This window comes from Saccharopolyspora sp. NPDC050389, from assembly GCF_040655595.1.
Classification (GTDB): Bacteria; Actinomycetota; Actinomycetes; order Mycobacteriales; family Pseudonocardiaceae; genus Saccharopolyspora.
The window spans coordinates 1-57,671 of the sequence record NZ_JBFAKG010000053.1; the positions used below are offsets into that span (position 1 = coordinate 1).

49 protein-coding genes and 1 pseudogene (1 of these 50 running past the window's edge) are annotated in these 57,671 nt (G+C 69.6%); 30 read left to right on the plus strand and 20 right to left on the minus strand.

Annotated features, from left to right (window positions below; translation table 11 throughout):
- Positions 1-90: 90 nt before the first annotated feature.
- Positions 91-3,198: a BTAD domain-containing putative transcriptional regulator gene (locus AB0I53_RS29915; RefSeq protein ID WP_358610144.1), complete on the minus strand. Its 3,108-nt coding sequence runs from the start codon at positions 3,196-3,198 to the stop codon at positions 91-93.
- 42 nt (positions 3,199-3,240) lie between these two features.
- Between AB0I53_RS29915 and AB0I53_RS29920 the strand changes: the two genes are divergently transcribed.
- On the plus strand, positions 3,241-3,636 hold the full coding sequence (locus tag AB0I53_RS29920; RefSeq protein ID WP_358610147.1) for a hypothetical protein: 396 nt from the start codon (positions 3,241-3,243) through the stop codon (positions 3,634-3,636).
- Positions 3,637-4,069: 433 nt separating this feature from the next.
- On the opposite strand, the gene AB0I53_RS29925 is transcribed toward AB0I53_RS29920, so the two are convergent.
- The gene (locus AB0I53_RS29925) at positions 4,070-5,212 is read right to left on the minus strand and encodes an erythromycin esterase family protein (RefSeq protein WP_358610150.1); all 1,143 of its coding nucleotides are present in this window, start codon (positions 5,210-5,212) and stop codon (positions 4,070-4,072) included.
- Between the two features lie 81 nt (positions 5,213-5,293).
- On the opposite strand from AB0I53_RS29925, the gene AB0I53_RS29930 reads away from it, so the two are divergent.
- Complete coding sequence (locus tag AB0I53_RS29930) at positions 5,294-6,043, plus strand: TioE family transcriptional regulator (protein WP_358610153.1); 750 nt, start codon at positions 5,294-5,296, stop codon at positions 6,041-6,043.
- Here AB0I53_RS29930 and AB0I53_RS29935 read toward each other — a convergent pair.
- Positions 6,040-6,978 carry a phosphotransferase gene (locus AB0I53_RS29935; RefSeq protein WP_358610156.1) on the minus strand — a complete coding sequence of 313 codons (939 nt, stop codon included), beginning with the start codon at positions 6,976-6,978 and terminating at the stop codon, positions 6,040-6,042. The two genes, AB0I53_RS29930 and AB0I53_RS29935, sit on opposite strands and share 4 nt — an antisense overlap.
- A 251-nt stretch (positions 6,979-7,229) precedes the next feature.
- Between AB0I53_RS29935 and AB0I53_RS29940 the strand changes: the two genes are divergently transcribed.
- Positions 7,230-9,524 (plus strand): FdhF/YdeP family oxidoreductase, encoded by a 2,295-nt coding sequence (locus tag AB0I53_RS29940; RefSeq protein WP_358610159.1) that lies wholly within the window; start codon positions 7,230-7,232, stop codon positions 9,522-9,524.
- Here AB0I53_RS29940 and AB0I53_RS29945 read toward each other — a convergent pair whose 3' ends face one another.
- Complete coding sequence (locus tag AB0I53_RS29945; RefSeq protein ID WP_358610162.1) at positions 9,525-10,739, minus strand: molybdopterin molybdotransferase MoeA; 1,215 nt, start codon at positions 10,737-10,739, stop codon at positions 9,525-9,527.
- A gap of 284 nt (positions 10,740-11,023) precedes the next feature.
- Here AB0I53_RS29945 and AB0I53_RS29950 point away from each other — a divergent pair, with 284 nt between their 5' ends.
- From AB0I53_RS29950 to fdhD, 3 genes are all read left to right on the plus strand, one after another.
- Positions 11,024-13,309: an FdhF/YdeP family oxidoreductase gene (locus tag AB0I53_RS29950; RefSeq protein ID WP_358610165.1), complete on the plus strand. Its 2,286-nt coding sequence runs from the start codon at positions 11,024-11,026 to the stop codon at positions 13,307-13,309.
- A 104-nt stretch (positions 13,310-13,413) separates the two neighbouring features.
- The gene (locus AB0I53_RS29955; protein WP_358610168.1) at positions 13,414-14,652 is read left to right on the plus strand and encodes an MFS transporter; all 1,239 of its coding nucleotides are present in this window, start codon (positions 13,414-13,416) and stop codon (positions 14,650-14,652) included.
- On the plus strand, positions 14,640-15,476 hold the full coding sequence (gene fdhD, locus AB0I53_RS29960) for a formate dehydrogenase accessory sulfurtransferase FdhD (RefSeq protein WP_358610171.1): 837 nt from the start codon (positions 14,640-14,642) through the stop codon (positions 15,474-15,476). Before AB0I53_RS29955 ends, fdhD begins: the two co-directional genes overlap by 13 nt.
- Here the strand turns inward: fdhD and AB0I53_RS29965 are convergent, their stop codons facing one another.
- On the minus strand, positions 15,477-16,379 hold the full coding sequence (locus AB0I53_RS29965; RefSeq protein ID WP_358610174.1) for a LysR family transcriptional regulator: 903 nt from the start codon (positions 16,377-16,379) through the stop codon (positions 15,477-15,479).
- Between the two features lie 342 nt (positions 16,380-16,721).
- On the opposite strand from AB0I53_RS29965, the gene AB0I53_RS29970 reads away from it, so the two are divergent.
- From AB0I53_RS29970 to AB0I53_RS29985, 4 genes are all read left to right on the plus strand, one after another.
- Positions 16,722-17,996, plus strand: a complete 1,275-nt coding sequence (locus tag AB0I53_RS29970) for a GNAT family N-acetyltransferase (RefSeq protein ID WP_358610177.1) — start codon at positions 16,722-16,724, stop codon at positions 17,994-17,996.
- A gap of 46 nt (positions 17,997-18,042) precedes the next feature.
- On the plus strand, positions 18,043-19,053 hold the full coding sequence (locus AB0I53_RS29975) for a Dyp-type peroxidase (protein WP_358610180.1): 1,011 nt from the start codon (positions 18,043-18,045) through the stop codon (positions 19,051-19,053).
- Entirely contained in the window at positions 19,050-19,862 is an 813-nt protein-coding gene (locus tag AB0I53_RS29980) for a family 1 encapsulin nanocompartment shell protein (protein ID WP_358610183.1), read from the plus strand. Before AB0I53_RS29975 ends, AB0I53_RS29980 begins: the two co-directional genes overlap by 4 nt.
- A 281-nt stretch (positions 19,863-20,143) precedes the next feature.
- Positions 20,144-20,446, plus strand: coding sequence for a hypothetical protein (locus AB0I53_RS29985; protein WP_358610186.1), 303 nt, complete (start codon positions 20,144-20,146; stop codon positions 20,444-20,446).
- Between the two features lie 10 nt (positions 20,447-20,456).
- Here the strand turns inward: AB0I53_RS29985 and AB0I53_RS29990 are convergent, their stop codons facing one another.
- Both AB0I53_RS29990 and AB0I53_RS29995 read right to left on the minus strand, forming a co-directional pair.
- Positions 20,457-21,728 (minus strand): MFS transporter, encoded by a 1,272-nt coding sequence (locus AB0I53_RS29990; protein WP_358610189.1) that lies wholly within the window; start codon positions 21,726-21,728, stop codon positions 20,457-20,459.
- 353 nt (positions 21,729-22,081) lie between these two features.
- Positions 22,082-22,561 (minus strand): MarR family winged helix-turn-helix transcriptional regulator, encoded by a 480-nt coding sequence (locus tag AB0I53_RS29995; RefSeq protein WP_358610192.1) that lies wholly within the window; start codon positions 22,559-22,561, stop codon positions 22,082-22,084.
- A 26-nt stretch (positions 22,562-22,587) separates the two neighbouring features.
- Here AB0I53_RS29995 and AB0I53_RS30000 point away from each other — a divergent pair, with 26 nt between their 5' ends.
- The 4 genes from AB0I53_RS30000 to AB0I53_RS30015 all read left to right on the plus strand — a co-directional run bounded on the left by AB0I53_RS30000 (position 22,588) and on the right by AB0I53_RS30015 (position 27,337).
- The gene (locus AB0I53_RS30000; RefSeq protein WP_358610194.1) at positions 22,588-23,391 is read left to right on the plus strand and encodes an alpha/beta hydrolase; all 804 of its coding nucleotides are present in this window, start codon (positions 22,588-22,590) and stop codon (positions 23,389-23,391) included.
- A gap of 108 nt (positions 23,392-23,499) precedes the next feature.
- A complete protein-coding gene (locus AB0I53_RS30005; RefSeq protein ID WP_358610197.1) occupies positions 23,500-23,922 on the plus strand; it encodes a YciI family protein in 423 nt (140 codons plus the stop codon).
- A gap of 203 nt (positions 23,923-24,125) precedes the next feature.
- Complete coding sequence (locus AB0I53_RS30010) at positions 24,126-25,766, plus strand: DUF4158 domain-containing protein (protein ID WP_358610200.1); 1,641 nt, start codon at positions 24,126-24,128, stop codon at positions 25,764-25,766.
- A complete protein-coding gene (locus AB0I53_RS30015) occupies positions 25,715-27,337 on the plus strand; it encodes a transposase (RefSeq protein WP_358610203.1) in 1,623 nt (540 codons plus the stop codon). The genes AB0I53_RS30010 and AB0I53_RS30015 overlap by 52 nt, the downstream gene beginning before the upstream one ends.
- 58 nt (positions 27,338-27,395) lie before the next feature.
- Here the strand turns inward: AB0I53_RS30015 and AB0I53_RS30020 are convergent, their stop codons facing one another.
- Positions 27,396-27,683, minus strand: a complete 288-nt coding sequence (locus tag AB0I53_RS30020) for a helix-turn-helix domain-containing protein (protein WP_358610206.1) — start codon at positions 27,681-27,683, stop codon at positions 27,396-27,398.
- Positions 27,684-27,831: 148 nt separating this feature from the next.
- Between AB0I53_RS30020 and AB0I53_RS30025 the strand changes: the two genes are divergently transcribed.
- The 6 genes from AB0I53_RS30025 to rraA all read left to right on the plus strand — a co-directional run bounded on the left by AB0I53_RS30025 (position 27,832) and on the right by rraA (position 32,589).
- Positions 27,832-28,035, plus strand: a complete 204-nt coding sequence (locus AB0I53_RS30025; protein WP_358610209.1) for a hypothetical protein — start codon at positions 27,832-27,834, stop codon at positions 28,033-28,035.
- The gene (locus tag AB0I53_RS30030; RefSeq protein ID WP_358610212.1) at positions 28,028-28,339 is read left to right on the plus strand and encodes an EthD family reductase; all 312 of its coding nucleotides are present in this window, start codon (positions 28,028-28,030) and stop codon (positions 28,337-28,339) included. Before AB0I53_RS30025 ends, AB0I53_RS30030 begins: the two co-directional genes overlap by 8 nt.
- A gap of 110 nt (positions 28,340-28,449) precedes the next feature.
- Entirely contained in the window at positions 28,450-29,319 is an 870-nt protein-coding gene (locus AB0I53_RS30035; RefSeq protein WP_358610215.1) for a PhzF family phenazine biosynthesis isomerase, read from the plus strand.
- A 433-nt stretch (positions 29,320-29,752) separates the two neighbouring features.
- A complete protein-coding gene (locus AB0I53_RS30040; protein ID WP_358610218.1) occupies positions 29,753-30,622 on the plus strand; it encodes a recombinase family protein in 870 nt (289 codons plus the stop codon).
- A 14-nt stretch (positions 30,623-30,636) separates the two neighbouring features.
- Entirely contained in the window at positions 30,637-31,914 is a 1,278-nt protein-coding gene (locus AB0I53_RS30045) for an RNA polymerase sigma factor (RefSeq protein ID WP_358610221.1), read from the plus strand.
- 201 nt (positions 31,915-32,115) lie between these two features.
- Positions 32,116-32,589, plus strand: coding sequence for a ribonuclease E activity regulator RraA (gene rraA, locus AB0I53_RS30050; protein ID WP_358610315.1), 474 nt, complete (start codon positions 32,116-32,118; stop codon positions 32,587-32,589).
- A 9-nt stretch (positions 32,590-32,598) separates the two neighbouring features.
- Here the strand turns inward: rraA and AB0I53_RS30055 are convergent, their stop codons facing one another.
- On the minus strand, positions 32,599-33,819 hold the full coding sequence (locus tag AB0I53_RS30055) for a family 10 glycosylhydrolase (RefSeq protein ID WP_358610224.1): 1,221 nt from the start codon (positions 33,817-33,819) through the stop codon (positions 32,599-32,601).
- 153 nt (positions 33,820-33,972) lie between these two features.
- On the opposite strand from AB0I53_RS30055, the gene AB0I53_RS30060 reads away from it, so the two are divergent.
- On the plus strand, positions 33,973-34,203 hold the full coding sequence (locus tag AB0I53_RS30060; protein ID WP_358610227.1) for a hypothetical protein: 231 nt from the start codon (positions 33,973-33,975) through the stop codon (positions 34,201-34,203).
- Between the two features lie 19 nt (positions 34,204-34,222).
- Here AB0I53_RS30060 and AB0I53_RS30065 read toward each other — a convergent pair whose 3' ends face one another.
- From AB0I53_RS30065 to tkt, 8 genes are all read right to left on the minus strand, one after another.
- The gene (locus AB0I53_RS30065; protein ID WP_358610230.1) at positions 34,223-36,433 is read right to left on the minus strand and encodes an NACHT domain-containing protein; all 2,211 of its coding nucleotides are present in this window, start codon (positions 36,431-36,433) and stop codon (positions 34,223-34,225) included.
- Between the two features lie 125 nt (positions 36,434-36,558).
- A complete protein-coding gene (locus tag AB0I53_RS30070; protein ID WP_358610233.1) occupies positions 36,559-37,179 on the minus strand; it encodes a hypothetical protein in 621 nt (206 codons plus the stop codon).
- A 114-nt stretch (positions 37,180-37,293) separates the two neighbouring features.
- A complete protein-coding gene (pgl, locus tag AB0I53_RS30075) occupies positions 37,294-38,058 on the minus strand; it encodes a 6-phosphogluconolactonase (protein ID WP_358610236.1) in 765 nt (254 codons plus the stop codon).
- Complete coding sequence (opcA, locus tag AB0I53_RS30080; RefSeq protein ID WP_358610239.1) at positions 38,055-39,008, minus strand: glucose-6-phosphate dehydrogenase assembly protein OpcA; 954 nt, start codon at positions 39,006-39,008, stop codon at positions 38,055-38,057. The genes pgl and opcA overlap by 4 nt, the downstream gene beginning before the upstream one ends.
- Positions 39,005-40,537, minus strand: a complete 1,533-nt coding sequence (gene zwf / locus AB0I53_RS30085; protein ID WP_358610318.1) for a glucose-6-phosphate dehydrogenase — start codon at positions 40,535-40,537, stop codon at positions 39,005-39,007. The genes opcA and zwf overlap by 4 nt, the downstream gene beginning before the upstream one ends.
- Complete coding sequence (locus tag AB0I53_RS30090; RefSeq protein ID WP_358610242.1) at positions 40,537-42,171, minus strand: glucose-6-phosphate isomerase; 1,635 nt, start codon at positions 42,169-42,171, stop codon at positions 40,537-40,539. The genes zwf and AB0I53_RS30090 overlap by 1 nt, the downstream gene beginning before the upstream one ends.
- A 385-nt stretch (positions 42,172-42,556) precedes the next feature.
- Positions 42,557-43,663 (minus strand): transaldolase, encoded by a 1,107-nt coding sequence (gene tal, locus AB0I53_RS30095; RefSeq protein ID WP_358610245.1) that lies wholly within the window; start codon positions 43,661-43,663, stop codon positions 42,557-42,559.
- A gap of 14 nt (positions 43,664-43,677) precedes the next feature.
- Positions 43,678-45,774, minus strand: coding sequence for a transketolase (gene tkt, locus AB0I53_RS30100; protein WP_358610248.1), 2,097 nt, complete (start codon positions 45,772-45,774; stop codon positions 43,678-43,680).
- Between the two features lie 493 nt (positions 45,775-46,267).
- On the opposite strand from tkt, the gene AB0I53_RS30105 reads away from it, so the two are divergent.
- Positions 46,268-47,203 carry a heme o synthase gene (locus AB0I53_RS30105; RefSeq protein WP_358610251.1) on the plus strand — a complete coding sequence of 312 codons (936 nt, stop codon included), beginning with the start codon at positions 46,268-46,270 and terminating at the stop codon, positions 47,201-47,203.
- A gap of 283 nt (positions 47,204-47,486) precedes the next feature.
- Here the strand turns inward: AB0I53_RS30105 and AB0I53_RS30110 are convergent, their stop codons facing one another.
- Positions 47,487-48,455, minus strand: coding sequence for a quinone oxidoreductase (locus AB0I53_RS30110; RefSeq protein ID WP_358610254.1), 969 nt, complete (start codon positions 48,453-48,455; stop codon positions 47,487-47,489).
- A gap of 307 nt (positions 48,456-48,762) precedes the next feature.
- Here AB0I53_RS30110 and AB0I53_RS30115 point away from each other — a divergent pair, with 307 nt between their 5' ends.
- Both AB0I53_RS30115 and AB0I53_RS30120 read left to right on the plus strand, forming a co-directional pair.
- Positions 48,763-49,083, plus strand: a complete 321-nt coding sequence (locus tag AB0I53_RS30115) for a hypothetical protein (protein WP_358610257.1) — start codon at positions 48,763-48,765, stop codon at positions 49,081-49,083.
- Positions 49,084-49,115: 32 nt separating this feature from the next.
- Positions 49,116-49,448: pseudogene (locus tag AB0I53_RS30120) on the plus strand (GyrI-like domain-containing protein); the annotation flags it as partial.
- Here AB0I53_RS30120 and AB0I53_RS30125 read toward each other — a convergent pair.
- Both AB0I53_RS30125 and AB0I53_RS30130 read right to left on the minus strand, forming a co-directional pair.
- A complete protein-coding gene (locus tag AB0I53_RS30125) occupies positions 49,429-49,860 on the minus strand; it encodes a DUF4158 domain-containing protein (protein ID WP_358610260.1) in 432 nt (143 codons plus the stop codon). The pseudogene AB0I53_RS30120 and the gene AB0I53_RS30125 overlap by 20 nt on opposite strands.
- Positions 49,861-49,955: 95 nt before the next feature.
- Positions 49,956-50,498, minus strand: coding sequence for a winged helix-turn-helix domain-containing protein (locus tag AB0I53_RS30130; RefSeq protein WP_358610263.1), 543 nt, complete (start codon positions 50,496-50,498; stop codon positions 49,956-49,958).
- Positions 50,499-50,513: 15 nt separating this feature from the next.
- Between AB0I53_RS30130 and AB0I53_RS30135 the strand changes: the two genes are divergently transcribed.
- The 6 genes from AB0I53_RS30135 to AB0I53_RS30160 all read left to right on the plus strand — a co-directional run.
- Positions 50,514-51,908 (plus strand): M20/M25/M40 family metallo-hydrolase, encoded by a 1,395-nt coding sequence (locus tag AB0I53_RS30135; protein WP_358610266.1) that lies wholly within the window; start codon positions 50,514-50,516, stop codon positions 51,906-51,908.
- On the plus strand, positions 51,905-53,191 hold the full coding sequence (locus tag AB0I53_RS30140) for an MFS transporter (RefSeq protein ID WP_358610268.1): 1,287 nt from the start codon (positions 51,905-51,907) through the stop codon (positions 53,189-53,191). The genes AB0I53_RS30135 and AB0I53_RS30140 overlap by 4 nt, the downstream gene beginning before the upstream one ends.
- Before the next feature lie 1,006 nt (positions 53,192-54,197).
- Positions 54,198-54,692, plus strand: coding sequence for a transcriptional regulator (locus AB0I53_RS30145; protein ID WP_358610270.1), 495 nt, complete (start codon positions 54,198-54,200; stop codon positions 54,690-54,692).
- A 109-nt stretch (positions 54,693-54,801) separates the two neighbouring features.
- The gene (locus tag AB0I53_RS30150; RefSeq protein ID WP_358610273.1) at positions 54,802-55,704 is read left to right on the plus strand and encodes an ABC transporter ATP-binding protein; all 903 of its coding nucleotides are present in this window, start codon (positions 54,802-54,804) and stop codon (positions 55,702-55,704) included.
- 1 nt (position 55,705) lies between these two features.
- Positions 55,706-56,464, plus strand: coding sequence for an ABC transporter permease (locus AB0I53_RS30155; protein ID WP_358610276.1), 759 nt, complete (start codon positions 55,706-55,708; stop codon positions 56,462-56,464).
- A gap of 8 nt (positions 56,465-56,472) precedes the next feature.
- Positions 56,473-57,671, plus strand: partial view of a sensor histidine kinase gene (locus AB0I53_RS30160; RefSeq protein WP_358610279.1) — the 5' portion only. Its footprint extends 40 nt past the window's final position; only the first 1,199 of its 1,239 coding nucleotides appear in the window; its start codon is at positions 56,473-56,475; its stop codon lies beyond the right edge, outside the window.

Here is a 57,671-nt window from a genome sequence, read left to right on the forward strand (position 1 = left end):
GCTGCCGAACGCCACGTTTCCCTGCGCAAGGCCGCCACCGCGCTCGCGGTTGAACGCGTGGCTCTGGCCCACCAGCTGCGCGGGCGCGTGCTATCCGGCAGCGAGCCCGTCATCGGGGAGCAGCGGCCCTTCCAGCACGCGCAACCGCCTCCCGATGCGTTCGGCGAGCTCCGCTGCCTCGTGCGAGGTGGCGTCTCCGACCAGGCCCAGCGCCTTGCGCCACAGGGCCTCCGCCGTCGCTCGTTGGTCGGTGCGCATCCGCACCTGCGCCAAGGCGTCCAGGGTGCGGGCCTGCCAGAACTTGGCCCGCAGCTCCTCAAAGGAATCCGAAGCCCGCTGCAGGTATTCGTCGGCGCTGTTGAGCTCCCGCCGCGCCAGGTGCAGCCATCCCAGCGCCAGCAGCACCCGTCCTTCGCCGAGGTGGGCGCTGACCACCTCGCACAGTTCCAGCGCGCGGGTGAGCACCTTCTCCGCTTCCAGGAACCTGTTCTGCGCCGTCCAGGTCATCCCGAGCCCGCTCAGCGCGAACACCTCGCCCACCCGGTCGGACATGGGCCGCACCAGCTCGAGGACCTGCCGGAACGATCGCTCGGCCTTGTCGAACAGCTCCTGCTGCAGGTAGAGCTCGCCGAAGCGCTGCCAGGCCTGCGCCTCGACGCGCCGGTTCCCGGTGCGGCGGCACAACCGCATCGACTCCTCGAGCGTGTCGGTGGCTTCGCCGAAGCGCCGCAGATCCGCGTGCACCTGGGCGAGGCTGACCAGCGTGTGCGCTTCGGCCACGAGATCGCCCACCTCGCGGAAGCCGTCGATGGCCGCGGAATAGCGCTCCGCGGCGCTGTCGAACCGAGCCGTCATCCGATCGACGAACGCCAGGTTGCGCAGCGCCAGTGCCCGGCCGTGGCAGTCCCCGAGCTCGGTGAACAGCCGCAACGCCTCTTCGAGCACTTCGATGCCGGACTCGCCCCGCACCGTCTGCCGCAGCGATCCCAATGAGCACAGGATCGCCGCTTCGCCGCGCCGGTTTCCGTTGCGGCGCACGACTTCCAGCGCCCGTTCGTGCGTTTCCTGCCAGCGGTGGACCTGGCCGCGGGCCTCGAACAACGTCACCGAGGTCAACGCCAGGTCCCAGCACTGCTCGTCGGCTCCGATCTCGGCCGACTGGTGCACGGCGGCCACCAGGCCGGATTCCTCGGCCTCCAGCCAGCACATCGGATCGGCCAGCACCCGGTCCACCTCGCGATCGGCGAGTTCCCACCGGTACCCGTCGCCGTGCAGCACCGTGAAGTCGCCGCCGTACAGCCGCCGGTGAGCCTCGCCCGCCAAGGCCAGGTGCGCGCCCAGCAACCGCTGCAACGCCGCGTCGCGCTCGGCCGGATCCTCCTCCACCGCCAGCTTCTCCCGCGCGAAGATCCGGATCAGGTCGTGCCAGCCGAACCGGACGCCGTGGCCGTCGATGACGTCGATCAGCTTCGCCTCGATCAACTCCTCCAGCACGTCGCCGGCCGCCAGGCAGTCCTCGTCCAGCAGTGCCGCCGGGACCCACACCGCGAAATCCGGCGTCAGGCCCAGGCCCAGCAACCGGAACAGGCGCTTCGCGGCAGCCGACAAGCCGTCGTAGGAGATCGTCAGCGTGGATCGCACGTGGAGGTTGCCGTACGCGATCTCGTCGAGCCGGCGCTGCTCGTCCTGCATCCGGTCCACCATCATCGACAGCGACCAGTGCGGCCGGGCGGCCAGCCGCGCGCCGATGATGCGGATGGCCAGCGGCCACCGCCCGCACAACTGCGTCAGCGTCTCCAGCGACTCCGCTTCGGCGTCGGCCCGCTCATGCCCCACCAACCGCGCGAGGAGGCTGCGCGCGTGCTTGTTCTCCAGGATGTCGAGGTTCATCGTCACCGCGCCCGGCAGGTTGCCCAGCGGCCGGCGGCTGGTGACGATCACCGAACAGCTCGGACTGCCCGGCAGCAGCGGGACGACCTGATCTTCTCCGACGGCATCGTCGAGCACGACGAGCACCTGCCGCCCGCTCAGGCGGCTGCGGTACACGTCCTGCAACTCGTCAGGATCGGTGGGGATCTCGCCGTCGCGCAGCCCGAGCGCGCGCAGGAAGCGCGTGAGGATGTCGGCGCTCTCGACCGGAGACCCGGCTGTTCCGTGCAGGTTCGCGAACAGCTGTCCCTCTGGATAGTGCTCGGCCAAGCGGTGCGCCACGTGCACCGCGAAGGCCGTCTTGCCGATACCGCCGCGCCCGGAGATGCGGACCAGGCGCATCGTGTTCCCGGGTGCGGATCCGCTCAACTCCTTCTCCACGGTCGACACCGCGAGCCCGCGGCCGGTGAAGTCGCCGACGGCGGCCGGCAACTGGCGGGGCACGACCACCACCGGCTCGGCCGCTGCGACCGTCGGCGGCGCGTCGCCGTATCCCAGCTCATCCGCGCCCGACAGGATCGAGGACTCCAGCTGCCGCAGCGAATCGCTGGGCTCGATGCCGAGCTCGTCGATGAGGTCCTTGCGCGCCTGCCGGTAGACCTCCAGCGCCTCGGCCTGCCGCCCGGAGCGGTACAGGGCGACCATGAGATAGGCGCGCAGCTGCTCCCGCAGGGGATGCTCGGCCACCAACCCGACGAGCTCGCTGACCAGCTCGCGATGCCTGCCCGCCGCCAGTTCGAGCTCGATGCAGTGTTCGGTGACGCTGATCCGCTTCTCGACCAGCGCATCGGCGAGCAGCCGCGCCTTGCCCGAGGCATCCGAGAGCACCGGCCCGCGCCACAACCCGAGTGCGAGGCGGAAGATCTCCGCACCCTTCGCGCCTCGGCCCGCCGCCGCATGATCTTCAGCGACGCGCACGTGGTGCTCGAACAGGGCCGCGTCGACCGATGCCCGATCGACCTCGCAAACGTAACCGCCGGAGCGCGTCGCGATGACCCGATCGTCGGTGATGTCCTGCAGCATTCGGCGCAATCGTGAAACACAAATCTGCACCTGCTCACGAGCGGTCGGCGGCGGCGATTCGCCCCAGATCGCGTCGATCAATTCGTCCACCGACACGAATTCGTTGACCCGCAATAGCAGCAGCCCCAGAACCACTCTTTGCCGATAGGCGGTTAACCGCCTGGCCGAAGCGCCGTCCCCGACCTCCACCGGCCCCAGGACGCGAAACGTCGGACTGGCGTCGAAGTCCAGGTCGTTTCCGTCCATGACTCCAGCAATCCCCGCATTTTGATGGTCAGAATCCCCAGCGTGCCGGCTCCCAATGCCGCGACTCCAAACTGGGACAGTAGCGACCGGCAAGCGGGAAACCATCCGCTGTTCGGGTCAACCACGAACATTCACGATGCCTACCGCGACACGCAACAACCCCGTTCGAAAAAATTCGCAAAAGGACGCCGCAACGATCCACGGTTTCCAACGCCGAACTCCGGCAGCATCGCACGCCATCATTCGGCCAAATCCAGCAAGCCACCAAAAACCATTTACCGGTTACGCCTCGTTCCGCCCGCCACCCTGGGCGACGCCGCGCAACGCAGGCGGCCCGGCCAGTGCTCCGCCCGGGCCACACCTCCATCGCAGGACCGCAAGCCGCTCCGGATGCGACCACCAGTCGTCACTCGCATCAACCTTGATCACGCCTTCTGAATTGCCTATCACGCAGCATCTTCGCCACGAACAGCGAAGAATACGATGCCAAGAGAAGGCGGGAGAACACGACAGGCTGCCGCCATGCGGGAATGAAGACCAGGCATGCAACGAGCAACACCGCACTGACAATCAGCAGGGTGATCTGAATCGACGTCCGCCTCGGGCATCTCGACGAACTGCCCAAGTTTTCCCATCTACCAGTATTTGGTGAAAACAAGACAGGAAGCCATACGCCGAAGACCGGGTTAATCACGTCCACATCCGGGAAGGGCTTCGGCCTGCACGCTTTTCAGCCGGATGAATCGGTTCGCCGACCAGGCACGCCCTAAATCGCGGATCCAGGCTCTCGAATTTCTCCTGGAACGGGATTCTCGCCGAGGTGTGCGGCCGTGGGTGGAAGTCTGCGTCCTCCACCCACGGCCCGGTCACGTCATTTCTGAGTTGCGCCGTCGCTGATGTGCAGGATCGCGTCGGCCGCGCCGAGGGTCGCGTCGTCGAGAGGGATGTAGCCCTGCTCCGGGGTGACGTCGGTGCGTGTCTGGGCGGAAGTGACCGTGGTGGCCGGTGTCAGGCCCCAGGTGGTGATTCGGCTCTGCAGGATGCCCTCGTAGGTGTTCGGATCGGGCTCTCGGAGCCCAAGGGCAACGCTACGGCCCAGGCTGCCGGCGACGAAGGCGTACTGCTCGCCCAGCAGGGAACTTACGATGGCGCCCGCGCCGAACCAGTTGGTATCCATATCCGCCATGCGCAGGTCGCTCAGGCTTCGCCGCAGGTGGAGGTTGTGCGAGCAGACCAGCGTCGCGCCGCGTCGGGCCTCGATTCCTCGGACATCGAGGAGGTTCTGGGCCATGAGCGCATCCCTGGTGGCGGCCAGGCCGGATATCCGCGCGGCCTGCTCGATGCGCCGTGCGGACTGCTTGTGGTACCGCAGCAAGCCAAGACCGGCGGTGAGGTTCGTCTTGGCCCTGAACCACTCGGCGCGTGATGTTGCCGCGATCAGTTGCGGTGCGCGCGCGTAGAGCGAGGCGAGCATGTCGTCGGCGATCGTTCGCAGCCTCTCGGCCTCGGCCGTGGCGCCGACCGACATGGCCGGGTCCGTGACCGCCTCCGTGCGGCTCCACCGTTCGTCATCGCCGGCGAGGCTCGCGAGGTCGAGGTCGAGCCCCAGGTGGTCGCGGGCGAATTCGAGGTAGCTGCGCGGGCTGGGCGCGCTCATTATTTCCATGGGGGCGTCGAAGCCGTGGAAGGCCAATCGTTGTTCTGCGGGGCGGCTCTCGTTGTATTCGCGCATCCAGGCGACCAGCCGCCTGTTGGCGTCAAACTCTCCGAAGCCGTGCGAGAAGCCTTCGCCCATCGCCGCGTCGAGGCTTCCCACTCCTTCCTGGACGAAATCGTTCACGGTGAGCGCGGCAACGCGATCGGTCTCGAGGGCGATCGACCGGAAGCCGCGGTCGACGAGCTGGGCGAACAGTTCATTGCGAACCCATCCGAAGGCCGGTTCCCAGTGCGTCGGCTCACCCAACGCCAACAGGTCGCACGACTCGGTCACGAAGTCTCTGATGTCCTGACTCATGAGCCTCAATCGTATCCTTGAAAGAACGATTGATACTTCGAAAGCCCTGGCCACGTGGTCGTGCGGTAAAGTCTCAAACCGGTGATAACCTTGCGACCAGCCGACCTCGCGCGCGAGCACGGCATCTCGACCCAGGCGGTCCGCAACTACGAGCGGGACGGGTTCATCCCGCCCGCCGAGCGCACGCCTAGCGGCTACCGGATCTACACCGAGGTGCATGCGGCCGCGCTGCGCGCCTTCCTCTCCCTCATCCCGGCGTACGGCCACTCAGCAGGCGGCCAGATCATGAACGCGCTCCACGACGACGCGCTCAACGACGCCCTGATGATCATCGACCGCGGCCACGGCCAGTTGCTCCGCGACCGCGAAACCCTCGATGCGGTGCGGAAAGCGGTAGAGCACCTGACGGCGGAGCCCAACGCCGCATCAGACGCACCGGCAGACCGCGGAACCTTGAACATCGGCGAACTCGCACACCGACTCCGCGTGACGCGGGCGACCCTGCGCAACTGGGAAGGCGCCGGCATTCTCATCCCCGCACGAGAGCCGGCCACCGGATACCGCCGCTACCGCGCGAGCGACATCCGCGACGCCGAGCTCGCCCACCTCCTCAGACGCGGTGGCTACCCGCTGGAACACATCTCCACGGTGGTCCAGCAGATCCGAACGGCCGGCGGCACCGAGGCACTGTCCCGCGCCCTGGATGACTGGCAGCGAAAGCTCACCGCGCAGGGCCTCGCCATGCTCAACGCGGCCACGCACCTCAGCCACTACCTGAGCCTGCACGCCCTGCCAGAGCCGATCGCGGCCCCATCGGTCGCACCCACCTAGCCCGCGTCGGCGCCCGCAGCATCCAGGTGGCCGGCGTATTCCCCGGTTTCCGCGTAGGCCCGCATCAGTTCGAAGATCCCTTCGGCCCGGCCCGGTCCCCAGCTCAGCACCGCTTCGTTCGCCGAGCTCAGCACGAAGTTCAGGATGATCATGTCGCGCATGACGAGGAACTCGTCGAATCGGGCCATCGCCGGTGGCAGCTCGCGCACGGCGCGATATCCGCGCAGGTATCCCGCCGCGAACCTGCCGTAGGAGCGCGAGTCGCAGGCGCGCAACACGGAGGACAGCACCGTGGCGATGTCGAGGACGTAGTAGCCCCAGCCGCAGTCGTCGAAGTCGATGACCGCCATGTCGCCGCCCGGCGTGCGGACCAGGTTGCCGCGGTGGAGGTCGGCGTGGCTCAACCCCCAGTCCGCCGGGTCGCGATCGGGCATCCGCTCGCGGACCATCGCCGACACACGGCCCAGCAGATCCCGCTCGCTCCGGTCCAGGCGGCCGTGCGGGTCCGCCAGCGCGGCGCCGTTGGTGAACACGTCGTCGAAGGCCCAGGACGGCCGCACGAATTCCGCGGACGGGCGGTACCGCTGCGCGTGATCATGGAGGCTCGCGGTGAGCCGGCCGAGTCGCTCGGCGACACCTGGAGACGAATACGCCGGTGCCGTCGTGCCCGGAATCCATTCGAACACGACCGATGTCACCGGCTCCGGCCACCCGGCGAGCGACCGCGTGATCACCCGCCCGTCCCCCGCGGCCGCGGACTTCGGGACGAGCACGGCCTTTTCCGACGCGAGCGCATCCATCCATGCCAGTTCCGAACGTTGCTCCTGCGGGCTCCGGCCGTGCCGCACGGACATGCGCAGAACGTACTTCCCGGGCCCTGCGTCGACGAGGAAGACGGCGTTGTCCTCGTATTGCAGGAGTCGCAACCCGCGCATTTCCACACCGTGGCTTTCGAGGGTGTGAAAAGCGAGCTTGCGCAGCCGCCCGAGCTGAGATGAACGAGCAAGCGACTCGAACGGGCGGGCCATTTCGCCAAATTAGCATCACGAGCCAACGCCCGGAGGCGGATTCCGGCCTGCGGCAATGATTTTTCCGCGCCAGGCGTGATCGATCCGCTCGGTTTGCCGCTGCACCGATGCGGTGGTGGGATGCGGTGGTCGGCGCGAGACCTGCAGGAGCGTGGCCCATGGACGAGCGGGACGGCAAGCACCAGGACGCTGCGCAGCCGGAATTCCGGCCTTACCACCACCCGGCCGCCGGGTGGGGCGCCGCCAAGAGCGTCACCGAGTTCCTGGTCCGCGAGCGCGAGTTCATGAACGGCCCGCGGGCGGTCATGAAGATGAACCACGAGAACGGCGGCTTCGACTGCCCGGGTTGCGCATGGCCCGACGACACCAAGGGCCTGCACCTGGACATCTGCGAGAACGGCATCAAGCACGTGACCTGGGAGATGACCCGCAAGCGGGTCGACCGGGAATTCTTCGCCGCCCACACGGTCGGCGAACTGTCGGAGTGGAGCGACTTCGACCTCGAGGACCAGGGCCGCCTGACCGAACCCATGCGGTACGACCCGGAAAACGACCACTACGTCCCGATCAGCTGGGCGGACGCCTTCGCTCTCGTCGGCCGCACCCTGCAGGAGCTCGACAGCCCCGACCAGGCGGCCTTCTACACGTCCGGCCGCCTCGGCAACGAGGCGACGTTCCTGTACCAGCTCATGGCGCGCGAGTTCGGCACGAACAACCTCCCGGACTGCTCCAACATGTGCCACGAGGCCAGCGGCCGCGCCCTGCAGGCGTCCCTGGGCACCGGGAAGGGCACCGTCGACCTCAAGGACTGGGAGATGACGGACGCCCTGTTCATCCTCGGGGTCAACGCCGCCTCCAACGCGCCCAGGATGCTCACCGCGCTCGCCGAGGCCTACCGCCGGGACGCGCAGATCGTGCACATCAACCCGCTGGTGGAGGCGGCCTCGACGCGCACGATCATCCCGCACGAGTTCGCGCGGATGGCCGCGTTCCGGCCGACCCGCACCGGCACGTTGAACCTGCAGCCGCGCATCGGCGGCGACATGGCGCTGATCCGCGGCATGGCGAAAGCCGTTCTGGACGAGCAGAAAGTCGACCCGAAGGCCCTCGACGTCGAGTTCATCGAGCGTCACACGGCCGGCTTCGCGGAATACCGCGCCCTGTGCGAGGCCACCTCCTGGGACGAGATCGAGCGCCAGTCCGGCGTCGGCCGCTCCGAGATCCTCGCGGCGGCGCGCGTCTACTGCGAGGCCGATCGGAGCATCGTCAGCTGGTGCTTGGGCGTCACCCAGCACGAGCACGGCGTCGACACGGTCCGCGAGATCGTCAACCTGCTGCTGTTGCGCGGGAACCTGGGACGAGAAGGTGCGGGGCCGTCGCCGGTTCGCGGGCACAGCAACGTCCAGGGCAACCGGACCTGCGGCATCGACCACCGCCCGGACGGGGCTTTCCTGCAACGGCTGGCGGAGGTCTGCGACATCGATCCGCCCCGGGCGCACGGGCTGGACACGGTGGGCACCGTCGAGGCGATGCACCGCGGCGACGTGAAGGTGTTCGTCGGGATGGGCGGCAACTTCGCCCTCGCGGCCCCCGACACCCCCTACACGTTCGCCGCGCTGCGGGAATGCCGGCTGACCGTGCACGTCAGCACAAAGCTCAACCGCAGCCATCTCGTCCACGGTCGCCAGGCGCTGATCCTGCCCTGCCTCGGCCGCACCGAGAAGGACCAACAGCGCGGTGGCCTGCAGGCCACGTCGGTGGAGGACTCGATGAGCATGGTGCACCTGTCCGTGGGCATGAAGCGCCCGGCCTCGCCGGACCTGCTGTCGGAGCCGGCGATCATCGCCGGCATGGCGCGCGCCGCGCTACCCGGCAGCAACACCCCGTGGGAGAAGTACGTCGAGGACTACGACCGGATCCGCGACACCATGTCCCAGGTGCTCGACGGATTCGAGGACTTCAACAGGCGCGTGCGGCTGCCGCTCGGCTTCCGCCTCCGCCAACCCGCCCGGGAGCTGGTGTTCCACACGCCTTCGGGGCGTGCCGAGTTCTCCGCGGCCGCCCTTCCCGACGTCGTCCCCGCCGCGGGAACGCTGGCGTTGGGGACGATGCGTTCGCACGACCAGTGGAACACCACCATTTACTCGGACAACGACCGCTACCGCGGCATCAAGAACCTGCGCACGCTGATCTTCATGAACGCCGACGACATGCGCGACCGCGGCATCGGCAGGCTCGACGATGTCGACATCACCAGCACGGCCAGGGACGGCAGCACCCGCACGCTGCGCCGGTACAAGGCCATCCCCTACGACATCCCGCGCGGCTGCGCGGCCGGCTACATGCCCGAGATGAACGTCCTCTGCGCCATCGGCGACTACAGCACCCAGAGCGACCAGCCGCTGATGAAGCACGTCAAGATCACCGTGCAACCATCAGCGATCACAGGCTGATCACGGTCGCGGCATCTCGAGAACGTCCACAGTAGAGCCGCTGGGAACGCCGCCGGGCGGGACCACCGCGAGGCCGTCGGCGAGCGCTAGGCCGCGCAGCATCGCCGGGCCGTCGAAGGGAAGCGGTGCTGCCGTGTTCTCGCGGAGCAGCACGGGCAGCAGTCTGGTGTTTCGCGGGTGTCCGGGCAGCTCGACCTGGACGGCGACGCGTTGCGGCTCTGCCTCCGGTTGACCGTTGAGGCGGCGCAGCAGCGGCGAAGCCAACGTCACCGTTCCCGCGACGGCTGCCAGCGGATTGCCCGGAAGCTCGACGAGCCGGCGATTCCGCCCGTCTGCGGATTGTGGAAGCTCGGCGAGCAGCATCGGATGACCTGGTCGCACGGCCACGGAGTCGATCAGCAGCCGGGCGCCGGCCGCGCCGAGTGCTTCGTGGAGGAAGTCGACCGGCCCGGCGGCGGTGCTGCCGGTGGTGACCACGACGTCTGCGGGCGAGTGCCGGATCGCGTCGTGCAGCAGCTCGAAGTCGTCGGAGATCCGGCGCCGGCCGATCACGTCGCCGCTGCATCGCAGCCAGGGCTGCAACAGCGGGCTCAGCGCGTCGCGGACCGCACCGTTTCGGGGCAAGCCGGAATCCAGCAGTTCGTCACCGAGAACCAGCAGCTCCACCGTCGGGCGGCGATGGACGACTAGCCGGTCGTACCCCGCCGCCGCGGCCAGGCCCAGCACGGCGGGCGTGACCGTCGTGCCCGCCGGAAGCAGCGGCTCGCCCGAACGGCATTCCTGGCCTCGGGGCCGGACATCGCGGCCGGGAGCCGGTGGGCTCGGGGCGCGGTCGAACAGGATCCGGGCCGACGTCTCGACCTGGCCGTGCTCGCGGCGCAGCACCGCGATCGGGCCCGGTGGCAGCTGAGCACCGGTCGCGATGTTCACGGCGGTGCCCTCCGCCAGCGGTTCCGGTCGCCCGCCCGCCAGCACGCCGGTGCCGCCGAGTCGCCACGGCCCCGGCCCCGCCACGGCCCATCCGTCCATTGCGGACGTGTCGAACGGCGGCAGGTCGGTCAGCGCGACCAGCGGTTCGGCGAGGGCATGGCCGAGCGCCTCGGCGAGGTCACGCGCAACGGCAGGCAGCGGCTCTCCGGCGGCATCCCGGGCGGTGTCCCGCGCCTGCGCCCAGGTCTTCACCGGCAGGGCGGTGTCGGTGCTGATGAGCTTCATCTGGATCCTCGCGTCGCCCGGTGCATCGTCGACGGAACACCTGGTGCCGTTCGCATTTTCCGGCGATGCGGAAATCTCGGTCGACTACCAGTTTCGGGCACCCGACCGGGATGGTCAAAGCGGAATTTCCGACCAGCCTATAAGCAATGCTTATCATCGATCTCCAGAGTTGGATATAACCGCCGCCTATCAGATCATCGCCGCCCCCTCTTTGACTTTCCACCACCGGTGCCGAACGCTGAAAGTGCGCCGGAATTCGGAACGGACAAGGGGTTGGCCACATCATGAGCAAGATCGAGGATCCGGGCGAGGACGCTCTTTCGGTCACCCCGCCCAAGACCTGGGCGGCCGGACTGCCCGCGGTGGCGCACGCCCTGGAGTACTCGCTGGAGCAGACCTCGGTCCGGCGGACCACGCTGACGCTGCTGAACCTCAACCAGGCCAAGGGAATCGACTGCCCCGGCTGCGCGTGGCCGGAAGCGGGCCCGAAGCAGCGCCACCTCAACGAGTACTGCGAGAACGGCGCCAAGCACGTCAACGACGAGGCGACGTCGCGCCGGGTCACCGCCGACTTCTTCCGGCAGCACCCGATCTCCGAGCTGGACCAGAAGTCCGACTACTGGCTCAACCAGCAGGGCAGGCTCACCGAACCGATGGTCAAGCGGCCCGGCTCGGACCACTACGAGCCGATCGCCTGGGACGAGGCCCTCGGCCTGCTCGCCGATGAGCTCAAAGCGCTCGACTCCCCGGACGAGGCGCTGTTCTACACCTCGGGCCGCCTCAACAACGAGGCCGCGTTCCTGCTCCAGCTGTTCGCGCGGGCATTCGGCACGAACAACCTGCCCGACTGCAGCAACATGTGCCACGAATCCAGCGGCGCCGCGATGCAGCAGACGCTGGGCATCGGCAAGGGAAGCGTGAGCCTGGACGACATCCACGAGTCCGACCTGATCTTCGTCGTCGGCCAGAACCCCGGCACCAACCATCCGCGGATGCTGTCCGCGCTGGAGGAGACCAAGCGCGGCGGCGGGCAGATCGTCGCAGTGAACCCGTTGCCCGAGGCCGGGCTGTTCCGGTTCAAGAACCCGCAGAAGGCCCGCGGGATCATCGGCCGCGGCACCGCCATCGCCGACCAGTTCCTGCAGATCCGCCCCGGCGGTGACCTCGCGCTGTTCAAGGCGCTGAACCTGCTGCTGCTGGAGGCCGAGGAGGCCGCGCCGGGAACCGTGCTCGACCACGAGTTCATCCGCGCCCACACCAGCGGTTTCGAGGAGTTCGCCGAGCAGGCCCGCAAGATCTCGTGGGACGAGATCCGCACCGCCACCGGGCTGTCCCGCGAAGAGATCGAGCAGGTGCACGAGCGGGTGCTGGCCAGCAAGGGCGTCATCGTCTGCTGGGCGATGGGCCTGACGCAGCAGAAGCACGGCGTCCCCACCATCCGCGAGGTCGTCAACTTCCTGCTGCTGCGCGGGAACATCGGCAAACCCGGGGCCGGCGTCTGCCCGGTGCGCGGCCACAGCAACGTGCAGGGCGACCGCACCATGGGCATCTGGGAGAAGATGCCGCAGTCCTTCCTGGACGCGCTGGAACGCGAGTTCGGTTTCGTCCCGCCGACCGAGCACGGCTGGGACTCGGTGGATTCCATCCGGGCCATGCGCGACGGCCGGGCCAAGTTCTTCCTCGGCGTCGCCGGGAACTTCGTGCGGGCCACGCCGGACAGCGAGATCACCGAGCAGGCGATGCGCCGGTGCCGGCTGACCGCGCACATCTCGACCAAGCTGAACCGCTCCCACACGGTGTGCGGCGAGACCGCGCTGATCCTGCCGACGCTCGGGCGCAGCGACCGGGACTTCCAGGCGAGCGGCGAGCAGTTCGTCACCGTCGAGGATTCGATGAGCGTCGTGCACGCCTCGCGCGGTCGCCTAGAGCCCGCCTCGGAGATGCTGCTCAGCGAGGTGGCGATCCTCGGCAGGCTGGCGCGCCTGACGCTGGGCGAGAATCCCGCCATTCCGTGGGAGGAGTTCGAGGCGGACTACAGCACGATCCGGGACCGGATCTCGCGGGTGGTGCCGAACTTCGAGGACTTCAACGCGCGGGTGGCCGAGCCGGGCGGATTCGCGCTGCCGAACCCGGTGAACAGCGGGGTGTTCCCCACGCCCAGCGGCAAGGCCATCTTCACCCGCAACGAGTTCGAGATGCTGAGCGCGCCCGAAGGGCATCTGGTGCTGCAGTCGCTGCGCTCGCACGACCAGTGGAACACCATCCCGTACGCGCCGAACGACCGCTACCGGGGCATCCACAACGCCCGCCGGGTCGTGCTCGTCAATCCCGTCGACCTGGACGCGCTCGGATTCGCCGACCGCGCCGCGGTGGACCTGGTGAGCGTGTGGCACGACGGCGTGGAGCGGCGGGCACGCGACTTCCGCGTAGTCGCCTACCCGACGACGCCCGGTTCCGCTGCCGCGTACTACCCGGAGACCAACGTCCTGGTGCCGCTGGACAGCGTGGCCGACTTCAGCAACACGCCTACCTCGAAGGGAATCGTGGTCCGGTTGGAGCCCCGAGGCTGACACCTCCACCGGAAGGTCCACATCGGATCGATCCGATGTGGACGGCTACTCGTGCCGGGAGCCAGGACCGCATCCGCACGCGAACCAGAAAGGCGAACGCCGGCATGACGACGTACCGCACCGCATCCAGCTGGATGCCGGCCGCGGCCGCGGTGTTCACCGCCGGGTGGGGCGCGAACCAGTTCGCGCCGCTGGCCGTCGTCTACCGCACGGAGCGCCACTGGCGCGACATCCCGGTCGCCGCGATGTTCACCACCTACCTGTTCGGGCTGCTCCCCGGCCTGTTGCTGGGCGGCCCCGCCTCGGACCAGCGCGGCAGGCGCATCGTTCGTCCAGCCCTCGCGCTGTCCGCCGTCGCCAGTGCGCTGCTGTCGCTGGCGCCGGTGTCGCAGTTCCCGGTGTACGCGAGCCGCCTGGCCGCGGGCGTCGCGGCCGGCGTCGTCCTCTCCGCTGGAACCACGTGGATCGTGGAGCTGTCGGCCGATCTCGGGCGCCCGAGCGCGGGCCCGCGCCGCGCGATGAACGCGACCGGCGGCGGCCTCGCGGCGGGAGCTCTCGTGGCGGGCATCCTCGCCCAATGGTCGCCCTGGCCTGCGGTGTTCCCCGCGCTCGTGCACACCGTGCTGGCCCTGCTCTGCCTCGCCGCCACGTGGAAGGTGCCGGAAACCGCACCTTCACCGGTGACGGTCGCCAAGGTCCGGCACGTCCGGGGAGTGGGCAGGTCGGCGACCAGGCATCCGCGATTCCTGCGCGTGGTCCTCCCGGCGAGCCCGGCCGTCTTCGCCGCCGCGACGGTCGCCTACGTCGTGCTGCCGCCGCTGCTGGCCGACCGGGTTCCCGGCTACGCACCGCTTTTCAGCGGATTGGTAACGGCCCTGACCCTCGCCACGGGCATCGCCGTCCAGCCCCTGGCGCGCCTGCTGGACCACGCCGGCAACGCGCGGGCGACGCTCGCAGGCATGGCCACCGTGATCGCCGGGCTGCTGCTGGGTTCCTACGCCGTGTACCAGGGCTCCGTCGTCCTGACGTCGGTCGCGGCGCTCCTGCTCGGCGCCGGATACGGCCTCACCTCGGCCTCCGGCCTGCGAGAACTCGAGCGGCTGACCCCGCCTTCGGCGTTGCCGTCCACGGTGTCGCTCTACCACGGCACCACCTACCTCGGCTTCCTCACGCCGCTCTTCCTGGCCGTCACGGCGGGCGCCGCGCCGTATCCGGCGCTGCTGGCGGGCATGGCCGCCGCCGGCCTGCTGTTCCTCTCGATCACGGCGTGGCATTCCCGAAGCCATCTACCCCACCGGATCTCCGGTGAACTCAAGGAAAGGAAAGAACAATGGGCCGAGTGACCGTGCGGCGGCCGGTGCTGCGCATCCGCGACGGAGTGCCGTCGCAGCGCCCGGACACCCTGGCGGCCGAGGAGCCGATGGAAATCCGGGTCGGCGGCCGCCCGCTCACCGTGACCATGCGCACCCCCGGGCACGACTTCGACCTCGCGGCCGGATTCCTGGTGAGCGAAGGCGTCGTCCACTCGACCGAAGACGTGACCGCGATCCGCTACTGCGCGGGCGCCACCGCCGACGGCGGCAACACCTACAACGTGGTCGACGTCGCCCTGGCTCCCGGCGTGGCGCCGCCGGACGCGTCGCTGGAACGGAACTTCTACACCACGTCGTCATGCGGGCTGTGCGGCAAGGCGAGCCTGGAAGCGGTGCGCACCACGACGACCTGGCCTCTCGGCGAGGACTCGCTGCGCATCGAGCCGGCGACGCTGGCCGCACTCCCCGACCGGCTGCGGGCGGCTCAGCGGGTGTTCGACAGCACCGGTGGCCTGCACGCCGCCGGGCTGTTCACCGCCGATGGCCGGCTCACCTGCCTGCGCGAAGACGTCGGGCGGCACAACGCGGTGGACAAGGTCATCGGCGACGCCCTGCGCGCGGGCGGGTTGCCGCTTCGCGAATCGGTCCTGATGGTGAGCGGCCGGGCGTCCTTCGAACTGGTGCAGAAGGCGGTGATGGCCGGCATCCCCGCGCTGGCCGCCGTGTCCGCCCCGTCCTCGCTGGCAGCGGACCTCGCCGCGGACTCCGGGCTGACGCTGATCGGCTTCCTGCGCGGCAACTCGATGAACGTCTACACCGGCGCCGAGCGGCTGCAACCGATTCCGGTGCCGTGATCACTCCAGGGCGTCGGCCACATCCACCGACCTCGCGACCTCGATGAACGCGCGGCCCATCACCGATCCGGGCTCCCGCGCGGTCGTCACCAGCGCGACCTCCGCTTCGTGGTCCGGGGCCACCAGCGGGACGGCCTTCACCGCGGCCGTGTCGCTGATGGCCCGGGCGAACGGGGCCGGCACGATGCTCGACCACCGGCCCATCGCGACGTGCGCGCACAGCCCCGCGATCGAGTCGGTTTCCAGTTGCGGGACAGGCGAAATGCCGACTTCGGCGAAGACGGCGTCCAGCGTGCGCCGGCCGCGCATCGACGGCGTCAGCAGGCACAGCGGCACGCACCCGGCTTCCGCCCAGGTCACCGACTCGCGGGCGGCGAACTCCCCCTCGGCGGGCGTCAGCAGCACGTACCGCTCCCGGTACATTGGAACCGCGGTCATGCTGCCCGCCTCGACGTCGGCGAGGTACGTGATCGCGACGTCGACCTCGAAGTTCCGCAGCCGCCGGAAGATCTCGTCGGTCGGCAGATCGGCCTGCACCAGCACCCGGGCCAGCGGGTGTTCCGCGCAGAACCGCGCCGTGAGCAGCGGCACCGCCGGCGCGGCCGTCGGGATGACGCCGATCGAGAGCTGGCCAGTCAGCCCTGTGCGGAGGGCGCTCACCTCCAGCCGCATCGAATCCCGGTCGGCCAGGATCCTCTCCGCCCACCGGACGATGCGCTCGCCTTCCGGGGTCAGGCCCTGGAAACGGCGTTCGCGACGGATCAGCGGGACGTCGAGCTCCTCCTCCAGCTTCCGAATCGCCTCGGACAGCGCCGGCTGGGAAACGGAGCACGCTTGGGCGGCCCGCACGAAATGCCGTTCACGCGACAATGCCACCAAGTACTCGAGCTGCCGGAAGAGCATTCTGTTCACCTAACGCCAGAGGGCCACGGAACATCCTATCCCGGCAGGCGAAAGACGCCTTGCGACGCCGCTCGACACCCGCCTAACGCCGGGTCACGAGCACACGGATGCCCGATTTGCAAATAGGTGCGACCTATTGCGAAATCGGAAATGTTTCTTTGACTTTTCCCGAATACCTGGCGGAGAATTCATCCAGTGCCGATTCGGCCACCGCACGAAGGCGGAAACGGCGCCGCAGAAAATCCCGACTCGGAACTCATTCGCTGGGCGACGAGCGGGTATTGCCCGACACAAGCTCGCGGCCGGTGCGGCCGCGCAGCGCGGAAGACCGGGAGGTGGGCCGTGCCGTCTTGGCGGGTGCGCGATTTCCACGACGACGACCTGGACCAGGCGATCCGCATCTGGGACCAGAGCAGGGAAGGCGGGGAGCCGGCGTTCTCCGCCGCCGAGGTGGTGTCGATCGCGCGGGCCGGGCATCCGGCCCTGGTCGCGGTGGTGCAGCAGGACGTCGTCGGCATGGCGGCGGCCAAGGTCGAGGGCGACCGGGCCTGGCTGGCGCTGTTCGCCCTGGACGCCCGGTGGCGCAACCGCGGCATCGGCAGCGCGCTGCTGGCCGAGTTGGAGAAGAAGCTGCGCAGCACGGGAGTGCACCGGATCGCCAGCCTGGTGTCCGAGGGAGCCGCGGGATTCCGGGCGATGGTGAACTCCGGCTACCGGCCTCGCACCGACCTGACCTACTTCGAGAAGGTGCAGGCGCTCGACCCCGCCGACTTCGACGTGCTCGAACACGTCGGCGGCAGGCTCCTGCCGCCCGGCGGGTGGGACGCGCTGGCGGGCATGCGGCGGGAGAAGGACGTCATCGAACGCCGGGTCGTGCTGCCGATCTCCCATCCCGAACAGGCCGAGCGCCACGGTGTCCTGCCGCCCAAGGCGATCGTGCTGTTCGGGCCGCCGGGCACCGGCAAGACCAGCTTCGCCAAGGCGATCGCCTCGCGGCTGAACTGGCCGTTCGTGGAACTGTTCCCCTCCCGGCTCGCCGCGTCCTCCCCGGACGGCCTCGCCGCCTCGCTGCGGGAGGTGTTCGCGGAGCTGGAGGAACTCGACGACCTGGTGCTGTTCATAGACGAGGTCGAGGAGATCGCCGGGACCCGCTCCAGCCCGGCGGCGGGCCCGGCGCACGGCGTGACCAACGAGCTGCTCAAGCTGATCCCGGGCTTCCGCGAGCACGACCACCGCCTGCTGGTCTGCGCGACCAACGCGGTGAGCTCGCTGGATCCGGCGTTCCTGCGGCCGGGCCGGTTCGACTACCTCATCCCGGTGGGACCGCCGGATCCGCCCGCGCGGCGGGCGATCTGGTCGCGCTACCTCGGCCCGGCGCGCGACAACGTCGATCTGGACCTGCTGGTGGAACGGACGGAACTGTTCACCCCGGCGGACATCGAGTTCGCGGCGCGCCAGGGCGCCCAGACCGCGTTCGAGCGCGACGTGCTGCACGAGCACGGAGACCTCGCGACGACCGACGAGTACCTGCAGGCGATCGCGGACGCCCGCCCGACGCTCACCGCGGAGGCCATCGCCGAGTTCGAACGCGACATCGACGCTTACACAAGGCTGTAGCGCCGGGGCCGGTTTAGAGTCGGCCACTTGGGAGGTGAGCACCACGATGTCGAGCCCCGAATCGTCCGTGCCGCAGCCGGTGCTGGCACCGTTGACGCCTTCGGCGATCTTCCTCGTGCTTTCGGTTTCGCCCGGTGGCGAGTCGCAGGTGCGGGCGGTCCTCGGCGATCTCGCGGCACTGCAGCGCGCGGCCGGTTTCCGCTACCCCGAAGGCGGGCTGACCTGCGTCGCCGGGATCGGATCGCAGGCGTGGGATCGCCTGTTCTCGGGGCCGCGACCGGAGGGGCTGCATCCCCTGCCGGAGTTCGTCGGGGCGAAGCACCGGTCGGTGTCCACTCCCGGCGATGTCCTGCTGCACATCCGGGCCCGGCAGGAGTTCCTGTGCTTCGAGCTGGCCGCGCAGATCCTGGCGCGGCTGCGCGGCGCGGTGACGATCCTCGACGAGGTGCACGGCTTCAAGTACTGGGACGAGCGGGATCTGCTCGGGTTCGTGGACGGCACCGAGAACCCGACGGGAGTGGCGGCCCGGTCCGCGGTGGCGGCCACGGCGGAACAGGACCCGCACTTCGCCGGCGCCAGCTACGTGGTCGTGCAGAAGTACCTGCACGACCTGCGGGCGTGGAACGAGTTGCCGGTCGAGGAGCAGCAACGGGTGGTGGGACGCACCAAGCTCGACGACATCGAACTCGCCGACGACGTGAAGCCGGCCAACTCGCACGTCGCGCTGACGACGATCACCGCCGAGGACGGCAGCGAACGGCAGATCCTGCGGGACAACATGCCCTTCGGCGAATTCACCGGCGGCCGGTTCGGCACCTACTTCATCGGCTACGCCGGCGATCCCGGACTCATCGAGCAGATGCTGACCAACATGTTCGTCGGCGTTCCGGTCGGCAACCACGACCGGATCCTGGACTTCTCCACCGCCGTGACCGGGTCACTGTTCTTCGTGCCGACGCTCACGTTCCTGGAGCAGCAACCGCCGCCGCCGACCGGAACACCGACCGCCGAGTCGACGCTCGGCATCGGGAGCCTGAAGGGAAACCCGCCGTCATGAACAATCTGCACCGCGAACTGGCCCCGATCTCGCAAGCCGCGTGGTCCGACCTGGAGCAGGAAGCGCGACGCACCTTCGCGCGGCACGCGGCCGGCCGACGGGTCGTGGATGTTTCCGACCCGCGGGGCGACACCTTCGCCGCGGTCGGGACCGGCCGCAGCACGCGCATCGACACACCCGGCAACGACGGCGTGCAGGCGAAGTTGCGGGAGGCCCGGCCGGTGCTGGAGCTGCGCGTGCCGTTCCGCGTGTCCCGGCAGGCCGTCGACGACGTCGAACGCGGTTCCCGCGACGCCGACTGGCAGCCCGTGAAGGATGCGGCGCAGCGCATCGCGCGCGCCGAGGACCGCGCGATCGTCGACGGGTTCGAGGCCGCCGGCATCACCGGCATCCGGGCCGGAGCGTCGCACTCGCCGATTGCGCTGCCCGCCGACGTGCGCGGGCTGCCAGGCGTGGTGGCACGAGCCTTGGGCGCGCTGCGAATGGCAGGTGTCGACGGTCCGCACGCGTTGTTGCTCGGCGCGTCCGAGTACACGGCGGCCGCCGGAGCCACCGAGGCCGGGTATCCGCTGATCGAGCACCTGCAGCGCATCCTCGGCGGAGACGTGGTGTGGGCTCCTGCGATCAGCGGCGGCTGCCTGCTGTCGACCCGGGGCGGCGATCACGATCTGCTGCTCGGGCGGGATCTTTCGATCGGCTACCTGTCGCACGACGCCGAGGGAATCGACCTGTACTTCGAGGAGAGCTTCGCGTTCCTGCTCAACACGCCCGAGGCGGGAATCGCGCTGCCCGCCGCCGCGACCAGCTGACGCGCCTTCTCACTCGTTCAGGTGAAATCGCCGATCGTCGGCCATTGTGGACGGACGCCACCGGCGGCTCCGAACCGCCGCCGCCGGTCGTCGACCACAACCCGCCGCTGACCGCAACTCCGGCATGATCACCGGCGCCGCCATCCCGGTCCCCGGTATGAACCAGTGAAGAGATGAAGGGACCTCACGAAGCGCGCCGTCCGGGAGCCTGGCGCGCGTCGGGAGGTGCCCGAAGGCTGGGCTGGCGGGGAGGTCGGCCTCGACGACCACGGATCAGGCGAGTGACAGAAGCAGACAAGCAGCAACGCGCAATCACGAGGAAGAAGGGTGGCCGCCGCGAAGACAGCCCCAGCCCGGTGTGGTCCCTGCTCAGCAACGCGCAGCAGGACTGGGGCACGACCTGCCGTTCGATCCTCCTAGCCGTCGCACCGCTCGTCCCCGTGCTGCTGACCGTGGTCCTCATCCACGGCAGCCTGTCATCGATCACCCCGTGGACGGCCGGGATCGTGGCCATGCTCGGAATGTGCCGCTACGCCAAAGCCCGATCGAGCAAGAACGCCGATCCGCCGAACCAGCAAACCTGACCGCGTCCGTTCAGGCGAGCGTCGTGGCCCAGTCCTCGATTCTCGTCACCTCGGCCTGCCGGGCGAACACCTTGCCGACGAGGATCTCGTGGACCTCGGGAATCCGGGTCGTAGCAGCCGTCGGAGAGCACCGTGAGCCGGTAGTCGAGGTCGGCAGCCCGGCGGTGTCGGCACCGCGCGAGAAGAAGGCACCGCCGGCGGCGGAGGCGATGATCGCGCCCAGGTAGCCGAAGGTGTGCAACAGGCCGGATGAGGAGCCGATGCGCTCCGAATCCGACTGGTGGTAAACGGAGTTCTGCAATGCGAGGTTGTTCAGCCCATGCGGCACACCGAAGATGACGGCGACGAGCAGCAACAGCCAGAACGGGCTGCCGGGGCCCAGCGCGAGCAGCAGGGCGCAGGCGGCGATCTGCGCGGCGGCACCGATCATCAGCTTGGCTCGCACTTCCTTGCGGCGGCCGGTGAGGATCGAGGCGAGGATTCCGATGCCGAACAACGGCAGCAGCGCGACTCCGTCCTGCGCGGCGGAAAGCCCGCGCCCCTCCTCCATCCACTGCGTGTACCCGAAGAGGAACGAGTAGGCGACGACGTAGGCCAGCAATGCCCGCACGTAGGTCAGGACCAGAGGCAGGTTGCCGCCCAGCAGGCGCAGGTCGATGAACGGCGACGACGCCCGCAGCTCCCGCACCACGAAGGCGGCACCGGCGACCACCGCCACGACGAGCAGATACCAGCGTTCGACGCCCGGGGTCATCAGGAACAGCAACAGTGACACCAGGTTCACCGCGAACAACGCCACGCCCGGCAGGTCCAGCCCGCGCTCGGCGCGGTCGCCGGGCGGCGCAGTGCTTTTCGGCAGGCGCAGCGCTCCCAGGATCAGCCCGAGGGCCGCGAGCGGGATGTTGAGCGCGAGCGTGGTGCGCCAGCCACCCAGCCCGATGAGCGCTCCGCCCAGGCTGGCGCCTATGACCGCGATCGTCTGCGTGGCGATCGCGAGGACGGTGAGCACCCCGGCCGGGCTGTCTCGTCCGGTGCGCTCGGCCTCGCCGCGGATCAGGTGCATCGCCGCCGGATATCCCGCGCGCGTCCCGAATCCGAGCACCACCCGTGCCGCGACGAGCACGCCGAGGTTCGGCGCGAGCATGCCGATGACACCGGCGAGCCCGGTGAGGAACGCACCGACGAGGTACATCCGGCGCGGGCCGTGCAGGAAGGGAGCGACGGAACGCCCGGCGGTCCGCGCCGTGCTCGACGCGCTCCTCGCCGAGGCGGCCACGGTCACGGGCGCCTAGCGCGACGACGCCTCAGTGCGGCCCGTTTCCGCTGGTCGCGGGGCCGTGAGCCTTTTGGGTCGCTGTAGAGGCTGTTTTGGATGTGGTGACGTGCGGATGTGGTAACGCGGGGCTTTGTCTTTGAAGCGGCGCAGCCGCTTAGCCCACCTATGCAACTCGCACCGCCGCGGGTTCTCAGACTGTGCCCGCCCGAAGGGGCTCTCGGCGAGGCCAGTCCCCGACGTGGTGAATTGGCATTCATGATGTCGGGGATCCCACAGCGAGAAGGCGACCGTAATTCCCGCAGGGGGGCCGCCACCCGCACCGCCACGCAGATCGAGTTTGGAAACAGCCTCTTCAGCGCTCACGACGGCTGGACGTCGATTTCGTTGACCGCGGCGAGCATGTGCCGCAGCACCCGCAGCGTCGTCGCCACGTCGGCGTCGGTGAGGTCGCCGCCGACGTGCCCCATCGTTTCGTGCTCCTTCGCCTGGAGCGCCTGGATGGCGGTGCGGCCGGCCTCGGTGAGCGCCACCAATGACGAGCGGCGGTGCGCGGGGTTCGATTGCAGCTCGACGAATCCCTGCTCCAACCCGTCGTTGACCATGCGCTGCACGAACTGCCTGCTCAGTTCCAGGGCTCGTGCGATCTGGGGAACCGTTTCGGCCGTTCCGGCCAGTTCCAGCCGTTCGAGGACGGCGCGCACGCCGATGGACAGCCCGTTGCGGGGGCTGTCCTGCTCCACGAGGCGCGCCACTCGGCGGTAGAGGGGGCCGAGGACGGCGTAGACCTCGGCGAGTCGGGGCCCGAGGAGTTCCGGCGGAAGCGAGGAGTTGTCAACCATGGTGTCATTATGACACCTTGGTTGTCATGAACGCTATCGAGTCAGTCCGAGTTCCGGTCCAGGACGGGGAGCTCTACGCCGAGGTCGTGGGCTCGGGCCCGCCGCTGGTGCTGCTGCACGCCGGCTACCTGGGCGTGCAGATGTGGGACGAGCAGCTCGAACTCGCCGCCGACCACCGGTTGATCCGCTACGAGGCCCGCTCCCACGGGCGCTCCAGCACCGCGATGGCCGACTGCCGGGCCGAGGACGACCTGCTCGCGGTGCTGGACCACTTCGAGGTCGGCACCGCGTCCCTGATGGGCAATTCGATGGGCGGTGCCACCGCCCTGACGTTCGCGCTGCAACACCCGGAGCGGGTCGACCGCATGGTGCTGTTCGGCCCGGGCATCCCGCCGGTCGAGTTCCACGACCCGTTCATTCAGGACGGGTACCGCGAGCAGGAGGCCGCCAGGCTGGCGATGGACATCGACCGGTACGTCGAGGCGTTCCTGCGCATCGGGGTGGACGGCCCGCACCGCCGGCCGGACGAGGTGGACCAGCAGATCCGGCGGCGTTGCCGGGACATGGCGATGACGACCGTGGGCAACCACCACACCGCGACCGGGCATCTGCTGGAGCGCGACGTCGCGAGCAGGCTGGAGGAGATCGCCGCGCCGACGCTGCTGATCGTCGGCGGGCTGGAGGCGGCCGACCTGCACCGGATGGCGCGGGACGGAGCGCAGCGGATGCCCAACGCCGAACTGGTCGAGATGGCCGGCTGCGGGCACATGGCCAGCATGGAGAACCCGCAGGAGGCCAACGAGCTCATCCGCCGCCACCTGGGCGGATAGGTATTCGCAGAAATGGGTCGTCGAACGTGTCGATTTCCGGGGAGCCCGTTCGATGCGTTGGTGAGCGGCCGGAGAGGCCGGCCGCCACCGACGAGGGAGTGACCCGCGATGCGATTCCTGATGGCGGTCATGGCCAATGCCGACAGCGAAGCGGGCGCGATGCCCAGCCAGGAGGTCATCAAGGAGATGACCGACTACAACGAGGAGCTCGTCAAGGCCGGGGTGCTGCTGGCCGCGGAGGGCCTGCACCCGAGCTCCAAGGGGTTCCGGACGGAGATCACCACCGGCGGCGGCCGAACCGTCGTGGACGGCCCGTTCGCCGAGACCAAGGAGCTGATCGCCGGGTTCTGGCTGCTCCAGGTCCGGTCCCGGGAGGAAATGCTGGAATGGGCGAAGCGCTGCCCCGCGCCGGTCACGGTGCGGCAGGTGCACGCCGCCGAGGACTTCGCCGCCGACGTGCTGACGCCCGAGGAAGCGGAGCGGGAGCGGCGGCTGCGCGAGGAGTCCCGCAGGCAAGGTGGCGTCGGCTGAGCGCACGCGTCGCTTCAGGCGTGGTTGCCGCCGGGGGTGCGGCGCGCTGAGATGGCGTGGTGGGTGTTTCCGGGGTGTGACCCAGATACGCTCCAAACGGGCCATGGGATGATCTTGGCGGCGTGAGGGGGCGCCACCGTCACCCGTTCAGCCCAGCGTCGTTGATGGTGACGTTGGGCTGTCGTCTGGGGCCGGGGTGGGCTGTGACCTCGATTGAGCGGACCGCGTATCCGCGGTTCAAGCAGCTGATCAGTGCGCATGAGCTGCACTTGTTCTTCGCGCCGAGTCGCGAGGAGGCGGCTTGGGCCGCGGAGAGCACGCACTCCGAGGGGCACCAGCTCGCGCTGCTGCTGGCGCTGAAGTCGTATCAGCGCATGGGGCGCTTCCCGAAACCGGAGGAGTATCCGGCGGCGGTGGTGGACTTCGTTCTCCGGGCGGTGGAGCTGCCGGAGGGCACGGTGCTGCCGACCTTGGCGGACAAGACCGCGAAGAACCATCGCAGCCTGGTACGCCGGCGCCTGGACGCGCGGTACGAACCGGCTCGGGCCCGGGAGGTTGCCGAGGAGGCGATCCGGGCGGCGGCGGCATCGAAGAACCGCCCCGCCGACCTGATCAACATCGGGCTGGAGAAGGTGGTGGAGGCGGGCCTGGAGATCCCGGGCTTTTCGATGCTGGACCGGGCCGCGGCCCGGATTCGCGCCGAGGTGAACGGCTCGCTCTTCGCCCGCTTGCACGAGCGGATGGGCGCCGGCGGTAGCCAGCGCATGGCCGCTCTGCTGGACAACCGGCTGTCGGACGGCACCACGGAGCACAACTGCCTGAAGAAGCCGGCGAAGTCGCCGACGTGGTCGCACTTTCGTCAGCAGAAGGATCAGCTGATCTGGGTCGACGGGCTCGGGCCCACCGCCGAATGGCTGGACGGTGTGGCTGCGGCGAAGGTGAACGACTTCGCCGGCGAGGCCGAGGCTGCGGACGCACCGGGGATGCGGGACTACGAGCCCATCAAGCGGGCCGCGCTGCTGGCCTGCCTGGTGCGCAAGGCGCAGATGCGAGCTCGTGACGACCTGACGGCGATGTTCACCAAACGGGTCGCGCTGCAGGTCAAGCGGGCCAAGGCGGAGCTGGCGGAGTTGCACGAGAAGCAGCAGGCCATGGTCGAGGCGCTGATCGTCAACTACCGCACGCTGTTGCAGCACGTCGATGCCGACGGTCCCGCCCAGCAGGCGAAAGCCAAGGCAGGTCAGCTGTCCGCCGAGGTGCTGAACGTGCTGGCCGGGATCGAGGTGGATGCCGGGGCGAGGCAGGTGGCGGCCCGATTTGGCGGCGCGGTGGCGCCCGCACTGCACTCGCTGGCCGCCGCGGTGACGACGCAGGCCGGTGGGCTGTCGGCGGTGCTGCGGGCGGTGGACAGCTTTGGCGGGTTCGATGGGCAGTACGAGCAGATCGAGAAGGTCTCCGCGCACCACGGCGACTACTGGGAGGTGCTGCTGTACGGGCACCTACGCAAGGACCGGGCGGTGATGTACGACTTCGCCAAGCTCGTGGAGCTGGTGTCCACCACCGACGACACGAAGGTCCTGGACGCGCTGGAACACGCGCGGCGGCACAAGCTCACCCGGGACTTCATCCCCGACACCAACGCGGAGGGCAAGGAGCTCGACGTCTCCTTCGCGACGAAGAACTGGCAGAAGGCGATCCGGGACAAGAACCGGCCCGACCGCTTCGTACGGCGCCACTTCGAGGCGATGGTCTTCCACGCCCTCGCCGAAGCGTGCGGACCGGAGATGTGGCCGTGGCCGGCTCCGAGGAGCACGCCGACTGGAACGACCAGCTGCTCCCCATGAACGTCGTGGAGGCGAAACTGCCCGCTTACCTGGTCGAGGTCGGCCTGGTGGAGCCGGGAGAGGAGATGTCGTATGACGCGGCGAGCTTCCGGCGGCAGCTGCAGGACCGGCTGACCGCCGCGGCGGCGGCCGCGGACGCCGGCTATCCCGACAACGAAGGGCTGATCATCGCCCCGGAGACCGGGATCCCGTCGCTCAAGCGGCACCGGGCGGACGGGCAGACACCCTCGGCGAAGCGGCTGGAAGAGGCGATCAAGGCCCGGATGCCGGAGCGCACGCTGCTGGGGATCATCGCGCGGACGGCGTACTGGGTGGAATGGTGGCGGCGCTTCGGCCCGGCCTCCGGCGCGGAGCCGAAGCTGAAGGACCCCTTCGGCCGGTACGTGCTGACCACGTTCACCAAGGGCACCAACATGGGCCCGTACGAGGCCGCCAAGCACATCCCCGGTGTCAGCGGGCACGAGCTGTCCCTGGCCGCCAACCGGCACTTCTCCATCGCGCTGCTCAACGAGGCCATTGCCGACGTCGTCAATGCGCACGCCGAGCTCGACATCTCGCAGGCGTGGGGCAACGGCTCCACCGTCGCGGCCGACGGCACCCACATGGACACCTACCTCAACAACCTTCTGGCCGAGACGTCGATCCGCTACGGAAAGCCCGGCGGCATCGCCTACCACCACATCTCCGACACCTACATCGCACTCTTCACGCACTTCATCCCGTGTGGGGTGTGGGAGGCCGTCTACATCATCGAGGGCCTGCTCAAGAACGCCTCGGAACTCAAGCCGACCACCGTCCACGCCGATACCCAAGGCCAATCGTTCCCGGTCTTCGCGCTCGCCCACCTCCTCGGCTTCGACCTGGTGCCCAGGATCCGCAACTGGAAGGACCTCACGTTCTACCGGCCCACCCGGAGCGCCGAGTACGTCCACATCGACGCTCTGTTCGGCGAGCCGGGCAGGAACGTCATCGACTGGGACCTGATCGAGTCGCAGTTCCGCCACCTGATGAAGGTGGCCGTCTCCGTACGGGAGGGCGCGATCTCCTCCACGCTGCTGCTGCGCCGGCTGCGTGCGGGCTCCAACAAGAACGCCACGTACACCGCCTTTCGCGAGGTCGGCCGCGTCATCCGCACCGTGCAACTCCTGCGGTATCTGACGGACGCGCCGCTGCGCCGGCGGGTGACCGCCGCGACCAACAAGGTCGAGTCGTTCAACCGGTTCTCCCAGTGGGTCGGCTTCGGCAACGGCGGCGTGATCGCCGACAACGACCCCGTCGAGCAGGAGAAGACCGCGAAGTTCAACGCGCTGCTGTCCAATGCGGTGATCTTCCATAACGCGCTCGACATCGCCGAGATCGTGCGCCAGCTGCAGGCCGAGGGGATGGACATCGCCCCGGAGGACCTGGCACAGGTCTCGCCGTACCTGACCGAGCACATCCGGCGCTTCGGCGAGTACGCCACCCACGAGCTCGGCGCCGAGCCCGACGCGTACGACCCGCGCCTGGACGTCGACTTCACCCCTCTGCGCGGCGACGAGCCAGCGACCGAGGGTTTCTCGCAGGCCGCGTGAGCCCGTGTCCCGAGTCGGCGGCTGTCACATCACCGCTCCACCTGGTCGGGCGTGACCTTCACGTCTCCGTGGGCTCCTGATCGTTGTGTTCTTGCTCCTGCACCCAGGCGATCGCCCATTCGTCGAGCGGACGAAGGGCATCACGGAGTGCTGTCCCCAGCCGAGTGAGCTCGTAGCCATCGGCCGAGGGCGCGATGATCCCGCTCGATGCGAGTTCGCGGAGCCGCTGGTAGAGGACGCTGGATGACAGCCCTTCGCACCGTGCCAGCAGCGCGCGGGCACCGAGCGGACCCGCACGCAGCTCCCAGAGAATTCGCAGCGCCCACCGACGGCCGAACAGGTCCATCGCGGCCATGATGGGACGGCCCGTCGTCGATCCACGAACCGGTGTTCCTGGGCGCGGCGTCGGCATGACCCTCCTTGCGTTTCTTTATTCGAAACACTAGCATCCATCCGGTGTTTCTGATTTCGAAACGAACTCGACGGGAGAGCCGATGTCGCGGATAGCCCTGCTGGAACCGCCGTGCACCGACCAGGCCGGCGCACTGCTCGCGCGCATGATGCCCGGGGACGCCCCGCCGATCGGGCTGTTCCGCATGTTCGCCAGAATCCTCCCGATGGCTGGCGCCATGCACGGGTGGGGTCGCTACGAGTTGGGCAGCCAGCTGACGTCCCTGGACGGAGGTCGTCATGCATAGGTCGTTGGTCCTGTATTCCGAGCCCGCCGACCCTGACCACTTCCGCGACTACTACGTGAACAACCACCTTCCGCTGGTCAAGAATTGGCCCGGCCCGCTTGCGTGGCGCTACAGCTTCGACGTGGCGGCGACCGAGGGAGAAGCGCCGTATTTCGCGGTCTTCGAAGCCGACTTCGCTGACGCCGCCGCCATGGCCGCGGCGCGGGCGTCGTCGCATGGCCAGCGGGTGGCCGCCGATGTCGTCAACTACGCCACCGGCGGTTTGGTCGTCATCCACTATCCGGTGCAGGACGGCACCGGCTGAGGCAGGCCGGTACGCTCTGGGACGCGTTCGGTCGGCCGCTTAAGGCCAGGTCCGGCTAGCGGCGGACGCCGTTGGCGGTTGCCGGTTCGTTGAGCGTCAAAGGTGGGCCGATGTCCTGGCGGGATGTCACGGTGGTTGATGCGTGTGTGCGGCGTGACGGTCGGGGCGGTAGCCCCACGGCCGTCACCGACGACGACCCGGCGGCGACGGACGCTAACCGGCGTGCGGTCGCTGCTGCGGCCGGCACCTCGCACGCGGCGTTCCTCGGCCCGGGGCGGGCGCCGGACGGTGGCTGGCCGGTCCGGTTCTTCACCGCCACCGCCGAACTGTCCGGCTGCGGCCACGGCACCGTTGCCGCGCAGGCCGTCCGGTTGACCCGCACCGCGCTGGGCGAGCTGAACGACCGCCAACACACCGGCGGGCGCACGTTCGACACCGTCGCGATCCGCCGCCCCGCCGGCATCGAGGTGTGGTTCGACCAGGGCCTCGTCGCGCTGCGACACCCGGCACCGGACGAGCGCGCCGCGATCGTCGCCGCGCTCGGGCTCACCGCCGACGATCCGCATCCGACCGACGCGCCACGGATCGCCGCGCCCGGCGCACCACGCATGCTGGTACCGGTCCACGACCGGTCGGCGCTGCTCCGAGTCCACCCACACCTCGGCAGGCTGACAGCGGCGTGCCAGCGGTACGGGCTCCTCGGCTGTTTCGTGTACGTACCGCCGGTGGGCGACCGACCGGGTGCGGCGCGGATGTTCGCGCCGGCGATCGGTGTCGACGAGGACGTCGCCAACGCCAACAGCACCGGCTGCCTGGCCGCCCACCTGCTCGACACGACAGGGGCGCAGACGGTCGCGATCGAGGTGGAGCAGGGCGACACCCTCGGTCGACCGGCCAGCGTGCTCGCTTCGGCCCGACGCGGGCCGGCGGGCATCACGACCCGGGTCGGCGGGTTAGCGGTGGTCCGCGACGGACACTGAGGCGACGACTAGACCGTCCTCTTCTGCGATCCGCGCATGGGGCTGGGGCTGTCCGCTGCGGTCAAGCGTTGGCACCCGGTGGCGGCCGCAGCGCCGACCGACGCACCGAGCCAGGGCCGGTCGAGACGATGACCGGCTCGCCGGAAGGGCGGCGGCCCGAACAAGAACGAAAAGGAGACGACAAGTAGGTACGAGTCGCACCAGTACGACGTGATCGGCCATCAACCCCGAGCCCCTGCCACAGATGTCGCCAGACCTGGCCGAGCTCTTCGAGGACGGACACTGATGTACGAGGTCCGCGACTCTCACAAATGGACCATCTGTGAGAGTTCTGCGAGAGGCCGGTTCGTGATCACGTTTCCGCAGGTCGCCATTCGCAGAAAACCTCTCAAAACTCCGGTGTTCTGCAAGGCAGTTCTGAGAGACTTCCCGCGTGGATCTCACGACCGAGCAGGCCGCTAATGCGGTAGAACGACAGGATTGCCCGAAGTGCGAGGCTCCGGCCGGGAGTCCGTGCCGCACCCGCGGCGGGAAGACCGCGACGAAGTACCACACCGCCCGCTTCATCCTCGTTCCCGCGCTGCGTGAGGAACTCGACGTTGCCGTTCCTGACGACCGCGGCCCCGGCCGGGTCTGGGTGCCCGGCCCGCGCATCAAGGCCGAGACGCCGGCGCCGGCCGCGGCCGCGATCCGGATCGGGTACGCCCGCTGCTCCACCGCCCAGCAGGAACTGCAGTCCCAGCTCGACGCGCTCGACCGCGCGAACTGCAAGCGCGTCTTCTCGGAGAAGATCTCCACCCGCGTCAAGGTCCGCCCCGAACTGGAGAAGGCGCTCAAGCTCGCGTACGACATCCGCGAGGCCGCCCCGGACCAGCCGGTCATCCTCACCGTCCACGAGCTCAAGCGCCTCGCGCGCAATGCCGCCGAGCTAATGGCGCTGTCCGGGCAGCTGCAGGCCGCCGGCGTCCAGCTCGAACTCCTCACCGGCCCGCTCACCGGCATCTACGACCCCAACGGCATGGGCGCGATGTTCTTCGCCGTCCTGGCCGCCTCCGCGCAGATCGATCGCAACTACATCCGCGAGAAGACCCTCGAGGGCCAGCAGGCCGCCGCCGCCAAGGGCAACCACGGCGGCCGCCCGAAGGTGATTGACGACGACATGCTCACCTTCGCCGTCGCGCTCAAGGCCAAAGGCACCCCGGTCCCCGAGATCGCCAAGAAGCTCACCATCAAGACCGGCAAGAACGCCGGCAGGAACCCGTCCGTCGCCTCGCTCTACCGCGCGCTCGCCGAGGCCGACTAGACCAAGATCATCCCATGGCCCGTTTGGGCCGTATCTGGGTCACACCCGTTTCCGAAGCGCACCGCGCCATCGAGGCCGTCTGGCGGATCGAAGCCGCGCGGCTGATCGCGGGCTTGGCGCGGATCGTGCAGGACGTCGGCCTGGCCGAAGAACTCGCGCAGGACGCGCTGGTCATCGCCCTGGAGAAGTGGCCGGAGGCCGGGGTGCCGCCGAACCCGGGGGCCTGGCTGATGTCCACCGCCAAGCACCGCGCGATCGATCAACTGCGCCGCAACCAGCGCCTGGAGCGCAAACAGGACGAACTGGGCCGCGAGCTCGAACACCACCGCGACGTCGAGATCGACGCCGGCCCGGATTTCGGCGACGACCTGCTGCGCCTGGTGTTCACGGCGTGCCATCCGGTGCTGTCGACCGAGGCGCGGGTGGCGTTGGCCCTGCGCGTGCTGTGCGGGCTGACGACGAAGGAGATCGCCCGCGCGTTCCTGGTGCCGGAGGCGACCATCGCCCAACGCATCGTGCGGGCGAAGGAGACGTTGGCCCGCAAGCGGATTCCGTTCGAGGCGCCGAGCGGCGCGGAGCTGGCTGCCCGCCTGCCGTCGGTGCTGGAGGTCGTCTACCTCGTCTTCAACGAGGGATACGCGGCCACGGCGGGCGACGACTGGATGCGGACCGAGCTGTGCGAGGACGCGCTGCGGCTCGGGCGCATCGTGGCCGGGCTGGTGCCGGACGAGCCGGAGGCGCACGGACTGGTGGCGCTGCTGGAGATCCAGGCGTCCCGCGCCGCCGCGCGCATCGGCCGGACGGGCGAGCCGGTGCTGTTGCTGGAGCAGGACCGCGCGAGATGGGATCAGCTGCTGATCAGGCGCGGGCTCGCGGCGCTGGCCCGCGCGGAGGAATTGGGCGGCGAGCCCGGTCCGTACGCGGTGCAGGCCGCGATCGCCGCCTGCCACGCGCGGGCGCGGACTCCGGAGGAGACCGACTGGGCGCGCATCGCGGCGATTTACGAGGCGCTGGCCGACATCTCGCCGTCGCCGGTGGTGGAGCTCAACCGCGCGGTGGCGGTGTCGATGGCGTTCGGCCCGGAACACGGCCTGAACCTGGTCGACCAGCTGACGGCCGAACCGGCGCTGCAGAACTACCACCTGCTGCCCAGCGTCCGCGGCGACCTGCTCGTCAAGCTCGGTCGGCGCGCCGAAGCCCGCGCGGAGTTCGAACGAGCGGCATCTCTCACCGCGAACGAGCGGGAACGAGCCCTCCTCCAAGACCGCGCCCAAGCCTGCGACCAGCCATGACCCGCCGCAGCGCGGGAGGGATCCCCGATTTTAGGCAAAATTGCGGGCGACGAGTCGCGGCGCTGGGGTTTCCGATTTTGGGCGAAATTGGGCGGGGCTCCGCGGCGGAGGGTTGGTGTGGCGTTGGTCGCGGTGCTGGGTCGTGCCCGGCTACCGGTGGGTACGCTCGCCGTCCACGGCAGCGGCGATCCGGGAGGATTCATGGCTCAGGCGACGGCTGATCTCGCGGACCGGGAAGGCCCGGAGGTGCGCAGCTGCGACGTGCAGTTCCGCAACCTCGGCGGGCGCGAGGCGTTCGAAGGCCGGATCCGCACGGTCACCTGCTTCCAGGACAACGCCCTGCTCAAGAAGGTCCTCTCCGAGCCCGGCGACGGCCAGGTGCTGGTCATCGACGGCCGCGGCTCGCTGCACACCGCGCTGATCGGCGACGTGATCGCCGAGATCGGCCGCTCGAACGGCTGGAGCGGGGTCATCATCAACGGCGCGGTGCGCGACTCGGCGGTGTTGGCTGGGATGGACTTCGGCGTCAAGGCGCTGGGTGCCAACCCGCGCAAGAGCACCAAGACCGGCGAGGGAACCGTCGACGAGGTGATCGAGCTCGGCGGCATCCGGTTCGTCCCTGGTGAGCGCGTGGTGTCCGACCAGGACGGCATCGTGGTGATCACCGAACCGTAGTGCCGCCGGTCAGCCGGGGTATTCGGCGTAGTGCTCCCGGACGACGCGCGCCATGGCTTCGGCGGCGTTGGTGGTCAGCGACTTCGCGCTGAAGTAGATGTCGCCCTTGACGCCGCGGTAGTCGCTGTTGAGCGCCAGGTGGGCGGCGAGCTCGCCGGGATCGGTCCAGCCCTCCTTGCCGACCCGGTAGGCGGCCTGGCCGATGTAGAGGTCCACGCCGGTGCCCGAGACCGTCTTGGACCACCACGGGATCAGGGCGGCGTAGTCGGCGGCCGGGTGGCCGATCTGCCAGTAGACCTGCGGGGCGATGTAGTCGACCCAGCCCTCCCGCACCCACTTGCGGGTGTCGGCGTAGATCGCCGAGTACGACTCCAGCCCCTTGGTGTCCGAGCCCGCCGGGTCGCTGGCCGCGTTGCGCCAGATGCCGAACGGGCTGACGCCGAACTCCGCGTCCGGCTTGGCCCGGTGCACCCGGGCGTCGAGGTCGGACACCAGCTGGTCGACGTTGTGCCGGCGCCAGTCCTCGATGTCGTCGAAGTCCTTGCCGTGCTCGGCGAAGGTCTTCTCGTCCGGGATCTTCTGGTCTTCGACGGGGTAGGGGTAGAAGTAGTCGTCGAGGTGCACGCCGTCGACGTCGTAGTTCTCGACCGCGTGCATGATCGCGCCGGTCACGAACTCGCGGGCCGCCGGCACGCCCGGGTTGTAGTAGAGCTTGCCGCCGTAGGCGAAGGTCCACTCCGGGTGCTTGCGTGCGGGGTGCTCCGGGACGAGCGCCTGCGGGTCGTCGGTCATGCTGATCCGGTACGGGTTGAACCAGGCGTGGAACTGCAGGCCGCGCTTGTGCGTCTCGTCGACCATGAACCGCAGCGGGTCGTAGCCGGGATCGCGGCCCTGCTGCCCGGTCAGCCAGTGCGACCACGGCTCGTGCGGCGACGGCCAGAACGCGTCGGCGGTCGGCCGCACCTGGACGAACACGGCGTTCAGCTTGTTCGCGACGGCCTGGTCGAGCAGCTTCCGGTACTCGGCCTGCTGCTGCGCTGCGGAAAGCCCCGGTTTGCTCGGCCAGTCGATGTTCTCCACCCCGGCGATCCACATCCCGCGCATCGCGGTGGTCGGCTCCTTGGCCGCAACGCCGGTGGTCCCGAAGAACCCGAGCAGGATCGCCACCAATCCCAGCGCCAGCCCCATCATGTCCGCCCGGATCCGGCGCAACCCCTGAATGCGGGTCATCCCAGCTCACCTCGCCGCTGATCGACAACTGCGCGCCACAGCGTACGACCAACGGCGCCGAAATGGCGAGGACCGCCGCCGTCGCCTGATCCGGGCCGATGCCGGGCCGCCGAGAGCCACCCGGCGATCTGGCGGAATATGCCATCCGGCGCGATGCGAGTACGAGCCAAAACTCGAAATTCTTGCCTGACCTACCGGCCCGACGACGTCGTCACCTGGGACTGGCGCGGACTGGTCCTGATCGGCTTCGGCCCGGGCGAGAGCAACCACGATCCGGGCCTCTACCTGCTGACCGGCGAGTACGCGGTCGACATCGCCGACGACCACCGCTGGGTGCGCCGGGCGCACGGCGCGGAACGCGACCTCTGCGCCGAACTCTCCTGACCCGGTTGATCGGGTCGCGTCACGCCGTCTGGCGGGAGCGGTTCCTGGCCAGCTTTCGGGCCCGTTTTTCGGCGCGTGCGCCGAGCAGGGCGGGATCGCATTCGGCGAGGTGGTCGCGCACCAGCAGGTGCACGAACCGCCACTCGCCGTCCGACCGGCTCAGCAGGCTTCGATCTGCGGCGTGCGCGAGGAAGTCGCGCCGCCTGGGCGGCAGGTAGCCGGTGAAGCGGAACGCCAGCAGGCCGAGCAGCGATGCTCCTGGACCGTCCTCCCAGGCGAGGAACCCGCATCCGCCGAGCACCAAACCGACGGCGAACCCGAGGAAGCGCGGGTCGATCGGTGCGCCCACGGCGATGCCCAGCGACACCCCGACGAGCGCTCCCGCGACCGCGCAGAGCACGGTCTGCTTGGTGAAGTTCCAGTTCCTCGGCTCGTCCACAATCCACCTGGAGATGCAGAAATGGACTGTGTGCAAGGCCGTCGAGCCGATGAAGGCGCTGCCTGCCAAACCGACCACCCAGGCTCCCACCAGCTCTTCGGTCGGGCCGATCCACAGCGTCAGCACCAGGGTCGCGAGTCCGGCCGCGAGCGCGACCAGCCACGCGGTGACAGCTTCCGACACGAAGTAAGCCGATGCCGTGAGACCAGCGCTGACAGCGACACCCGCGGCGATGATGGCGGCGGAAACCGGTGCGGGGGCACCAGCCAGGACCCAGCACACCGCCAGCATGACGCCGATCGCGCCCGCCCCGGCGGTCAGGCCGACGACCACTGCGAAGCGGGCGGCTTTGGCCAGATGCGGTGACGACCGCGCGCCAGCCGGCGGGAGCGGGTCGCGGCTGGCCAAGCCCGTTCCCACCGCTGCAGCGCATGCGGTGACCACACCCGCGAACAGGCCGAACTGCACCATTGCGGCGAGCACGATGGGCGCGGTGAAAGCCGCCAACGCCACCGGCGTGAAAACGCCCGTGGCCGCAACGGTGACGTCGAGCGGGACGCACTTGTACCAGTCGAGGTGGGACAGGAACCGCTTCCTCAGCACCGCGTTCCCGCGATAGGAGTCCCGGGCCAGCATCGCCATGAACCACAGCGTGCGGACGGTTTCCCGAGGCGTGTAGCGGGACGGCGGTGTGACCCGGCGCGCCAGCACCTCGCAGACGTAGGCGTCGAACAGCTCCCGGCGGGCGCTCGTCGTGTCCTCGGCCCGCAGTTGCGTGCCGTCGGCTCCCTGCACGGCCAGCGCCATGATGTTGAGCATCAGCGGAGAGTCCAGCAGTTCCCACAGCTCCGGGTCGCTCGTCAGCATCGACCGGACGCCGTGGAGCCCCTGCCCGGCGCCCTCGAAGTACTCCGCCAGCCGATCGCGGGTCAGCGGCTGGATGCGCACCGCGCCGTGCAGGCTGAGCCGTTCGGGCAACCTGTCGTACTCGCCCAGGCGACTGCACACCGCGATCTGCGGCACGAACACCTTCTGCGGCAAGGAGTTGAGCGCGCGGACGCACTCCTCGCGGTGTTCCGGGGCCACCTCGTCGAGACCGTCGAGCAGCAACGCCAGCTCGCCCGCTGCCAGCCATGCGTCGGCGACCGCGTGCGGAATGGTGTACCTGCGCCGCAGTTCGTCACGCAGCCATTGGACGAAGTCGGCGGGCTCGCGCTTCTTGTCGTCGGTGCCGGGCCATCCCGAGAGGTCGAGCAGGACGGGGATCGGCTGTTCCGGATCCTGCCGGGCGCGCGCGACCAGCGCGTGGGCCAGCTCCAGCAGCAGCGTGGTCTTGCCCGCGCCGGGGTCGCCGAGGACGAGCATGGACTGGTGGAGCTCGTCGAAGATCTCGGAGATCGGCGCGTTCGACGCGATGGCGTGCTCGGCACCGCCGACGGGTTGCACCGTCAGGGACTGCGGGCGGATAACCGCGTCCGGCCGTTCGTCGAGGTCCAGCTCGATGCGCGCCTTAGCGGCGAGGGACTGCGAGAACCGTTGGTGGACGTAGTGCTCGACGCGATCCAGGGCGTTCGGCCGGTTGCGCGGGTGGTCGACGGGACGGCTTGTGATGGCCGACTGCTGGCGCGCCAGCATCTCCCACAGCGCGGCGGCCACGGAAACGGCCCACAACACACCGATGACCGGCCAGGTCCAGTCGGTGTAGGGCGCGAGGAACGCCGGTGCGGTGCCGCCGGTGCCGATGTTGATGGCGGTCGGCAACAGCACCGCGCTGACGGAAACTCCCAGCACGAATGCGCTGACGCGATGAAGTCGACCCCGTCCACGGCGCATAACGCGGAAGATTACCCAGTGCCCGCGGCCGATTGTTCCCGCTCATGCCGATTGAACTCGGAAACCCGGCCTGGCAGGGGAATTCAGGGCAAGCACCGCACCCGGCCGTTCGTGAAGTGGGCGAATGCTCGATCGATCTCCTCGAGGGGCTGCCGGAGCGAGCGGACTCCGAACCACAAGCCGCGGACCCCGAGCGTTTTCGTGCGCAGGGCGCGCTGAACGTCGGGATGGTCCAGCCCGACAACGCCCGGCGTCGCCGCGGTCGTGCCGGGCGCGAGTTCCAGCACGAGCATCGGTTGGCCGAGCCGTCGTTTGAGATGAATCCCGGCGACGGCGGGCCAGGGGAGGAAGACGGCCGGTGCCGCCTCGTTGCTGCAGTGCAGTCCCGCAGCCGAGATTCGCATCGCCACCGCGGGAATCCCGGCTCGCTGCCAGGTCTCCCGCAGACGTCGCGTCGCAGCGAACTGGCGTCCGGCGTCGAGCGCGAGGAGCAAGCCCGGGAACGCGATCATCAGCATCACCAGCCAGTTGGCGGGAAGTGTCAGGGCGCCGCCGACGCCGAGCCCGGTGATGATCCCGGCGGCGATCGACGTCGTCCAAGCGGAGGTGCGCCGCGACCGCAGGACGATGGTGCGTCCCTGGGCGACCGTCCGGGCATCGACCTCGACGACTAACTCCGTGACCGCATTGCGTTCCTGATCCACCGGCTCAGTCTGGACCAGCGACGCCGCCCGCGTAGCCGAGATGGATCAAGGACCCGAAACGAGAAGGGCACCTCCGAGCAACTCGTGCTCGAAGGTGCCCTTCGCCGCGAAGGATCAGCCTCCGGTCGGGATGGCCGATGCCGCGGTCGGGTCCAGCAGCCACAGCGTTCGGTCCCGGCCGCGGGCTCCCGCCGCCGGGATGTCCACCGGCTTCGCCCCGCCCAGCGCCGCCGCCACCGGTTCGGCCTTCGCCTCGCCGGTGGTCATCAGCCAGACCTCCGAAGCCGCCTGGATCGCCGGGAGCGTCAGGGAGATCCGGGTCGGCGGCGGCTTCGGGCAGTCGTGCACGCCCACCACCGTCCGCTCGGCTTCCTGCACGTACGGCGTGTCCGGGAACAGCGACGCCGTGTGCCCCTCCTCGCCGACGCCCAGCAGCAGCACGTCGAAGTGCGGCACCGCGATGTCGGTCGCCCGCGACGCCGTGGTCGCGAGCACCTCCGCGTAGTGCGCCGCCGCCGCGTCGGCGTCCGGGCCGAACTTGCCGTCCGCCGGCGCCATCACGTGCACCCGTTCCGGGTCGACCGGGACGTGGTCCAGCAGGGCGTGGCGGGCCTGGGTCTCGTTGCGGTCCGGGTCGCCGTCCGGCAGGAACCGCTCGTCGCCCCAGTAGACGTCCACGTTCGCCCAGTCCACCGCGTCCCGGGCGGGGGAGCGGTTGACCTGTTCGAGCACGCCGATGCCCGTCCGGCCACCGGTGAGCACCACCGACGCCACGCCGTGCGCGGCCTGCGCGTCGACGAGCCTGATGATCAGCCGGGCCGCCGCCGCGGCGGCGAGCAGCTCGCCGGTGGCGTGCACGACCACTTCCGGCCGGCTCATGAACCGGCCTCTGCTTCCGCCGGTTCCTCCTCGCCGCGCACGATCTTGTCCAGGCCCTCCAGGGTGGCCTCGTAGATCTCGTCCGGGTCGAGGCGGCGCAGTTCCTCGGTGAGGCAGTCGCGCACCTCGCGGCGCTGCAGCGACACCCGCCGGTCCGGCTGACCCGGCTGGGTCAGCGTCCCGACCTTGCCGTCCGGGCGGACGATCTCCACGTTGCCCGACGAGCGCTCCAGCACCGCCGAGACGATGCCCGGCCCGCGCGGGTGCTCGACCCGGCGCACCGGGATACCCAGGTAGCTGGCCAGCCACGCGGCCAGCAGGTCGGTCGACGGCGAGTCCGCCGCGCCGGTGACCGTGGCGGCCGTGACCGCCTCGTGCGGCGGCAGGTCCAGCGCCGCCGCCAGCACCGCGCGCCACGAGGTCAGCCTGGTCCAGGCCAGATCCGTGTCACCATCCACATAGGACTGGACGCGTTTCTGCAGTGAGACGATCGGGTCCCCGTCGGCCGCCGCGTCGGTGATCCGCCGGTGCGACAGCGCGCCGATCGGGTCCTTCGCGGGACTGTCCGGCGCGTCCGAGGGCCACCACGCGACCACCGGGGCGTCCGGCAGCAGCAATGGCACCACCGAGCCCGCGCCCTCGTCGGCCAGCGGCCCGTACAGCCGCAGCACGATGACCTCCGACGCCCCCGCGTCGCCGCCGACGCGGATCTGGGCGTCCAGCCGCGGCGCGGCCTGCCGCGCCCCGCTGGCCACCACGATCACCCGGCACGGGTGCTCCCGGCTGGCGTCGTTGGCGGCCTGGATGGCCTTCTCCACCTCGGTGCCGTCACCGGTGACGATCACCAGCGTCAGCACCCGGCCCAGCGCGACCGCACCACCGGACTCGCGCAGTTCGACCAGCTTCTTGTTGACCTGCGAAGTGGTGGTGGACGGCAGATCGATGATCACGGTCGCCTCCAGACGCGTCCGGTTCGGGCCAGCATCGCGTCCGCCGACGGCGGACCCCACGTCCCGGCCTTGTACGGCTCGGGCTTGCCGCGGGCGACCCAGTGCTCCAGCACCGGGTCGAGGATCTGCCAGGACAGTTCGACTTCCTCGTTGACCGGGAACAGCGACGGCTCGCCGAGCAGCACGTCCAGGATCAGCCGCTCGTAGGCCTCCGGCGAGGACTCGGTGAACGCGTGCCCGTAACCGAAGTCCATGGTCACGTCGCGCACCTCCATCGACGTGCCCGGCACCTTCGCGCCGAAGCGCATCGTGATGCCCTCGTCCGGCTGCACCCGGATCACCAGGGCGTTCTGCCCGAGCTCCTCGGTCATCGTGCTGTCGAACGGGAGGTGCGGGGCGCGCTTGAACACCACCGCGATCTCGGTGACCCGGCGGCCCAGCCGCTTGCCGGTGCGCAGGTAGAACGGCACCCCGGCCCACCGCCGGCTCTCCACCTCCAGGGTGATCGCCGCGTAGGTCTCGGTGATCGAGTCGGACGCGAAACCGCCCTCCTCGTGCAGGCCCGGCACCAGCGAACCGCCCTGCCAGCCACCGGTGTACTGGCCGCGGGCGGTGGTCTGGTCGAACGGGCCGACCGGCTTGGTCGCCGACAGCACCTTGACCTTCTCCGCGCGCAGGTCCTGCGGCGAGAAGGAGACCGGCTCCTCCATCGCGGTGAACGCCAGCAGCTGCAGCAGGTGGTTCTGGATCACGTCGCGCGCCGCGCCGATGCCGTCGTAGTAGCCGGCGCGCCCGCCCAGGCCGATGTCCTCGGCCATGGTGATCTGCACGTGGTCCACGTAGTGCGCGTTCCAGATCGGCTCGAACAGCTGGTTCGCGAAGCGCAGCGCCAGGATGTTCTGCACCGTCTCCTTGCCGAGGTAGTGGTCGATGCGGAACACCGACTCCTCGGGGAACACCTCGTTGACGATGCCGTTGAGGTGCCGCGCGCTCTCCAGGTCGTGGCCGAACGGCTTCTCGATGACCACCCGCCGCCAGCTCTCGTCGGTCGGCTCGGTCAGCCCGGACCGCGACAGCTGCTTGAGCACCGTCGGGAACGCCGACGGCGGCACCGACAGGTAGAACGCGTGGTTGCCGCCGGTGCCCCGGTCGGCGTCGAGTTCCTTGACCGTGGCGGCGAGCCGGTCGAACGCGGCGTCGTCGTCGAACGAGCCGGGCACGAACCGGATGCCCTCCGCCAACCTGTCCCAGACGTTCTGGTGGAACGGGGTCCGCGCGTGCTCCTTGACCGCGTCGTAGACGACCTGGCCGAAGTCCTGGTCGGCCCAGTCGCGGCGGGCGAAGCCGGTCAGCGCGAAGCCCGGCGGCAGCAGGCCGCGGTTGGCGAGGTCGTAGATCGCCGGCATCAGCTTCTTGCGGGAGAGGTCACCGGTCACGCCGAAGATCGTCAGCCCGCACGGGCCGGCGATCCTGGGCAGCCGCTTGTCCCGCGGGTCGCGCAGCGGGTTTTGCCACTGTTCGCTTTGAATCACGCCTGGTCCTCCAAGGAGCGCAGGTCCTGCACGGCCTTGACCAGCTCGACGAGCCCGGCCGCCCGGTCGGTGAGGTGCAGCCGCAGCACGGGCCGGCCCCGGTCGGCGAGCACCTGGCCATCGCCGAGCGCCTGGGCGCGCTGCAGCCCGGCCAGAGTGTACGGCCGGTCCGGCACCTCCAGGTCCTCTTCGGTGGCCCCGGTGATCTGCAGGAACACGCCGTTCTGGTGGCCGCCCTTGTGGTACTGGCCGGTGGAGTGCAGGAATCGCGGTCCCCAGCCGAAGGTCGTCTGCAGCCCGGTGCGGCGCGCCAGCTCCGGCCGCAGCACCGCGGTCGAGGCGTCGTCGAGGCGGTCCAGGTACGCCTGGATCGACAGGTAGCCGCGCTCCGGCGCGACGGCCAGGAATGCCCGCAGAGCCTCGGCCACGTTGCCGACGCCGGCGGTCACCCAGTCGCCGGAGGCGTGCACCTCGATCGAGCCGTCGACCAGCGTCGGGGTCGCGGCCGGACCACCGGCCGGGCCGTCCAGCAGCGCCCGCGCGGCCTTCTTCGCGGCCTCCACGTCCGGCTGGTCGAACGGGTCGATGCCCAGCAGCCGGCCTGCCACCGCGGTGGCGAACTCCCACAGCAGGAACATGCCGCCCAGCGGGCCGGTGGTGCTGATCCGCGCGCCGTCGACGCCCGGCCCGACGGCCACGGTCGTCGCGTCCGCGCCGGCGTCGGCGAAGCCGGGGGCGTCGGTGCTCTCCACGACCACCGGCAGCAGGCCGGTGCCGTTCTTACCGGTGGACTCGGCGATCAGCTGCTCGACCCAGTCGCCGAAGCCCTTGATGCCCGAGCCGGTGTCGGCGAACACGACCTTCTCGGCGCCCTTGGCGTGCGCCGCGCCCAGCGTCGCGGCCAGCCGCAGGGCCGGGTTGCCGTCGTCGTCGGCGCTCAGCAGCCGGAACGCGGCGGCCGCGTCGTCCAGCAGCGCGGCGACGTCGGCACCGGCCAGCCCGGCGGGCACCAGGCCGAAGGCGGTCAGCGCCGAGTAGCGGCCGCCCACGTGCGGGTCGGCGGTGAACACCTTGCGGTAGCCCGCCTCGCGCGCCGCCGACTCCATCGCTGAACCGGGGTCGGTGACCACGATGATGCGGGTCACAGGATCGATTCCGTTTTGCGTGAAAGCCCGCTCGAAGATCCGGCGGTGGCTGTCGGTCTCGACGGTCGTGCCCGACTTCGAGGAGACCACCAGCACGGTCCGGTCGAGATCACCGGCCAGCGCGTCGGCGACCTGCCCGGGGTCGGTGGTGTCCAGCACGACCAGCGGCACGCCGGCGGTCGCGGTGATCACCTCCGGAGCCAGCGACGAGCCACCCATCCCGGCCAGCACGATGCGGTCCAGGCCCTCGGCGTGCAGTTCGGCGCGCAGCGCGTCGATCTCGGCGAGCAGCGGACGCGAGCTCTCGTGCAGCGTCGTCCAGGACAGCCGGATGGATGCCTCGCTCTCGGCGTCCGGACCCCACAGCGTGGCGTCCTGGGCGGCGAGCTTGCCGGCAACCGCATCGGCGGCCAACTGCTCGACCAGCGGTCGGGCCTCGGCCGCTAGCGCCACATCGCGAATGTCGACGGAGGTTTCGGTTGCCATGTAGTTCCTTCAGCGCTCGAATTAGTTGGACTCGAACCCCAGTTCGACCTGCGTCTCCGGAGTTCGATCTTGGAAGCCAACTTCGTGCGACCACAGTGTCGCCGATCCGGGCCGGTGCGGCAGATGCGCACCGGCCCGGAATCACAGCTTAAAGAGCGAGTGCCCGGGACGTCTTCAGCTGGACGTAGACGTCAGGCAAGCGGCGAAGCCGCTTTCGGCCACCTACGCAAGATGACCACCCGCGGGTTCTCAGACTGTGCCCACCCCGTCGGGGTTCTTGGCGAGGCCAGTCCCCGGCGCCGTGTATTGGACATACATCAGCCGGGGATCCCGCAGTCCAGGCGGCGTCTGAGGTTCCGCTACGGAAAACGACCCGTGACTCCTCTTACTTGGCCTGCGCCAGCTGCTGGCCGACGGTCTCCAGCAGCTCGGTCCAGGACTTCTCGAACTTCTCGACGCCCTCGCTCTCCAGCACCGCGAACACGTCGTCGAGGTCGATGCCGATCTTCGCGAGGTCGTCGAAGACCTGCTGCGAGGCGGCGGCCGTGCCGGTGACCAGGTCGCCGCGCACGTCGGCGTGGTCGGCGGTGGCCTTCAGGGTCGCCTCCGGCATGGTGTTCACCGTGTTCGGCGCGACCAGCTCGTCCACGTAGCGCGTGTCTGAGTAGGACGGGTCCTTCACACCGGTGGACGCCCACAGCGGACGCTGCGCCTTGGCGCCGGCGGCCTCCAGCGGCTTCCAGCGCTCGGAGGAGAAGACCTCCAGGTAGGCGGCGTAGGCCAGGCGGGCGTTGGCGATCGCCGCCTTGCCACGCAGCTCCTCGCCGCCGGCGATCTTCGCCAGCCGCTTGTCGATCTCGGTGTCCACCCGGGACACGAAGAACGACGCGACCGAGGCGATCTGGCTGACGTCGTGGCCGTTGGCCTTGGCCTGCTCCAGGCCGGCCAGGAACGCGTCCATCACGTCGCGGTAGCGCTGCACCGAGAAGATCAGCGTGACGTTGACGCTGATGCCCTCGGCGAGCACGCGGGTGATCGCGGGCAGGCCCGCCAGGGTGGCCGGGATCTTGACCATCAGGTTCGGCCGGTCGACGGCCTTCCACAGGTCGATGGCCTCGGCCACGGTGCGGTCGGTGTCGTGCGCCAGCCGCGGGTCGACCTCCAGGGAGACCCGGCCGTCGACGCCGCCGGTCGACTCGTAGACGTTGCGGAAGATGTCCGCAGCGTCCCGGACGTCGGCGGTGGTCAGCTCGCGCACCGTGTCGTCCACGCTCGCGCCGCGGGCCGCCAGCTCGCGCACCTTGCCGGTGTAGTCGGCGGCGTTGGACAGCGCGTTGGCGAAGATCGTCGGGTTGCTCGTGACGCCGACGACCGCCTGGTCGGTGATCAGCTCGGCCAGGTTGCCCGAGGAGATCCGCTGGCGCGACAGGTCGTCCAGCCAGATCGAGACCCCGGCCTCGCTGAGCGCCTTGAGGTTCGGATTGGTGGTCACAGGAATTCCTCCGCTCACGCCTGCTCGGCGTTGCTCAGGCTGCGCCGGGCCGCCGCGACAACGGCGTCGACGGTGATGCCGAACTCGTTGTAAAGGGTCTTGTAGTCGGCCGAGGCGCCGAAGTGCTCGATGGACACCGACTCGCCGGCGTCCTTGACGAACCGGTACCACGGCAGCGCGATGCCGGCCTCGACCGAGACGCGGGCCTTGACCGCCTTCGGCAGGACCTGCTCGCGGTAGGCCTCGTCCTGAGCGTCGAACCACTCCACGCACGGCATGGACACCACGCGGGTGGCAACGCCATCGGCCTCCAGGATCTTCCTGGCCTCGACGGCCAGCTGGACCTCGGAGCCGGTGCCGATCAGGATCAGCTCGGGCTTGCCGTTGCCGGCCTCGGCCAGCACGTAGCCGCCCTTGGCGACGCCGTCGGCGTCCACGCCCTCCAGCGTCGGCACGCCCTGGCGGGTCAGCGCCAGCCCGGCCGGGCCGCTCGTGTCCTCCAGGATCGCCTTCCACGAGGCCGCGGTCTCGTTGGCGTCCGCCGGGCGGACCACCGAGAAGCCGGGGATCGCGCGCAGCGAGGCGACGTGCTCGATCGGCTGGTGCGTCGGGCCGTCCTCGCCGAGACCGATCGAGTCGTGCGTCCACACGAAGATGACCGGGGTCTTCATCAGCGCGGCCAGTCGGACCGCCGGGCGCATGTAGTCGCTGAACACCAGGAAGGTGCCGCCGTAGGGGCGGGTGCCGCCGTGCAGCGCGATGCCGTTGAGGATCGCGCCCATCGCGTGCTCGCGGATGCCGAAGTGCAGCGTCCGGCCGTACGGGTTGGCGTTCCAGGTGCTGGTGGAGATCGACTCGGGACCGAACGAGTCGGCGCCCTTCATCGTGGTGTTGTTGCTCTCCGCCAGGTCGGCCGAGCCGCCCCACAGCTCGGGCAGCACGTCGGCCAGCGCGTTGAGGACCTCACCGGAGGCCTTGCGGGTGGCGACGCCCTTGCCGTCGGCCTCCCAGGTCGGGAGCTTCTCCTGCCAGCCGGCGGGCAGCTCGCGGGTGCTCAGCCGGTCCAGCAGCGCCTTGCGCTCCGGGTTGGCCGCCGCCCACTTGTCGAAGGAGACCTGCCACTCGGCGCGGGCGGCCTTGCCGCGGGCCACGACCTCGCGGGCGTGGGTCAGCACGTCGGCGTCGACCTGGAAGGACTGCTCCGGGTCGAGGCCCAGCGCCTGCTTGACCCCGGCGACCTCGTCGGCACCCAGCGCGGCGCCGTGCGCCTTGCCGGTGTTCATCTTGGTCGGGGCCGGGTAGCCGATCACCGTGCGCAGCACGATCAGCGTCGGGCGGGCGGTCTCGGCCTTGGCCGACTCGATGGCCTCCAGCAGGCCCTTGACGTCCTCGCCGCCGTGCACCACCAGGACCTGCCAGCCGTAGGACTCGTACCGCTTGGCGGTGTCCTCGGACAGCGCGATGCGGGTGTCGTCCTCGATGGAGATCTCGTTGGCGTCGTAGATCACCGTGAGGTTGCCCAGCTGCTGGGTACCGGCCAGCGACGACGCCTCGGAGGTGATGCCCTCCTCGATGTCGCCGTCGGAGGCGATCACGTAGATGTGGTGGTCGAACGGGCTCTCGCCCGCGCCGGCGGCCGGGTCGTACAGGCCGCGCTCGCGGCGGGCGGCCATCGCCATCCCGACCGCGGTGGCCAGGCCCTGGCCCAGCGGACCGGTGGTGGTCTCAACGCCGTCGGTGTGCCCGTACTCCGGGTGACCCGGCGTCTTCGAGCCCCACTTGCGCAGCGACTTCAGGTCGTCCAGCTCCAAGCCGTAGCCGGCCAGGAACAGCTGCACGTACAGCGTCAGGCTCGAGTGCCCCGCCGACAGCACGAACCGGTCGCGGCCGATCCAGTTCGGGTCGCTGGGGTCGTGCCGCATGACGCGCTGGAACAGCGCGTAGGCGGCGGGCGCCAGGCTCATCGCGGTGCCCGGGTGGCCGCTGCCGCAGTTCTCCACCGCGTCGGCGGCCAGCACGCGGGCGGTGTCCACCGCGCGCTGGTCCAGCTCGGTCCAGTCTTCGGGCAGGTGCTTGGTGGTCAAGCGGGCAAGGTCGTCGGTGACGGACACGGACGCAGCTCCAAGTTTCCTTCGGCGGTTTTCCTATATGACGGCGAATGCGGTGCTGGACCGATTCGAACCGCGGTTATCCCTCGTCCGACGGGCAGCCTAGTCGTGTCCGATCAGCCACGTGCCGACCCGTCTGCATTGATGTCCGCCGCTCATGGGGAGCGGGGACGGCCGGCGCCCGACACTGCGCCTGGGAGACCACGGTTGCGCCATCCGGGTGATGCCGGAGACTCGGCTGCCGCCTGCCCGTGCCCTGCGGTTTCGCGCTGAAGGGCGACCCGTTCCCGGTCGCGGCGGGAACACGGCCAGGATACCGGGGAAGGGGCGTGACCAGGGCCACCGGTCCGTTCGCGGGGCTTCAGGCGCGACCCGCGCAAGGGCGACTTCAGTAGCGCGCCTACTATTCGTGGTCGGTCCATTTCCGGCGTGCCCGGGTTGGTCCAGGTCGTCCGAATCGCCTTAGGAGTGCCATGCCGTCGGTGAGCGCAGCGTCGTGACCACCGTCGTCGACGCCCCCGGGACACGGCGCGCTCGGCGGCCCGCTGAGCTGCTGAAAGCCTATGCCGGGCTGATCAAGCCGCGGGTCATCGAGCTGCTGCTGGTGACCACGATCCCGGCGATGCTGCTGGCCGCGCGGGGCATCCCGTCGCCGTGGCTGGTGCTCGCCACGCTGATCGGCGGCACCATGGCGGCGGGCAGCGCGAACGCGCTGAACTGCGTCGCCGACGCCGATATTGATCAGGTGATGAAGCGCACGCGGGCGCGCCCGCTGGTGCGGCACACGGTGTCCAACCGGCACGCGCTGGTCTTCGGGATCGTGCTCGGCGTGGCGTCCTTCGGCTGGTTGTGGGCGACGGCGAACCTGCTGGCCGCGTCGATGGCCGTCGGCACCATCCTGTTCTACGTCTTCGTCTACACGCTGGTGCTCAAGCGGCGCACCGCGCAGAACATCGTCTGGGGCGGCGCCGCGGGCTGCATGCCGGTGGTGATCGGCTGGGCCGGGGTGACCGGCCGGGTGGACTGGCCGGCGCTGGTGATGTTCGGCGTGATCTTCTTCTGGACGCCGCCGCACACCTGGTCGCTGGCGATGAAGTACAAGGACGACTACGAGCGCGCCGGCGTCCCGATGCTGCCGGTGGTGGCCGAGCCCACGTACGTGTCGCGGCAGATCGTGATCTACACCTGGCTGATGGTGGTGTGGACGCTGCTGCTGGTCCCGGCGACCGGCTGGCTCTACGCGGCGTTCGCGGCCCTGGCGGGCGCGTGGTTCATCCTCCTGGCGCACCGGCTGCACGCCGCGACCAAGCGCGGCGAGAAGACCAAGCCGATGAAGCTGTTCCACATGTCGAACACGTACCTGATGATCGTGTGCGTGGCGCTGGCGGTGGATTCCGCGCTGAGCCTCCCGGTCCTGGGCTGGCCCTTCTGACCAACGCTCGTGCGTACTTTGGACCGCTATAGCGATCCAAAGTACGCACGAGCGTTTTGTCTTTTTCTTTGAAGCGGCGCAGCCGCTTAGCCCACCCACGTAGCTTGCACCGCCGCGGGTTCTCAGACGGTGCCCACCCCGCCGGGGTTCTTGGCGAGGACAGCCCGATGCCGCGTATTGGTCATACGCAAGTCGGGGATCCCACAGTCCAGACGGCGGCCGTAACTCCCGCAGGGGGGCCGCTACCCGCACCGTCACGCAAAACGAGCCTGGAAATGGGTTTTCAGGGCAGCAGGAGGAGTTTTCCGGTGGTTCGGCGGCCTTCCAGGTCTTCGTGCGCCCGGCGGGCGTCCGGCAGCGGGTAGGTGCCGCCGATGCGGATCTTCAGGGTGCCGCCGGCGATCCAGCCGAACAGCTCCTCGGCCCGCCAGTCCAGTTCCTCGCGGGTCAGGATGTGGTGCGCCAGGCTCGGGCGGGTCAGGAACACCGAGCCCGCCGCGTTCAGCCGCTGCGGGTCCACCGGCGGCACCGGGCCGCTGGACGCGCCGAACAGCGCCAGCATGCCGCGCGGCCGCAGGCTGGCCAGGCTCGCGTCAAAGGTGGTCTTGCCGACGCCGTCGTAGACCACGTCCACGCCGCGCCCGTCGGTGAGGTCCGAGACCTCCTGGGCCACGTCCTCCTCGGTGTAGCGGATGATCTCGTCGGCGCCCGCCTCCCGCGCCAGCTCCTCCTTCTCCGCCGTGGACACGGTGCCGATCACGTTCGCGCCGCGCGACTTGATCAGCTGGGTCAGCAGCAGGCCCATGCCGCCGGCCGCGGCGTGCACCAGGGCGGTCTCGCCGGTGCGCACCGGGTAGGTCGAGGTGATCAGGTAGTGCGCGGTCAGCCCCTGCAGGAGGGCCGCGGCCGCGGTCCGGTCGTCCACGCCGTCCGGCACCCGCACCGCCTTGTCGGCGGGCACCAGCGCCCGCTCGGCGTAGCTGCCCGGGGCCATCGCCCAGGCGACCCGGTCGCCGACGTCGAAGCCCGTCACGTCGGGGCCGACCGCGACGACCTTGCCCGCGCCCTCCGAGCCGGGCGTGAACGGCAGCTTCATCGAGTAGATCCCGCTGCGCTGGTAGGTGTCGATGAAGTTGACCCCGGCCGCGGCCACCTCGACCAGCAGCTGGCCGGGCTGCGGGTCGGACAGCTCGGCTTCGCTGTACTCCAGGACCTCCGGTCCGCCGTTGGCCGCCACCCGAATCGCACGCATGCTCGCTCCTTCGCCTGTCGTCGTTCGACGGGTGCAACCCCGCACGCCAGGCCGATCTTCCCATTGGAAGCTGTTTCCAAACTCGGGCTGTTCTCGCCAGACGACATCTGAGTACCCGCGGCGGTGCCGATTGCGCGGGTGGGCAAGCGGCTGCGCCGCTTCAAAGAAGATCAAAGCGCCTGCCGCGCAGAACACCCGACAGCCGAAATCATCCCCGGCGGACGGCGTGCCGCCCGTCGATCGCGCGCGGGTGTCGTGCGCAACGTGGCCGCCCGCCCGGGGGTGAAACGTGTTTAGGATTCGGGGCATGACGGCTGCTGAGAAGGACACCGAACAGACCACCGCACCGTCGCCGAAGGCGATCGCCACGGCCAAGGCGTTCGTCGACGCGCACGGCGGGTCCGCGCGCGCGGTGGTGGAGAACCTGGGGCGGGCCGGTGCCCGGATCGTGCTGGTCGGCGAGGACGGGCTGCTCGGCGACGTGATGGTGCCCGACGTGGCGGTGGGGGAGGCCCTCGTCGAGGCCGTCGAGGGGCTGACGCCGCACGAGTGGGACGGCGAGACGGTCGCGGCGCTGAAGATCGGCCCCGCGCACCGGCGGAAGATGGCCGGCCCGCGCGCCCGGTGACGCCACTCGCCCGGCGCTAAGAAGTGGTTCCAGACTGGACGCTGATGATCATGGTCCCCGATTGGGTCGACCAGGACATGTTCGCCGACGCCATCGAACAGATCGCGGCCAAGGATCGCCCGCTGCGCCTCCACGAGGTTCGCCTGGGCGCGCTGTCCGAGGGCCGCTGCGTGCAGACACTGCATGTCGGCTCCTACGAAGACGAGGCCGAAGTGCTGGCACGGATGCACCACGAGTTCATCCCGGACAACGGGCTCCGAATGGTCGGCAAGCACCACGAGATCTACCTCAGCGACTTCCGCAAGGTCGCGCCCGAGAGGCTCCGCACCATCCTCAGACAGCCGGTCAGCGCGTCAGTCTCCTGACGCGTGTCCACGGCGGCCACGACATTCGATCACCACGAACAGGGTGCTCGCCCGGCCGGGCGGCGCTTGATCGCGATCGTTGATGCTCTTTGCCGCCCCCGGGATGTCCCGGCACACGAAACCCCAGATGAGTACGGATCTCTGCGCGATGCCGCTTGATCGTGCGGCCGGTCCACTCGTACAGCCCCAACGAGACCGCGTCGACACCCACCTGCTTCGCGACGTACCCCACCGCGTCCGGATGCAACTCGGCCCGGCCGCGCGGGAACCGACCGAACCGGCCATCGAACTTCAGCGGCAACGCGAACCCAAGCCGGGTATCCCGATGCTTGGCCGCGACCAGATCCTGCTCGGCACTAACCACGGTCCAGTGCTCGACCAGATCCCCAAGATTCAACGAAGGGCGATTCACAGCCGCAGATCATCCGGCGCTCACCGCACCGGCAACACCCCCAAAGCTAGATCAACCTGTCGCGGCGGGCCCCGCCCCGGAAGGCTCGCGGAGTCCTACGACCTGCTTCCGTGCTCGGTCGCGTTCCACAGGATCGATACTGGCGTGCCATCCGGCGTGGATCGATTCTGGAATTCGTCGAGGAGGGCGTCGATCCGCTGGTCGAGTTCAGCGCGCGCTTCGGCGTCGAGGTGCACAATCGCGCGTCGGGTGTGCTGGCTGGCCGCCGGGCTGTTCTCGGCGATTTCAGCTCGGTGGGCATCGACGATAGCCAGGTCGATCTGACCGGCCAGGTGGTCCGCATCTGTACCGAGGTCGAGTCGCCAGGTTTCACCGGTGGCACGGTAGGGGCGTTCCCATGCTCCGTGTTCGCCCTGACGGGGTGGGTCGACGGCGAGGAAGCCGGTTTCGGTGAGGGCTCGCACCCGGCGCAGCAGTGTGGCCGGCGAGATGCCGAGGCGCTGTGCGAGTTGCTGGTTGGTCTGCGGCCTCTCCAAGCAGAGGCGCAGAATGCGCCAGCTCAGCGGGTGCGTCAGGGCACGCAGGTCTTGCGGGGTTGCCCGCCTGCGCGGTTCCGGTTCAGGCATTGACGACATCATAACCGATATGCATGATTGCGATCGATTGCAATATGTGAAATCGATGGTGAGGGCGGTGGCATGGATCCGATCGAGGGCATCGAGGACTACGTGGCGCGCAACCGGGCGCGGCACGAACAGGAGCTGGCCCGCTGGGTCGGGATGCCGAGCGTCAGTGCCACCGGGGAGGGCATGCCGGAGGCGGCCGAGCACGCCAAGGGATTGCTGGCCGCGAGCGGCCTCGCGCCGCGGCTGGTCGAGACGGGCGGGTGGCCGCTGGTGGTGGGTCACGCGCCGGGCCCCGAGGGCAGCCCGCACGCGGTGATCTACGGGCACTACGACGTGCAGCCCGCCGGACCGCTCGAGCAGTGGAACAGCCCGCCGTTCGAGGCCGCGATCCGTGATGGCCGGATCTACGGGCGCGGCACGGGCGACAACAAGGGGCAGCATTTCGCGCAGCTGCTCGCCGTGCGGGCGCTGCGCGCGAGCGAGGAGGGGCTGCCCTGCTCGGTGACGGTGCTGCTCGACGGTGAGGAGGAAATCGGCAGTCCGCACCTCGCGGCCACGCTCGCGGAGATGCGCGCGGAACTCGACGCGGACGTCGCGGTGTTCAGCGACGGGCCGGTTCACGACAGCTACGAGCCGACGGTATCGCTCGGCGTGCGCGGTGCGGTGAGCTTCGAGATCACCGTCCGGGGCGCGGATACCGCGTTGCATTCGGGTAACTGGGGCAACGTCGCGGCCAACCCGGCGTGGGAGCTGGTGTGGCTGCTATCAACGATGCGGGCATCCGATGGGCGCATCCTCGTCGAGGGCTACGACGTTGCCACCACGTTGACCGCGGCCGAGCGGGCGGCACTTGGCGCACTGCCCGTGGCCCTGCAGGAGCTACTCGCCGGGGTCGGGCTCGACCGCATGGACGCGTGCGGCGATGCCGGGGTCAACGAACGGCTGGCGCTGCCCACCTTCACCATCAACTCGCTCACATGCCTGGACAATCAGGAGCACCGGTCGGTGATCCCGTCGGTCGCGATCGCCCGTTGTGACATGCGGCTCGCCTGCGGCCAACGGACCGCCACGGTCGTCGACGCGGTCCGCAAGCACGTGGCCGACCGGCTTCCGCACGCCGAGGTCGCCTTCAAAGCCATGATGGAGCCCTCTCGTACCCTGCCGGACGCGCCCTACGCGCAGGCGGTGCTCGACGCGGTGAGCGCCACGGCGGACAAGCCGGCGCTGTTCGTGCCCGCGATGGGAGGCAGCCTGCCGATCGCAGGCATCACCGACGGGCTCGGACTGCCCTGTTACGGCATTCCGCTGGCCAACGTCGACGAGCGCAACCACGCTCCCAACGAGAACTTCGAACTCGCCCGGTTCCATGCCGGCATCGTGACCGCGGCCGCGGTCCTGCGCGGAATCGGTGGTGCAGCATGACCAGCAAGTGGCGGCCCGTGGCCGCAGCATCGGTCGGGAATGCGCTGGAATGGCTCAGCTTCACCGCATACACCCTGGTCGGCACCACCATCGCGAAAGAATTCTTTCCCAGCCAGGATGAGACAAGCTCACTGATACTGGCATTCGGCACCGTCGGACTGTCCTACATCGTCCGCCCGATCGGCGCGCTCGTGCTCGGCGCCTACGCCGACCGCGCGGGCCGGATGCCGGCGCTGATGATCTCCATCCGCATCATGGTTCTCGCCACGCTGATCATCACGTTCCTGCCCAGCTACAGCACGATCGGTATCGCCGCACCGATCGGCATGGTGCTCGCGATGTTGCTGCAGGGCTTCTCCGCCGGCGGAGAATTCGGCAGTGCCACGGGCTATCTCGTCGAGCAGAACGCCAGCCGGCGCGGCTTCATGGCCAGCTGGCAGGGCGCCAGCCAGGCCTTCGCCACAGTTCTGGCCACCCTGCTGCTCGCGATCACCAGCAGCACCCTGACCGACGCGCAGTTCGAGGCGTGGGGCTGGCGAGTTCCGTTCGCGTTCGGTCTGCTGCTCGGCCCCGTCGGCTACTACATCCGCAAGAACCTCAGCGAGACACCGGAGTTCAGCCAGGCGCGCCGCACCACCGAGCTGAAGCATCCGGTGGCACAGACACTGCGCTCGCAGAAGACCAGGATCGCGCTCTCCATCGGGATCCTCGCGGTGTCCACCGCCTACTCCTATCTGATCACCTACATGCCGACGTACGCCATTCGGCAATACCATCTGCCCGCGTCGACCAGCTTCGCCGCTGTCGTGATCACCTCCTCCATCATGGTGCTGATCGCTCCGCTCGCCGGCCACGTCTCCGACATCGTCGGCCGCACCAAGATGCTCACAATCGCGGCGGTGGGCATCGCCGTCACCAGCATCCCACTGTTCCTGCTCTTCCAAGCCGCGCCGAGTTTCGCCACCATGGCCATCGTCATGACGCTGATGGGGCTGATCAAACCCTGGTACACCGGCCCCCTCAGCGCCCGCATGGCCGAACTCTTCCCGACCGCGACCCGAGGAACCGGCCTGTCCATCAGCTACAACGTGGGCGTCATCCTCTTCGGCGGCCTCACACCGGTCGCCGTCACCTGGCTGCTCGCCACCCTCGACACCCCCCTCGCACCGGCGTTCTGGCTTACCGCGCTCGCTGTACTCTCGCTCGTCGGCGCATTGGCCAGTCGCCGCTACATCCGGGCGAAAAGCCAGCCCAATCTGACAAGCGAGCACGAGAATGCGTGAAGGCATGTCCGGTTCGCGGGTCGTTCGAAGGAGTCCTGGCGACGAACAACCCCAAACCGGTCACCAAGCACCGCGGGCAACTAACCACCCGTCACCCCAGGGTGCACAACCCCGCAGGGGACGCCCGACGTTGGCCCGGGCCTGGGCGATGTTGGCCGCGACGTCACCCGGCCACTCGCCCCTGACGGAATCACGCCCTACCCAGCCACAACGGTGGTGATGCCCCAAATCAAGCAACGCGGCGAAGCCGTCGGCGTTGCGCTGCCCGCGGGTGCGGGGGTCCTTCTCCCCGTCGACTTCGGGGCTGGGCACGGCCAACGGCTCCATCGCCCGGCGGATCCCGCATTCGGACACCCATCCGCACGCCTTCAAAGCCGTTTGATCAGGTGAAAACGTCCACGAAAGCCACGAAAAACCCACCCCACAACGACGAACCATCCACAACACGCCGCTTCGACATGTTCATCGGCTCTGTACCGGTCGTATCGGTCCTGGCGGTGTGCGGTGGTCACCGGCTGCGGTACCTCCCCGCCCGCCAAAGCCCCCAGACCCCGTCGAGCCGCGGACTCGACGTCCTCCGCAACATCCGCGTCCTGCTCGACAACGTCCGCACGCCGCCCGCGCCCCCGCCGCCAGAACCAAATCCCCACCCCGACGACCACCACGAGCACCCAGCTCCTCCGCCCCAGCATCTCCTCGACGTACTTCGCCGAAGCCCCGGCAGCCCACCCGATGCTCACGTGCGTCACGGACCAGGCGATGGCCCCCACCAGTGACGACACGCCAAACATGATCAACATCTCGTGACGCTACGCGCCCGCCCAGTTGCCCAACAGCCTCTGAGAACCCGCGGCGGTGCGAGCTGCGTCCCTCATCGCATGCGGCTGACGCCGCATCCTGAAAGAACCGCTGACGTCCCGCGACACACCGGTGATCGCTGCTGGCCAAAATCTTCGCTGTGGTCTATTTTTTCAGCGATGACTAAAGTCGATCACTTGGAGTCGTCGTGTCCGACTACTTGCAGCGCAACGACCGGCCCGCCATGTCGGAGTGGATCGAACAGATGGCGGCGCACTTCGAGGCCAGCGAGGGCATGCCGCTGATCGCCGGCCGCATCCTGGCGTTCCTGCTGGTCTGCGACCCGCCGGAGCGGACCGCCGCGGAGCTGTCCCACGCGCTGGCCGCGAGCACCGGCTCGATCAGCACCAACGTGCGGCTGCTGATGCGGCTCGGGGTGATCTCCAAGACCACGCGGCAGGGCCGCGAAGCGGCGCTGTACCAGGTGGAGGAGGACCGCTGGCCGGCGCTGGTGCGCCAGCGCATGGAGCGGGTGACCGCGCTCGAAGAGCTCACCGCGCAAGGACTGCGGATGTTCAGCGGCCAGGGCGAGCGGGCCCGCCGCCTGCGCACGGTGAACGAGTTCTACCAGTGGTTGTCCGGCGAGATGCCGGAGCTCTGGCGCCGCTGGGAGCGCGAGGGCAAGCCCAGGCTGCGCTTCTGACCGCCGCGCCGCCGGGGCTCGGGGGATGGCGGCATCGGCCGATCGGCTGATGCCGGTTCGAGCGAGCCGGTCGATGTCCGGCGGTGCGCCGTCCCGGGAGACTCGCGGCATGGCGATCATCGAGGTCGACGGGCTGCGCAAGTCCTACGGGGGAAGACCCGTCGTGGACGGCGTGGACTTCACGGTCGAAGCGGGCGAGATCTTCGGGATCCTCGGCCCCAACGGCGCGGGCAAGACCACCACCGTCGAATGCATCGAAGGCCTGCGGACGCCCGATGCGGGGACGGTGCGGGTCGCCGGGCTCGACCCGGCGGCCGACCGCGACCGGCTCACCCGGATCCTGGGTGCGCAGCTGCAGGAATCCCAGCTGCAACCCAAGATCACCGTCCGCGAGGCGCTGGAACTCTACGCCGCTTTCTACCCGCGACCCGCGGACTGGCGGGGCCTCGCGGAGCGGCTCGGGATCACCGCGCAGCTGAAGACCCGCTTCGGCGCGCTCTCCGGCGGCCAGCAGCAGCGGCTGTTCATCGCGCTGGCCCTGATCGGCAATCCCGAGATCGTGGTGCTCGACGAGCTCACCACCGGCCTGGACCCGCGGGCCCGCCGGGACACCTGGCGGCTGATCGAGGAGGTGCGCGCGGACGGCGTGACCGTCGTGCTGGTCACCCACTTCATGGAGGAGGCCCAGCGGCTGTGCGACCGGGTCGCGGTGATCGACCGCGGCCGGGTGGCGGCCATCGACGCCCCGGCCGGGCTCATCAGCCGGTCCGCCGCGTCGACCGTCATCTCCTTCGTTCCCCCGGGGCGACTCGACGAGGCAGAGCTGGCGGCGCTGCCGGACGTGGCGTCGGTGCGGCGCGAGGGCGATCGGCTGGCCATCAGCGGCACCGACGAGACGGTCAACGCGGTGCTCTCGCTGCTGGCCAGGCAGGGCGTCACCGCCCGCGAGCTGCGCGTCACCGACACGACGCTGGACGAGGCCTTCCTCGACCTGACCGGGAAGGAGGCCTGACATGGCGGCATCGGCATCCGTCGCGGTGCTCAAGGCCGAGGCCCGGTTGTTCGCCCGCGAGCCGGGGAACCTGTTCTGGATCGTGCTCTCGCCCACCGTGCTGCTGACGATCCTCGGCCTGATCCCGGCGTTCCGGGAAGCCGATCCCGACCTCGGCGGCCGGCGCGTCATCGACCTCTACGTCCCGGTGGTGGTGCTGACGGCCATGATCATGGCCGGTGTCCAGGCCATGCCGCCGGTGCTCTCCGGCTACCGGGAGCGCGGCATCCTCCGCCGCATGTCGACCACACCGGTGCGGCCGAACGCGCTGCTGGCCGCGCAGATCGGCCTGCACGGTGCCGCCGTGCTGTGCTCGGCGGTGCTGGCGATCACCGTCGGCCGCGTCGCCTTCGGCGTCGCGCTGCCCGACCGGTTCGCCGCCTACGCGTTGACCTTGTTCCTCGCCATGCTCAGCGCGCTCGCGCTGGGCGCGGCGCTGTCCGCCGTGGCGCGGAGTTCGAAGGCCGCGGCGGCGCTCGGTTCGGTAGCGTTCTTCTCGATGATGTTCACCGCTGGGGTGTGGATTCCGGTTCCGGTCATGCCGGAACTCCTGCAACGGATCGTCTCGTTCACGCCGCTGGGGGCGGCGTCGCTGGCGCTCGGCGAGGCGGCCGGGGGCAGCTGGCCGAACTGGCTGCACCTGGTGGTCCTGGTGGTGTGGATCAGGGTTCTCGTCGGTGCCGCCGTGCGCTGGTTCCGCTGGGAACAGCCGGGACGGTGAAGCGGGGCATGACGACGGTCGAGCAGCGGGAGGAGTGGTCCGTCCGCTGGGGTCCTTACGCGCTGCTGGGTGTCGCCACGCTGGTTTCGGCGTTCATGGCGGATGCGCTGATGACGAGTGCGGAGATCGAGGTCGCGGCCGCGCTGGTCCTGATGGCGCTCGTCTGGCAGCTGTGCTGGGAGCGCGTCCGGCCGAGCGCGCCCGGGCACGGGGTGCTCGGGCTGGTCTACTTCGCCGTGCGGTGGGTGCTCGCGTTCGTGCTCACCTGGCTGAACCCGTTCTTCGCGCTCTACGCGGTGGTCGGCTACTTCGACGCCGGGCGGCTGCTGCCGCCGCGCACGGTGCACGCCGGGTGGGTGGGCACCGCGCTCATCATGGCGGGCTCGCAGTCCGGCGGGCTGCCGCCGAAGAGCTCGCTGAACTGGTTCGCGTTCGTCGCGTTGTTCGCGGTCAACGTCGGGTTGGTGCTCCTTTTCGCGCGGCTGGAGGCGCAGCGGGACGAGAACGTCCGGGCCAGGGCGCTCACGATCGAAGAGCTTCAGCGGGCCAACGCCCAGTTGCGGCAGGCGCACGAGGAGAACGCGGGTCTGCACGCGCAGCTCTTGGTGCAGGCGAGGGAAGCCGGTGTCAGCGACGAACGCCGGCGGCTGGCGACCGAGATCCACGACACCATCGCGCAGAGCCTGGCGGGGATCGTCACGCAGCTGCAGGCGGCCGCGGACAGCGAGGACCCGGCGGTGGCTCGCGGCCACGTCGAGCGGGCCGCGGTCTTGGCGCGCCACGGTCTCGGCGAAGCTCGTCGGTCGGTGCAGGATCTCGGGCCCAGCGCGTTGGAGCACGACGCGCTGCCCGTGGCGCTGCACAAGACGGTCGAGGAATGGTCGGCCGCCGCCGGTGTGCGGGCCGAGTTCACCGTGACCGGCGACGTCGAGGCCCTGCACGAGGAGATCGAGGCGACCTTGCTGCGCATCGCCCAGGAGGCGCTGGCCAACGCGGGACGGCACGCCCGCGCGACCCGGGTCGGCGTGACCCTGTCGTACATGGATGACGAGGTGAGCGTCGACGTGCGCGACGACGGCCGCGGCTTCGATCCGCACCGCGTCGATGCCCGGGAGCGCGCGGGCGGCTTCGGGCTGGGTGGGATGCGCGCCCGCGCGGAGCGGGTGGCGGGGACCTTCGAGGTCGAGTCCGAGCCCGGTTGCGGGAC

What these genes read in the sequence shown, in the direction of transcription:
- AB0I53_RS30115 (WP_358610257.1), top strand. Translation starts at nt 48,763, where the DNA reads ATGACGGCTGCTGAGAAGGACACCGAACAGACCACCGCACCGTCGCCG.
- AB0I53_RS29915 (WP_358610144.1), bottom strand. Translation starts at nt 3,198, where the DNA reads ATGGACGGAAACGACCTGGACTTCGACGCCAGTCCGACGTTTCGCGTC.
- AB0I53_RS30140 (WP_358610268.1), top strand. Translation starts at nt 51,905, where the DNA reads ATGACCAGCAAGTGGCGGCCCGTGGCCGCAGCATCGGTCGGGAATGCG.
- AB0I53_RS29955 (WP_358610168.1), top strand. Translation starts at nt 13,414, where the DNA reads ATGACGACGTACCGCACCGCATCCAGCTGGATGCCGGCCGCGGCCGCG.
- AB0I53_RS30060 (WP_358610227.1), top strand. Translation starts at nt 33,973, where the DNA reads ATGCGAGTACGAGCCAAAACTCGAAATTCTTGCCTGACCTACCGGCCC.
- AB0I53_RS30030 (WP_358610212.1), top strand. Translation starts at nt 28,028, where the DNA reads ATGCATAGGTCGTTGGTCCTGTATTCCGAGCCCGCCGACCCTGACCAC.
- fdhD (WP_358610171.1), top strand. Translation starts at nt 14,640, where the DNA reads ATGGGCCGAGTGACCGTGCGGCGGCCGGTGCTGCGCATCCGCGACGGA.
- AB0I53_RS30020 (WP_358610206.1), bottom strand. Translation starts at nt 27,683, where the DNA reads ATGGACCTGTTCGGCCGTCGGTGGGCGCTGCGAATTCTCTGGGAGCTG.
- pgl (WP_358610236.1), bottom strand. Translation starts at nt 38,058, where the DNA reads ATGAGCCGGCCGGAAGTGGTCGTGCACGCCACCGGCGAGCTGCTCGCC.
- AB0I53_RS30155 (WP_358610276.1), top strand. Translation starts at nt 55,706, where the DNA reads ATGGCGGCATCGGCATCCGTCGCGGTGCTCAAGGCCGAGGCCCGGTTG.
- AB0I53_RS29940 (WP_358610159.1), top strand. Translation starts at nt 7,230, where the DNA reads ATGGACGAGCGGGACGGCAAGCACCAGGACGCTGCGCAGCCGGAATTC.
- AB0I53_RS29945 (WP_358610162.1), bottom strand. Translation starts at nt 10,739, where the DNA reads ATGAAGCTCATCAGCACCGACACCGCCCTGCCGGTGAAGACCTGGGCG.
- AB0I53_RS30090 (WP_358610242.1), bottom strand. Translation starts at nt 42,171, where the DNA reads ATGGCAACCGAAACCTCCGTCGACATTCGCGATGTGGCGCTAGCGGCC.
- AB0I53_RS29950 (WP_358610165.1), top strand. Translation starts at nt 11,024, where the DNA reads ATGAGCAAGATCGAGGATCCGGGCGAGGACGCTCTTTCGGTCACCCCG.
- AB0I53_RS29975 (WP_358610180.1), top strand. Translation starts at nt 18,043, where the DNA reads ATGTCGAGCCCCGAATCGTCCGTGCCGCAGCCGGTGCTGGCACCGTTG.
- AB0I53_RS30005 (WP_358610197.1), top strand. Translation starts at nt 23,500, where the DNA reads ATGCGATTCCTGATGGCGGTCATGGCCAATGCCGACAGCGAAGCGGGC.
- AB0I53_RS30035 (WP_358610215.1), top strand. Translation starts at nt 28,450, where the DNA reads ATGTCCTGGCGGGATGTCACGGTGGTTGATGCGTGTGTGCGGCGTGAC.
- AB0I53_RS30055 (WP_358610224.1), bottom strand. Translation starts at nt 33,819, where the DNA reads ATGACCCGCATTCAGGGGTTGCGCCGGATCCGGGCGGACATGATGGGG.
- AB0I53_RS30025 (WP_358610209.1), top strand. Translation starts at nt 27,832, where the DNA reads ATGTCGCGGATAGCCCTGCTGGAACCGCCGTGCACCGACCAGGCCGGC.
- AB0I53_RS29965 (WP_358610174.1), bottom strand. Translation starts at nt 16,379, where the DNA reads ATGCTCTTCCGGCAGCTCGAGTACTTGGTGGCATTGTCGCGTGAACGG.
- AB0I53_RS30130 (WP_358610263.1), bottom strand. Translation starts at nt 50,498, where the DNA reads ATGATGTCGTCAATGCCTGAACCGGAACCGCGCAGGCGGGCAACCCCG.
- rraA (WP_358610315.1), top strand. Translation starts at nt 32,116, where the DNA reads ATGGCTCAGGCGACGGCTGATCTCGCGGACCGGGAAGGCCCGGAGGTG.
- AB0I53_RS29995 (WP_358610192.1), bottom strand. Translation starts at nt 22,561, where the DNA reads ATGGTTGACAACTCCTCGCTTCCGCCGGAACTCCTCGGGCCCCGACTC.
- AB0I53_RS29925 (WP_358610150.1), bottom strand. Translation starts at nt 5,212, where the DNA reads ATGAGTCAGGACATCAGAGACTTCGTGACCGAGTCGTGCGACCTGTTG.
- AB0I53_RS29935 (WP_358610156.1), bottom strand. Translation starts at nt 6,978, where the DNA reads ATGCGCGGGTTGCGACTCCTGCAATACGAGGACAACGCCGTCTTCCTC.
- AB0I53_RS30150 (WP_358610273.1), top strand. Translation starts at nt 54,802, where the DNA reads ATGGCGATCATCGAGGTCGACGGGCTGCGCAAGTCCTACGGGGGAAGA.
- AB0I53_RS30000 (WP_358610194.1), top strand. Translation starts at nt 22,588, where the DNA reads ATGAACGCTATCGAGTCAGTCCGAGTTCCGGTCCAGGACGGGGAGCTC.
- AB0I53_RS30110 (WP_358610254.1), bottom strand. Translation starts at nt 48,455, where the DNA reads ATGCGTGCGATTCGGGTGGCGGCCAACGGCGGACCGGAGGTCCTGGAG.
- AB0I53_RS30045 (WP_358610221.1), top strand. Translation starts at nt 30,637, where the DNA reads ATGGCCCGTTTGGGCCGTATCTGGGTCACACCCGTTTCCGAAGCGCAC.
- AB0I53_RS29980 (WP_358610183.1), top strand. Translation starts at nt 19,050, where the DNA reads ATGAACAATCTGCACCGCGAACTGGCCCCGATCTCGCAAGCCGCGTGG.